The following is a 55804-nucleotide window of genomic DNA, read 5'->3' on the forward strand; positions in this document are numbered from 1 at the left end:
GTGTTTGTTTCTTTTTTTTTCTCTTCTTTTTCCCCCCCCCCCCCGTTGTTGGGGCGCGGCGCCCCCCCCCGCCCCGCGTCAGAGGTTGGTCATGTCGACCGGGATGTGCGGCTCGCAGCCGTCGCGCAGGATGGTGGCCTCGATCAGGCCGTAGGGGCGGTCGGCGGCGTAGTACACGGCGCCGTCCTTGGCTTCGTTCTCCAGGCCGAAGGCGGAGAGGTCCTGCCGGAAGTGGTGCTTGTTGGGGGCGGAGAAGCGGATCTCGTCGATCTCGCTGCGGTTGTTGATGACCCGCGAACCCATCTGGTACAGCGTCTGCTGGAGCGAGAGCGAGTACGTCTCCACGAACGCGTGCAGGATGTGCTTCCTGGACTGCTCGTAGGACTTCTCCCACTGCGGCATGCGCTGCTCGTCGGAGGTCCAGTTGTGCCGCCACCACGTGGACAGGGACGTGGCGAGGATGCGGTCGTAGTCCTCCTGGAGCGTCGTGTACTTGTCCTTGATGTAGCCCCAGAACTCGGAGTTCGTGGAGTTCATCAGGGTCAGGTCCTTGAGCCCGGACAGGACTTCGAACTTCGCCCCCCCGTCGCCTCCGGCGGAGTACGTGATCTGCGCCAGGCGGGTCTCCTGGCCCTTGCGGACGAAGGAGTGCTTGACCTCGTCGGCGCCGATGAACTTGGAGTTGCCGTCGGAGCCGGCGATGCGCTCCCAGGCGTACTCCTCGATACGGATGCGCGCACGGTGGATCGATGGCTGGCTGTCCACGAAGTGCCGGGCGAGGTGGATGCCGTACTGCTCGGCCGACTCGATGCCGTGTTCCTTGGCGAACGCGAAGCAGGTGTTCTTCGTGGTGTCCGTCGGAAGGCAGTTGGCGTTCGAGCCGTTGTAGTGGACGTCGTCCAGGTCGCCGGAGAGGGCGACGGAGACGTTCAGGTCCTTGATGTGGTGGGTGTCGCCGTCCCTCGTGATCTTGACGACGCGGTTCTCTGCTTTGCCGTACTGGTTCTGGCCGAGAATCGTGGGCATGTCTGCTAGCTCCCTCGGTAAACGGAGTAGCCGAACGGGTTGAGCAGCAGCGGTACGTGATAGTGCTCGCCCGGCACGACGGCGAAGGTGATCGCCACTTCCGGGAAGAACGCACCGCTGTCCCTTACGCGGGGGGCGTCCTGCTGCGCCTCGGCTTGCTTCTTGGCTGCGAAGTACGCCTCGGTCTCGAAGCCGAGACGTACATGGGTGGTGCCCTCCGGCGGTGCCGGCAGGTCCTTGCATCGCCCGTCGGCGTCGGTCGCGGATCCGCCGAGCGTCACCCAGGGCGCGCCGCTGCCGCCGCGGGCGGCGAGCGTGATGGCGACGGCCGCGGCGGGGCGGCCGATGCTGGTGTCCAGGATGTGCGTGGACACCGATGCGGTGGTGTCGGTGCTCAAGACCGTCACTCTCCTTCGGTTACGAGACGGGTCAGCCGGATGCGGTTGATCTTGCCCAGCTCGGTGCGCACGATCCCGCGCTCCTGCTCGGGCGAGTTCCCGATCCGGGACTTCACCGCGTCGCGCATCTGCTCACCGGTGGCTCCGGTGGCGCAGATCAGGAAGACATGTCCGAACCGCTCCTGGTAGGCCAGGTTCAGTTCGAGCATCTCGGCCTTGAGTTCCTCGGTGGCGCCGGCCATCCCCCGCTGTTCGCGGGAGGAGGTCGGGTCTCCGGGCTTCGGGCGGCCGATCGGCGGATGGCCGGCCATCGCTTCGGCCAGTTCCTCCGGGGTCAGCGCCGCCGTGGCGGCGTCACTGGCACGAAGGAGGGCTTCCGCGGTGGCGTACGGGCGTCGGGAGAGGATCGCTCTTCCCCATGCCGCGCCGGCACACACCTCGTGCAACGCGGTGGTGGCCTCGTCGTCCGCCAGGGTGTTGAACCGGGCGAGGCCCGGCGTGGAGCTCGAAGTCACGGGAGCCTCCGTGGCTGTTTTCGCTGTGCGTTTTTTCGCTTCGCGTCGGTCGGGCTGCGGATAGCTAACGCCCTCCACAACACCACGTCAACACTTTGTTGAAATTACGCGAATGCAAAAAGCCGTCGCCCGGCACTCCGGACGACGGCCCTCCGCGGCCTTGCACTGCGTTCGCTCGGCTACGGCCTCAACTACTCGCCTTTGGCCGCATTTTCCCTGTTCAGGTAGTTGTAGACGGTGAAGCGGCTGACCCCCAGCGCGCCCGCCACCGTCTCCACGCCGTGGCGTACCGAGAAGGCACCACGTGCCTCCAGGGTCCGCACCACCGACTGTTTGGTCCGGCGGTCCAGCTCGGCGAGCGGCATGCCGTGCCGGCGCTCCATGGCGGCCAGGATGTGATCGAGCGACTCGGAGAGCTGGGGCAGCCGTACGGCTATGACGTCCTCGCCCTCCCAGGCCAGCACGACGTCGTCGGGCTGGGCCTGCTCGGGCCCGAGCAGCTCGGCGCCCATGGCGTCGACGAGCGGCTTGACCGCGGTGACGAGCGGGTGGTCCGCCGGTTCGGTCACTGGGAGTCCTCCCCGATCACATTGACCTGGAGGGACACCCGGGTGGCACCCGATGCCAGGGCCTGGCGCAGCAGCGAGTCCACCGCGGTGAGCACCTCGTCCGCGCCGCCCTCCGCCGTGTTGCCGAAGGGGCCGACGTCCACGGCGTCCAGGTCGGCCGCCTGGATGACCTCGCGGGCCACGACCGCGTGGGCGGGCGCCTCGTCGAGATCGAAGGGCTCGGTGGTGAACTCCACTCTCAAGCGCACTGTGCCTCCCTCATGCGTTCGCCACGCGGCTGTGAAACCCGCGGCTCGCGCCTGACCCTAACGGACGTGCGCCGGGGCCGTCGGGCGTCGGATCAGCCCTCAGTACCCGGCCGGGCGCGCGCCCGGGTGCGGCAGTACGCAGACGGCGACCGGGGCGGCGAGTGCCTGACCGGTGCGGGTCAGTCCGCCGTCGCGGGCGTCGACCCGGAAGGCGGTCACCGTGCTCGACCTCTGGTTGGCCGCGAAGAGCAGTTTCCCGTCGGGCGAGAAGGCGATCTGCCGGGGGAAGTCGCCGCCGACGGGCACGGTGCCGAGCAGCCGCAGCACGGCCCCGTCGTCCTCTACGGCGTAGCGCGTCAGGCTGTTGTGCCCCCGGTTGGCGAGGTAGGCGAACCGGCCGTCCGCGGTGACCAGGAACTGCGCGGGGTAGCTGGTCCCCGCACCGGTCCCCGTGGACTGCGGGGTACCCGGGGAGAGCGTGCCGGTGGCCGGGTCGTAGCCGCAGACGACCGCGGTGTTGTCGACCTCGCAGGCCAGGTAGGCGAAGCGGCCCCCGGGGTGGAAGGTGATGTGCCGCGGTCCGGCGCCGGGGCGCAGCGCCGCGCGGGAGACCCGGCCGAGCGTGCCGCGCCTCTCGTCCAGCCGGTACGTGTACACGGTGTCGTTGCCGAGGTCCACGGCGAGGACGTGGCCGCCGTCGGGGGTGGTGATGATCTGGTGGGCGTGCGGCCCGTCCTGACCGGGGCCGGGCGGTGGCGTGGTGTGGGCGACCAGGTCCGTACGCTCCCCCAGCGATCCGTCGCCCCGGATGGGGTGCACCGCGACGCTGCCCGCGGTGTAGTTCGCGGTGAGCAGCCACCTTCCGGTGGGATGGACCGACAGATGGGTGGGCCCGGCCCCGCCCGTGTCGCGCGTTCCCAGCACCCGGTGGGTGCCGTCCGGCGACAGGGCCACCGCCGTCACACCGCCCGGGTCCTGCTCGTCGACCGCGTAGACGGTGGCGCCGGAAGGATGCGCGGCCAGGTACGAGGGGTTGGCCACACCCGTGATCACGGGACCGGCGGCCATCGCCCCGGTGGCGGGGTCGTAGGCAGCCGTCCCGATTCCCGTGCCGCCGCCCTCGGCCGAGGTGTACGTGCCGAGCAGCAGCCGCGGGGTGGCGCGCGGGCGTGGCCCGACCGCGGGCGCCCGGTCCGGCGCGGACCCCGGGGTCCGCGGGGAGCCGGGCGCAGCGGGGGCCGCCGACAGGGCGGCACCGGCGAGCAGCGCGCCGAGGACGGTGCGCCGGCTGGTGGCGTGGTTCATGCGAGGCACCTCGTACGGGGTCGGCGGCATCGGACGCACCAGCAACCCTGGCCCGCCCCGGACCTCCACGGCAACCGGCGCAATTGGGGGCCCACCTTGCGCAACCCGCACGAAGACCCCGGGACCGAATTCCGGGCACCCCCTTGACAGCTTCCGCAGCTCCGGGCAATCTTCCGTTACGTAGAAACTAACTTCCGCAATACGGAAGGAGCGCCGAAACCCTCATGGGCTACCCGGACCAGCGCTTCGATGTGAACCTTTCGATCCTCTTCACGGAACTCCCGCTCCTGGAGCGTCCCGCGGCAGCCGCCGCGGCCGGCTTCACGGCGGTCGAGCTGTGGTGGCCCTGGATCGAGACCCCCACTCCGCCGCAGGCCGAGCTCGACGCCCTCAAGAAGGCGCTCGACGACGCGGGCACACAGTTGGTGGGACTGAACTTCTACGCCGGACAGCTGCCCGGCCCCGACCGCGGCGCGCTCTCCCTGCCGGGCACGGAGTCGGACCGCTTCCGCGCCAATATCGACGTGGCGGCCGGCTTCGCCGCCTCGGTCGGCTGCAAGGCGCTCAACGCGCTGTACGGCAACCGCGTCGACGGCGTGGACCCGGCCGTGCAGGACGGACTCGCCCTGGAGAATCTGGTGCTCGCCGCCCGTGCGGCCGACCGGATCGGGGCGGTACTCCTGATCGAGACCCTCAACGAGCCGGAGTCGCCGCGCTACCCCCTGGTGAGCGCCCCGGCCGGGATCGGGATCGTCGACAAGGTCAACGCGGCGACCGGACTCGGGAACGCGAAGTTCCTGCTGGACCTGTACCACCTGTCGATGAACGGCGAGGACCTCGGCCAGGTCATCACGGCGTACGCCGACAGGACCGGCCACGTCCAGATCGCCGACAATCCGGGGCGCGGCGCGCCCGGCACCGGCTCGCTCCCGCTGGAGCAACTCCTCGACCAGCTGACGAAGGCCGGTTACGACGGCTGGGTCGGCCTGGAGTACAAGCCGGGCGACCGGCCGAGCGCCGAGGCCTTCGAGTGGCTCCCGGTCACCGCGCGGGCCGCCCGCTGAGGGTGGCGAACTCCCCCTCGTACACACGCTTATCGGAAGGCACCCTCATGAGCAACAACCTCCCCAAGGTTGCGTGGATCGGACTCGGCATCATGGGCTCCCCCATGTCCGAGAACCTGATCAAGGCCGGGTACGACGTCACCGGTCACACCCTGGAGCAGGCGAAGATCGACCGGCTGGTCGCGGCCGGCGGCACCGGCGCGGGCTCGATCGCCGAGGCGGTCCGGGACGCCGATGTCGTCATCACGATGGTGCCCGCCTCCCCGCAGGTCGAGGCCATCGCCTACGGCCCCGACGGCATCCTGGAGAACACCAGGCCCGGCGCACTGCTGATCGACATGTCGTCGATCACTCCGCAGACCTCCGTGGACCTCGCGAAGAACGCGAAGGACAAGGGCATCCGGGTGCTCGACGCCCCGGTGTCCGGCGGCGAGGCCGGTGCGATCGAGGCCGTGCTGTCGATCATGGTCGGCGGCGAGCAGCCCGACTTCGACGCGGCGCAGCCGATCCTCCGGGCGCTCGGCAGGACCATTGTGCTGTGCGGTCCGCACGGCTCCGGCCAGACGGTGAAGGCCGCCAACCAGCTGATCGTCGCGGTCAACATCCAGGCGTGCGCCGAAGCGGTCGTCTTCCTGGAGAAGTCCGGCGTCGACCTGGCCGCCGCACTGGACGTCCTCAACGGCGGACTGGCCGGCTCGACCGTCCTGACCCGCAAGAAGGACAACTTCCTCAAGCGGGACTTCGCGCCGGGCTTCCGGATCGACCTGCACCACAAGGACATGGGCATCGTCACGGACGCCGCCCGCAATGTCGGCGCCGCGCTGCCCGTCGGCGCCGTGGTCGCCCAGCTCGTCGCCTCGCTGCGCGCGCAGGGCGACGGCGGCCTGGACCACTCGGCACTGCTGCGCTCGGTCGAGCGCCTGTCGGGGCAGCCCGTCCAGGCCTGACCGGCCCGGCAACCCAGAGACTTCCGGACGGCGTCGGCGCCGACACCTGTCCTGTCGCGCCCAGGCGTCGGCGCCGTCCGGAACACCGGCCAACAAATTCAACAAACTGTTGACGTCGGGTTCGGGGCGTACTTACGCTCCTGGAGCCCCGAGCCGTCGCAGTTCAGCAGCTCAGCAGCTCCCGTACGGAAGGTCGCCCCGACACCATGACGCAGCGTGTGCTTACGACCGAGTCAGGCGCCCCGGTCGCCGACAACCAGAACTCCGCCACCGCCGGTGTCGGTGGCCCGATCCTCCTCCAGGACCAGCACCTGCTGGAGAAGCTGGCCCGTTTCAACCGGGAGCGCATTCCGGAGCGCGTGGTCCACGCCCGCGGCTCCGGCGCGTACGGCTACTTCGAAGTGACCGACGACATCACCGCCTTCACCCGGGCGGACTTCCTCTCCGAGGTCGGCAAGCGCACCGAGACCTTCATCCGCTTCTCGACCGTCGCCGACTCGCTGGGCGGTGCGGACGCGGTGCGCGACCCGCGCGGCTTCGCCCTCAAGTTCTATACGGACGAAGGCAATTACGACCTGGTCGGCAACAACACCCCGGTGTTCTTCATCAAGGACCCGATCAAGTTCCCCGACTTCATCCACTCGCAGAAGCGCGACCCCTTCACGGGCCGTCAGGAGCCGGACAACGTCTGGGACTTCTGGGCGCACGCCCCCGAGGCGACGCACCAGGTCACCTGGCTGATGGGTGACCGCGGCATCCCCGCCTCGTACCGTCACATGAACGGCTACGGCTCGCACACCTACCAGTGGACGAACGTCGAGGGCGAGGCCTTCTTCGTCAAGTACCACTTCAAGACGAACCAGGGCGTGCGGTCCCTCTCCAGTGAGCAGGCCGCCGAACTCGCGGGCAAGGACGGCAGCTCGCACCAGACGGACCTGCTCCAGGCGATCGAGCGCGGGGTGAACCCGTCCTGGACGCTGTACGTGCAGGTCATGCCGACCGCCGAGGCCGCGGGATACCGCTTCAACCCGTTCGACCTGACCAAGGTGTGGCCGCACAGCGACTACCCGCTCCAGCGGGTGGGCCGGCTGGTCCTTGACCGCAACCCGGACAATGTCTTCGCCGAGGTCGAGCAGGCCGCGTTCTCCCCGAACAACTTCGTGCCGGGCATCGGTCCTTCGCCGGACAAGATGCTCCAGGGCCGGCTGTTCGCCTACGCGGACGCGCACCGCTACCGGCTGGGCGTCAACCACACCCAGCTCCCGGTGAACGCGCCGCGCACCGCGGTCGTCGACAACTACGGCCGCGACGGACTGCACGCCACCCGCAACGGTTCGCGCCACGACAAGAACTACGAGCCCAACTCGTACGCGGGCCCCGCCCAGACCGACGCGGCGCTCTCCGCCCCGCTCGCCATCCACGGCTGGACCGGCACCCACGCGGCGCCCGCCCACACCAAGGACGACGACTTCTTCCAGGCGGGCGAGCTGTACCGGCTCATGTCCGAGGAGGAGAAGGGGCGTCTGGTCGCCAACATCGCCGGTGGCCTTTCCCAGGTGACCCGCGACGACGTGATCGAGAAGAACCTCGCCCATTTCCACGCCGCCGACGCCGACTACGGCAAGCGCGTGGAGGAGGCGGTCCGCGCCCTGCGCGAGGACTGAGTCTCCCACTGAGCCCTGCTCGCGCCGCGAATCCGGATGAGGGATGTCATGCGGCGCGGGCAGGACGAGGCCGCGGCGGTCGTGCGACGCCAGTGCGGTGGTGAGGGCCGGTATGCCTCCTCGTCCTCTGACCTGAATGAGGACGAGCCGTTCCGGCCCGATCGCCGCCGCCGCGGCCCCTGTTGTGTTGCGTTGTGTTGCGTTGTGTTTCCCGCGTCAGGGCGCGGAGTACGGATACGCTCCCGTGCTCCGCGCCCTCTTTCGTGTGCGCGTCCACGGGCTTCGTGTGCGTGTTCCCGGGCTTCGCGTGCGTCCCCGGACCGGGCCCGACCCGGCCACCGGACCCTGTCCGTGGCGGGCCCCCGGACGACCGTGGGCCCCGCCCCCGGAGTCGGGGACGGGGGCCACGGGGCCGTCGGCGGTTCGTCAGGTCGTCGCGAGCGGACGGATCGCGGTCGGCGCGTGGGCCGGCTCCGTCGCGATGTCCTCGAACTCGTTGACGGACGCGATGTCCGTACCGCTCATCGCGATGTTCGTCACCCGCTCCAGGATCGCCTCGACCACCACCGGCACCCGGAACTCCGCGGCCAGCTTCTTGGCCTCCTCGAAGGCGGGCAGCAGCTGGTCCGGCTCGGTGACGCGGATCGCCTTGCAGCCCAGCCCCTCGACGACCTTGACGTGGTCGACGCCGTACACGCCGATCTCCGGCGAGTTGAGGTTCTCGAACTCCAGGTTGACCTGGAAGTCGATGTCGAAGTTGCGCTGCGCCTGGCGGATCAGCCCCAGGTAGGAGTTGTTCACCAGGACGTGGACGTACGGGATGCGGTGCTGCGCCCCGACGGCCAGCTCCTCCAGCATGAACTGGAAGTCGTAGTCGCCGGAGAGCGCGACCACGGAGCCGTCCGGGTCGGCCGTGGCGACGCCCAGCGCGGCCGGGATGGTCCAGCCGAGCGGGCCCGCCTGCCCGCAGTTGATCCAGTGGCGCGGCCGGTACACGTGCAGCATCTGCGCGCCGGCGATCTGCGAGAGGCCGATCGTGGTGACGTACCGGGTCTCGGGGCCGAACGCCCGGTTCATCTCCTCGTACACCCGCTGCGGCTTCAGCGGCACGTTGTCGAAGTGGGTGCGGCGCTGGAGGGCCGCCCTGCGCTCCTGGGTGGACGCGGCCCACTGCGAGCGGTCCTTGAGCTTCCCGGCCGCCTTCAGTTCGCGCGCCACCTCGACGAACAGCTCCAGCGCCGCCCTGGCGTCGGAGGCGATGCCGAGGTCGGGGGCGAAGATCTTGCCGAGCTGGGTGGGCTCGATGTCCACGTGGACGAACGTGCGGCCCTGGGTGTAGACATCCAGCTTGCCGGTGTGGCGGTTGGCCCAGCGGTTGCCGATGCCGAGGACGAAGTCGGACTCCAGGAAGTTCGCGTTGCCGTAGCGGTGCGAGGTCTGCAGGCCGACCATGCCCGCGTTCAGCTCGTGGTCGTCGGCGATGGCGCCCCAGCCCATCAGGGTCGGGACGACCGGGACGCCGGCCAACTCGGCGAACTCGACGAGGAGTTCGGACGCGTCGGCGTTGATGACGCCGCCGCCCGCGACGAGCAGCGGACGCTCGGAGGAGTTCAGCATCTCCAGCGCCCGCTCGATCTGCTTGCGGGTCGCTGCGGGCTTGTGCACCGGCAGCGGCTCGTACAGGTCGGGGTCGAACTCGATCTCGGTGAGCTGGACGTCGATGGGCAGGTCGATGAGGACCGGGCCGGGACGGCCGGTGCGCATCAGATGGAAGGCCCGCTGGAAGACGCCGGGGACCTGGGCGGCTTCGAGGACGGTCGTCGCGGCCTTGGTGACGGGCGCCGCGATCGAGGCGATGTCGACCGCCTGGAAGTCCTCCTTGTGGAGCACGGCGGTCGGGGCCTGGCCGGTGATGCACAGGATCGGGACGGAGTCGGCGATGGCGGAGTACAGGCCGGTGATCATGTCGGTGCCGGCCGGCCCCGACGTACCGATGCAGACGCCGATGTTCCCCGGGCGCGCCCGGGTGTAGCCCTCCGCCATGTGGGAGGCGCCCTCGACGTGACGGGCGAGCGTGTGATGAACCCCGCCGGAGGCCTTGAGGGCCGCGTAGAAGGGGTTGATCGCCGCGCCCGGCACACCGAACGCGTTGCTGACGCCTTCGCGCTTGAGGATCTCAACTGCCGCTCGGGCAGCGGTCATTCGAGGCATTGAGTGCTCCTGCTCGGACCTGGTGGATTCGGGCTCTGTCGCGCCACCTGAGAGCACCAATTCCGCATTACGGAAATTTGATTCTGTTATACGGAAGTAAATCTAAGGCGAGCCCCGGCGACCGTCAAGAGACGGCGCACGGAGCCGCCGAGTGCGCGCTCCGGTCCACGAAGTACGCCAAGTCCCTCCCCAGGGCCTCCCGCTTGGTGGACGATGGGGGTTTGGAGCGGAGCCGGAGGACGATCATGGTGGAGTCGGTGCCGGTACGCTGCCCCGCCTGCGGCCGCGACCACACGTACAGTCCGCCGGCCTACCCCTGCCCGTGCGGGGCACCGACCGCCCCGCCCGTGCTGCGCGGCGCCCCGGTCGTACCGATCACCCACCGCACCTGGAACGACGACTGGGTGACGGTGCGCTGCCCCGACTGCGGGCGCCTGGACCAGTGGCCGCAGCCGGAGCTGTGCTGCCCGTGCGGGACGGTGCTGCGCGTCCCGGTCCGGCCGGCGGCGCCCGGCGGCGACGCCGCGCCCGAGGACGGGTCCCGGCCCGCCGGGCCCTCGCACATCCCGCTGCCGCGTACGGCCCCGGCGCCCCGGCCCGCGTTCCGGGCCCTCGCGATCCACGGCGCGGGCGACGCGCTCGCGACCGCGGCCCGGTATCTGAGCTGGCTGGGCTACCGCGACGTGGTGCAGCCGTCGCAGCCCTCGCCCGCCCGGATCGACCTGCGGGCCGCCGGGCTGATGGCCCAGGTCGACACGGTCACCCGCCCGACCACCCTGCGCGACGTCGAGTGCCTCTGGCTCAACGCGCTCAGCGCATCGGTCACCGGCATCTTCTTCTCGCTCTCGGGGTACGCGCCGGACGCGGCGGCACGCGCGGACGGCCTGGGCATGCCGCTCTTCGTGCTGGACCCGGCGGGAACGCCTCAGCCGGTCAACAGCCCGGCCGACGAGCTGCTCAGCACCGGGGCCTGAGAGCCTGTCGGGTGACCTCGGATCGGCTGGCGGACGCGGTCTGGTGCGTGCGATTCCAAGGCGGAGGAGGGAGTCGACGCGGAGCGTTGGCGACCGACGACAACGCGGGAAGCGTGCGTGCCAGGGCGTGGCCGCCCGGTCGGAGGTCACCCGACAGGCTCTGAGCCGCGTCCGGGGCGACATACTGGCCGTATGCGCATCCGTACCGCCCGCCGCACCGACCTTCCACTGCTCCAGGACATCGAGCGGGCCGCCGGCGAACCGTTCCGCACGCTCGGCATGTCCGTGATCGCGGACGACGAGCCGCCGCCGCTCGCTCTGCTGGACGAGTACCGCCGGGCCGGCCGCGCCTGGGTGGCCGCGGACCCCGACGACCACCCGGTCGGCTATCTGATCGCCGACCCGGTCGACGGGGCGGCCCACATCGAGCAGGTCTCCGTGCACCCGTCCGCCGCACGGCGCGGCGTGGGCAGCACACTCATCGATCACCTCGCCGGATGGGCGGGCGAACGCGGTCTGGGCGCACTCACGCTCACGACCTTCTCCCACGTCCCCTGGAACGCGCCGTACTACGCCCGCCTCGGCTTCCGCACCCTCGACGCTGCCGAACTCACCGACGGGCTGCGGAAGATCAGGGCACAGGAGGCGGAACACGGCCTCGACCACTGGCCGAGGGTCTGCATGCGGCGCGAGATCCCGCACACCGGGCACCTCCGGCAGCTCACCGGAGCCGACCGGCAACAGTGAGTGCAATCGGTCACGTTCAGGCCAGGGGGCCACAAATGTTCGGCCCGCTGTCAGTGGCGGGCCTTAAGGTAGTGCTCATGGCTTTAACTCCACGGCACACACCACCTGACGACCGGCCGCGCACGTCCCGGCCGACGCCCCCGTCCGCCGCCCAGGCGAACGAGGCGATACGCGCGTTCGTGGACGCGCAGGCCGGCCAGGACTGGTCCTCCGTGGAGTCCGCCGCCTACGAGGTGCTGCTGATCGAATGGGCGGCCGCGACCCGGGGCGTCACCGGCGACATCATCGAGGCCGCCTGACGACGCCCGGGGCGCTCCGGTCCTACTGCCCGTAGACCTCTCGCAGTTCGATCTTCCGGACCTTCCCGCTGACCGTCATCGGGAAGGTCTCCAGGATCCGCAGCTGCCGCGGGATCTTGTAGTGCGCCAACTGCTCGCGGCAGTAGGCCGTCACCTCTTCCAGGCTCGGCGGGTCCGCCGGATCCCTCGGTATGACACAGGCCAGGATCTCCTCGCCGTAGGTGTCGTCCGGCACACCCACCACCTGCACATCGGCGATCTTCGGGTGGCCGTAGAGGAATTCCTCGATCTCCCGGGGATACACGTTCTCGCCGCCGCGGATGATCATGTCCTTGATCCGGCCGACGACCTGTACGTAGCCGTCCTCCCGCATCACCGCGAGGTCACCGGTGTGCATCCAGCGGCCGGCGTCGATGACTTCGGCGGTCCGCTCGGGCTGCTCCCAGTAGCCGAGCATCACGCTGTAGCCACGGGTGCGCAGTTCGCCCGGCGCACCCCGCTCCAGCGTCACCCCGGTCACCGGGTCGACGACCTTGACCTCGATGTGCGGCATCACGCGCCCGACGGTGCCGGTGCGGCGCTCCAGGTCGTCGTCGCGGCGGGTCTGGGTGGAGACCGGCGAGGTCTCCGTCATGCCGTAGCAGATGGACACCTCGTCCATGTGCATCTCGGCGACGACCCGCTTCATCACCTCGACCGGGCAGGGCGATCCGGCCATGATCCCGGTGCGCAGCGAGGAGAGGTCGTACGAGGCGAAGTCCGGGAGGTTCAGCTCCGCGATGAACATGGTGGGGACGCCGTAGAGCGAGGTGCAGCGCTCCTGCTGCACGGCGGCGAGCACGGCGGCGGCCTCGAAGGCGGGGGCCGGGATCACGATGCAGGCGCCGTGCGAGGTGGCGCCCAGATTCCCCATGACCATGCCGAAGCAGTGGTAGAAGGGGACGGGCAGACAGATCCGGTCCTGTTCCGTGTAGGCGACCAGCTCTCCCACGAAGTATCCGTTGTTGAGGATGTTGTGGTGGGAGAGGGTGGCCCCCTTGGGGAAGCCGGTGGTGCCGGAGGTGTACTGGATGTTGATCGGGTCGTCGCAGGACAACTCGGCTTCCCGAGCGGCGAGTTGTTCCTCCGTCACGGATTCGGAGGCAGCCAGCAGTTCGTCCCAGGACGGGTGGCCGATGTAGTGCACGGCGCGCAGCGCGGGGCAGTCGGCGCGGACCTGGCCGACCAGGGCGCGGTAGTCGCTGGTGCGGTGCGAGCGCGAGGCGACCAGGAGCGATATCCCGGCCTGCTTCAGCACGTACTCCAGTTCGTGCGCGCGGTACGCCGGGTTGATGTTGACCATGATGGCGCCGATGCGGGCCGTGGCGTACTGCACGAGCACCCACTCCGGGCAGTTGACCGCCCAGATGCCGACCCGGTCCCCCTTGGCCACCCCCGACGCCATCAGCGCGCGGGCCAGTTCGTCGACCGCCGCGCCGAATTCGGCGTAGGTCCAGCGTCGCCCGGACGCGACGTCCACCAGCGCCTCGCGGTCGCCGAACGTCTCGATCGCGCGGTCCAGATTGCGGCCGATGGTGTCGCCGAGGAGCGCCGTGGTGCCGGTGCCGTGCGCGTAGGAGAGCCGGCTCATCGCAGATCACCCTCGTCGTACTCGGTGCCGGCGCCCTGGGCCGTGCGCTCGCGCAGTTCGATGCGGCGGATCTTGCCGGAGACGGTCTTGGGCAGCTCGGCGAACTCCAGCCTGCGGACCCGCTTGTACGGGGCGAGGACCGATCGCGAGTGCTCGAACAGCACCTTCGCGGTGTCCGGGCCGGGCTCCCAGCCCGCCGCGAGCACGATGTACGCCTTGGGGACGGAGAGCCGGACCGGGTCGGGAGCGGGGACGACGGCGGCCTCGGCGACCGCCTCGTGCTCCAGCAGCGCACTCTCCAGCTCGAAGGGGCTGATCTTGTAGTCGCTCGCCTTGAAGACGTCGTCCGCACGCCCGACGTAGGTGATGTAGCCGTCTGCGTCGCGCGAGCCGATGTCACCGGTGCGGTAGTAGCCGCCCGCCATGGCCTCGGCCGTGCGGTCCGGGTCGCCGTGGTAGCCGGTCATCAGGCCCACCGGGCGGCCGGACAGGTCGAGGGAGATCTCGCCCTCGGCCGCGCCGGGCTCACCGGTGACCGGGTCCAGGAGCTCGACCTTGAAACCGGGGCTGGGCCGTCCCATCGAACCGGCCTTCAGCAGCTGGCCCGGGGTGTTGGCGACCTGGACGGCGGTCTCGGTCTGGCCGAAGCCGTCCCGGATGGTGACGCCCCAGGTGCGCCGCACCGTCTCGATGACCTCCGGGTTCAGCGGCTCACCGGCCGCGACGACCTCGCGCGGCGGGGTCTTCAGCTGGGCGAGATCGGCCTGGATCAGCATCCGCCAGACAGTGGGCGGGGCACAGAAGCTGGTGACGCCGGAGCGGTCCATCTCGGCCATCAGCCGGCCCGCGTCGAAGCGGGTGTAGTTGAAGATGAAGACGGTCGCCTCGGCGCTCCAGGGCGCGAAGAGATTCGACCAGGCGTGCTTGGCCCAGCCGGGCGAGGAGATGTTGAGGTGCACGTCCCCGGGCTTGAGGCCGATCCAGTACATCGTCGACAAGTGGCCCACGGGGTACGAGACATGGGTGTGCTCGACGAGCTTGGGGCTGGCGGTGGTGCCGGAGGTGAAGTAGAGCATCAGCGGCTCGTCGGCGTCGGTCTCCCGGTCCGCCTCGAAGGTCTCCGGCTGCTCGTCGGCTCCGGTGTACGACAGCCAGCCGGGCACGTCCGCGCCGACGGCGAACCGGGTGTAACCGCCGGGCACCTCGTCGAACTTCGCGGTGTCGGTGTCCCGCACCAGGACGTGCCGGACCCGGCCGCGCTCCACCCGGTCACGCAGGTCGACCGGGCCGAGGAGCGGAGTGGCGGGGATGACCACGGCGCGCAGCTTCATCGCGGCGAGGGCGGTCTCCCAGAGCTCGACCTGGTTGCCGAGCATGACGAGGATCCGGTCCCCGGCGCGCACGCCCTGGGCGCGCAGCCAGTTCGCGGCCTGGTTGGACCGGGCGGACATCCGGGCGAAGGACACCTCGGTGCGACCGCCGTCCTCCTCCACGATGTGCAGGGCGGTGCGGTCGTTGTTCTCGGCGATGACGTCGAACCAGTCGAGCGCCCAGTTGAAATGGTCGGTCCTGGGCCAGCTGAAGCCCTCGTAGGCCGCGTGGTAGTCCTCACGGTGTTTCAGCAGAAAGTCCCGGGCGGCCCGGAACGTCTCCGTCGCGCTGGTTGCCGACATGTGCCCTCCTCATTGCGGACCGGACCGGTCACTTAACATCATGTAAACAGTGACCCAGGTCTCACCACCCCCGAACGGGGGTGCAGCGAGGGGGTGGCCGAGCCCCCTGGAGCCGGGCAGAGAGGCGTCAGCGTGCCGGAATCCGTCGATGCGGTCGAGATGCAGACAGCGCTGCTGCGGCTGCGCCGGACCAGTGGGCTGCCGGTGGCCTTCGGCGGGCTGCTCGCCGATGCCCGTCATGCCCGGATCGCCGAGCTGAACGGGGCGCAGACCGCCGCCCTGCGCGGTCTCGTCATCTCGGCGGGCAGCGGGCTCGGCGGCAAGGCTATCGCGCTGTCCCGGCCGTGCGCGGTGACCGACTACCACTCCTCGCGCCACATCAGCCACGAGTACGACCTGGCGGTCGCGGCGGAGGGCCTGCGCTCGGTGGTCGCGGTCCCCGTCGTGGTGCGGCGCAAGGTGCGCGGCGTGCTGTACGGGGCGCTGCGCAAGCCGATCACGCTCGGGGACCGTACGTTCGACGCGGCGGTGGCCGCCGCCCGCGATGTGGAGCAGGCCCTGGTGGTACGGGACGAGGTGCAGCAGCTGCTGGCGGTGACCCGGGAGCAGATCACGGACCCGAGAGCGGCCCCGGAGGCGTGGGAGGACGTCCGCGAGGCCCACCGCGAGCTGCGGGCCCTGGTCCCGAAGGTCATCGACCCGGCGCTGCGCGACGAACTGCTCGCGGTGTGCGGGCGGCTCGCCTCGGCGGCCGGGGCCCGTACGCCGAAGCCCTGCGAGGTGCAGCTGGCGCCGCGCGAGCTGGACGTGCTGGCCTGCGTGGCGGCGGGGGCCACGAACGCGGTGGCGGCGGAGCGGCTCGGGCTGCGGCCGGAGACGGTGAAGGGCTATCTGCGTTCGGCGATGCGCAAGCTGGGGGCGCACACCCGTCTGGAGGCGGTGGTGGCCGCCCGGCGCGCGGGGCTGCTGCCGTAGGTGACCCCGCTCCGTGCCCCGGGCATGTCCGCTCACGGTCCGAAGCCACCCGCTGTCCGGGGCCGGCTCACTCCCCGAAGTCGACGAAGTCCGCGAACCGGATGTCGTGGCCGTCGGTACCGCCCGGCGCCGTCGTCATGACGGAGAGCATCCGTACCGCCTCTTCCGTGACCGCGTCGCGCTCCGCCCGGCCGAGCCTGCCGAGTGGCTGAACGGTGAGCGGCGCCGCCCCGGATCCCGGACGTCCGGCACCGTCGCCCAGCCGCCAGATCGCCGCGAGGAACCCGTCGACGAGCACCGTGCCGTACGCCTGATTGCCGTTCCCGTTGCGCCCGTGGAACTGCGGCGGGATCACCCGGGTGCGGTCCGCGTGGCCGAGCAGCACATTGTCGAACTCGGGCAGGAAGCGCGGCGGGGCCGGGGTGTCCTCGTCCGGGCGCGGCGCGTCCGGCAGGTCGAAGAGTTCGGCACCGTTCTCGTCCCGGAAGGTGACGAGCTGCGGCCGCAGCCGCTCGAACACCTCCCGCAGCCGGGTCAGTCCGGCCCACATCTGCATGTCCTTCACCGAGGCCGGCCCGAAGGCGGCGAGATAGCGCAGCACCGTGGCATCCGGCGCGGGGGCCGGCCCGGACGGGGCACCGAGCCAGTGCTCGGCGGTGGTCAGCGCGACCTGGCCGCTCCTCCCCCACACCCCGCGCGGGGTCACCTGGACCAGCGGCAGCAGGCAGCGGGCGGCCACGCCCAGGGCCTGCGGGTCGGCGTCCGGCCACGCGACGAGCAGCTCCTCGCGGATCTCCTTGGGCGTACGGGGCCGCTCCTCGACGAATTCCCTGCTCACCGACCTGAGCCGGTCGAGGTCCACCCCGACGAGCCCCTTGCGGAAGGTGGTGAGCTCCCGGTCGCGCGCCGCCTGGACAAGCGGGCGCAGGGTGAGCGCGTCGGCGGCGGTGTGCATATGGATGGTGGAGCGCATGGTGACGATACGGACCACCTCGCGGGACTCCATCAGCACGGCGAGCTCGGCGGGGCCGAAGCCGTCGAGGCGGGCGCAGAGCTGGTAGTAGGGCGGTTTGGTGTTCTGTGCCTGAAGACCGACCAGATGCTCCACGGCGTCCTTCGCGGACATCGCGGTCCGGCGCAGCAGCAGCTGGCGCTCCAGCGTGGCGCGGCTCAGCGCGCGGGGGGAGAGCACAGTGGGTGCGGCGGGGTTCCTGGTGGCCATGGAGGCACGCTACGCGCCCTTGCGGACAGCTTCGGTCCTCGTCGTCGAGCGTGCTCCGATCCGTGCGCCCCGCCATGCCGCCGCGGCGCAGGACCCGGGATCCCGGGGCGCCCGCCCGCATCATGGGTCGGTGATCAGTGTCCTGTTCGCCATCCTCACCGCGCTCAGCAACGGCACCGCCTCCGTGCTTCAGCGCCGTGCCGCCCGCACCGTCCCCGACAGCGAGGCGATGCACCTCTCACTGATCGGGCATCTGCTGCGCCAGCGGCTGTGGCTCGCCGGGATCGGTCTGGTGATCGTCGCGGCCGTCTGCCAGGCCGTGGCACTGGCCACCGGACCGATCGCCGTGGTCCAGCCGATCTTTGTGATCGAGCTGCCCGCCACACTGCTGATGGCCGCGTTCGTCATGCGCGTCCGGCTGCCCCGGCGGGTCTGGTACGGGGTGGCGGCCGTGACGCTCGGGCTGGCCCTGGGCATGGCCTCCGCGGCCCCCGGCGGCGGCAGTACGTCCGTGCACGGCGCGGCCTGGATCCCCGCGCTGATCCTGACCGGCCTCTTCGAGGCCGCACTGATCGGCGCGGCCCTGAGCAGCCGCGGCAACACCCGGGGCGCGCTGCTCGGCCTCGCCGCCGCGTGCGGGTACGCCCTGACGGCCGCGCTCATGAAGGACGCCATGGCACGGCTCGAAGGGGGCGGCGGAGCGGTGGCGCTCCTGATGTCCTGGCAGCTGTACGCCACCGCGGCGGCCGGGGTGGGCGCCCTGTTCCTCCTCCAGAACGCCCTCCAGGCCGGCACGCTGGTCGCCGTCCAGCCGATGCTGACCCTCGGAGACGCCCTGATCAGCGTGGTGTACGGGGTGACGCTGTTCGGCGAGGAGCTGCGCACCGGATGGTGGGTGCTGCCCGAGCTGGTCGCGCTCGCCCTGATCACGGCGGGCTGCGTGGAGCTGGCCCGCTCCCCGCTGGCGGCCGGAAATCCGGCCCCGCCCGCCCGCAGGGTCAGGTGAGCCGTCCGCCGCCCGGCCCGGGATGGGGTTGATTGCTCTCGATCGGGTCGCGCCGCCCGACCGCTCGGGGCTATTCTCCGGTCGAGCCATGTGTGGTGTACGGGCAAGGGGCCCGGTTTCATTTCTGGGGGTCGGTGTGGTTTCTGGTCGCGTTGTGCGGTTCGACGGAGCTCGGGGATACGGCTTCATCGCACCCGATCACGGGGGTGAGGACGTCTTCCTCCATGTGAACGACATGCTGATCCCCGAGTCCTACGTACACACGGGTACGGCGGTCGAGTTCGAGATCGAGGACGGCGACCGCGGGCTGAAGGCATCGTCCGTCCGGCTCGCCGAGGGGCCCGACGGGAAGCCCCTGACTCCGCCGAGGCCCGTGGCCGTCACCGCCTCCGGAGCGGCCGACGACGACACCCTGTGCGACGTGCTCAGCGCGGCCGAGTACACCAGGGACGTGACCGATGTCCTGCTGGAGTCCGCTCCTTCACTGACGGGCGCTCAGATCCTCCAGATCCGGCGCGGGTTGCTGCAGTTCGCCAAGAACCACGGCTGGACCGAGGGCTGACGGCCGTCCCCCGGCACCGGGCCGTCCGCCCGCTCAGCCGCTCGGCTCCCGCACCACCAGCGGGGTGCCGAGCACCTGGTGTCCGCCGCTGGCGAGCATGCGCACCTCGCCCCGGTCGCTGATCTCCGCGCGCACGATTCCGGTCTCGTCCTCGTAGATCGGGTACCCGCCCGCCCCGGACTGCGCCGTGCGCCGGACGGTCACTGTGTCGTCCTCCACTGCGGACGCCTGAAATACCAACTGGTAGCTCTCCGGGTAATCCATGTCCGTTCTCCGATGCGGATGGGGCAGGCATGTTCCGCCCACCTCTTCCATCGTCCCTCCGACCGGCCCGCACCGCCCGAGCAGCGGCCCACGGCTGCGGGCTCATGCCCGAGCCACTTATCCTGAACGCATACGGGCGGTTCGACCGCACTCGGGTACCTATCGCATGAATAGCCCCCTTTCTCCCGAGTCGTGCGCACGGCATGCACGCCCGGGATCCCCGAAGCCGGGAAGGGACACACCATGATGGATGCCGACAGGGGAGACGATGTCTACCAGCCCCAGCAGCCGGAGGCCTCGGACCTCGCCGAGCAGCTCGACGTCGAGGACACCCTGGACAACCGGGGGCTGACCGACGCACTCGACGAGGGCTACTCCCCGCCCGAGCGGCCGTGGGCGGTGGAGGACCGGGGCACCACCGCCGCCGAACAGCACGACGGCGAGTCACTGGACGGCCGCCTGGCCCGCGAACTCCCCGAGTTCCCCGGTGCCGACGGCGACGGCATGGGGGATCTGCCCGACGGCGACGGCGAGCTCTGGGACGCGGAGGTCGGTACGGTACGCGCCGGGCGGCTCACCCGGCAGCTGGACATCGACGAGCCGGACACCATGGCGGGCGAGGACGTCGGGATCGACGGGGCCGCGGCATCGGCCGAGGAAGCCGCCATGCACGTGGTGTCGGACAGCCAGGGATGAGACGGCGGCCCGCCGCCCCCGCCGCCCGTCCGACCATGACTTCGGAGGTAATCGACGCCTTTCCCGCCATCGGAGATCGTGTTCCTCACGAGCCCACCAGGGCCCGGCCCGAGGGCCGGTACGCGAGGAGAGGAACAGCACGATGACCGCATACGAGGACGCCGTTCAGCGCTACTTCGCCGCCTGGAACGCGACCGCCGCCGAGGATCTGGCGAAGGCCGTCGAGGCCGCCTTCACCGAGAGCGCCACCTACACCGACCCGCTGGCCGATGTGAGCGGCCACGAGGGGCTCACGGCTGTGATCGACGGCGCCCATCAGCAGTTCCCCGGTTTCGAGTTCCGGATCACCGGCACGCCGGACGGACATCACGACATCGTGCGCTTCAGCTGGGAGCTGGTCTCCACCACCGACGGTTCGGCGCCCGTCGCCGGGTCGGACGTGATCACCCTCGCCGACGACGGACGCATCGCCTCGGTCAGCGGCTTCCTCGACCGGGTGCCCGGCGCCTGAGCGTCCGACGGGAGGCGGGCCCGGCACCGCACGGCCCGCCTCAGGCCGGCTCGTCGAGGAACTTCCCGCCCTCCAGAAGGGTCTTGAGCGTCGACAGGATCGCGACCCAGCCGCCGCTGACGCCTTCCAGCATCCTGCTGTCGGGGCTGTCGAACCCGTCGTGGGTGATCGTCAGCTTGATCCCCATCTCGGGCTCCTCGGCCGGCTCGATGTCGAAGGCGACCTTGGACCGCTCCCGGACGGCCTTCTCCCACTCCGCGTCCGAGGCGAAGTCGAACATCTGGCGGTGCATGGGCTGCAGGGTGTGCCAGGTGTACGAGAGCCGCCTGCCGGGATCCGCCTCCAGGACGCGCTGACCGACCTCCTCGAACTCACCGTCCGGGTCCATCTTCCAGCGGACCGGTGCGCCGGCCTCCCAGGTCGAATCGGGGCCGTATCCGCCCATGTAGATCTTGATGAGTTCGGGGTCGGTCAGCGCCTGATAGAGCTTCTCGGCGGTGGTCTGGATGTAGATGACGTAGACGAACTCGGGCTTGTCCATGACCGTTCCTTCCAGGGTCTGATCGGGGTGGGACAGCGCGGTCGGCAGTGGTGTTCGTGCGTGGTCCGGGCAGGTCCTACGGGGTGTCGGCGAAGTCCGGTCCGGCCGGTGACCGTGACGCCCGCGACTGCGCCGGGAGTGCCGCGAGTCCGGGTGCCGCTTCCAGCGGGCGGTCGGTGAAGAAGCGGGCGGCGAGGTCCGCGACGTCGTCCGGGCGCTCCAGGACGACCCAGTGGTCGGACTCCCCGATCGTGACGAACCGGCTGCCCTCGATCGTGGTGGCGAAGGCCCGCTGCCGCTCGGGCGAGGTCACCGTGTCGTGCTCACCCGCGAAGACCAGGGCCGGTACACCGGCCAGTCCGCCGGAGAAGTCCGGCCGCCGGCCCAGTGCCCGGTGCAGCGACTGCGCGGCGTGCGGGGAGTGGGTGAGGGCGTACAGGAACGAGCGCCGCACATAGCGTCGCGCCAACTCGCCCCGGTGGACGTACCGTTCGGGGTCCTGACACATCAGCACCCCGGCGGCCAGACCGGCGAGCCCCTCCAGGTCGCCGGTGTCCAGCCGGGAGACGGCGCGGCCCCACTGGGCCCGCTGGCCGTCGGTGATGTGGACGGGTACCCCGCCGAGGATCAGCCGGGCGATCCGGCCGGGGTTCCGGCGGGCGCAGCCGAAGGCGATCGAGGTGCCGTAGGAGAACCCGAAGAGGTTGACCCTGGGCACGTCCAGATCGTCGATGATTCCGGTGACGGCGTCGTACAGGACGTCGTCGCCCGCACCGGGCGGGAGCGGGTCCGCGTCGCCCATGCCGGGCAGGTCGGCCGTGACCACGGAGGCGATCGGCCCCAGGTGGTCGTCCATCTGCGGCCAGCCGTACATCCCCTGGAGCGCGCCGCCGAGAATGACGACCGGTTCGGTGTGCGGCGAGGACTGCCTCAGGACCCGGTAGCCGTAGCGCAGCCCGTCCACCGACAGGGTCCGGATGATCTCGTCGGCCATGGTTCCGTGCCTCTTGGTTTCCGGGTCAGGCCCTGGTGAGAACGAGTGCGGCGTTGTGTCCGCCGAAACCGAGCGAGGTCTTGACGGCCGCGTCGAACGTTCCCGGCCGGGCCTCCTTGCTCACCACTTCGATGGGGATCGCGGGGTCGGGGGCGTCGAGGTTCACGGTGGGCGGTACGAGCCGGTGCTGGAGCGCCAGCACGGTCAGCGCGGTCTCGATGCCGCCGGCGGCGCCCAGGGTGTGTCCGGTCATCGCCTTCGTCGAGGTGACCAGGGGGTGCTCACCGAGGACCCGGCGCAGCATCGTCGCCTCGATGAGGTCGTTGGAGACGGTCGAGGTGCCGTGGGCGTTGACATGGCCGATGTCCCCGGCCCCGATTCCGGCGTCCGCGAGCGCGAAACGCAGGGCCCGTTCGATGCCCAGGCCCTCGGGGTCGGGGGCGACGGCGGAGTAGGCATCGCTGGAGGCGCCGTATCCCGCGATATGTGCGCGGACGGTGGCGCCGCGGGCTCGGGCGTGCTCCGGCCGTTCCAGGACGAGGAGTCCGGCGCCCTCGCCGACGACGAAGCCGTCCCGGTGGGTGTCGAACGGGCGGCAGGCCGCCTCGGGGTCCTCACGCCGGGTGGAGACGGCCTTGAGCTGGCAGGCACTGGCGATCAGCAGTCGGGAGCAGACCGATTCGGCACCGCCCGCGATGACGATGTCGCAGGCCCCGGTGCGCAGCATCTGGTGGGCGGTGCCGACGGCGACGGTGCCGGAGGAGCAGGCGGTGGAGACGGCCTGACTCGGGCCGAGGGCGCCCAGGTCGGTGGCGACGCTGCTGGCCGCGCCGTTGACGACGGTGAGCGGGGCGAGCTTCGGGGAGACACGGCGTGCGCCGCGTTCGGTGAGGGTGGTGTGCTGCTCGTCGTAGAACGGCAGTCCGCCGTGCGCGGAGCCGATGACGACGGCGACCCGTCCGCCGTCCCAGACCGAGGGGTCGAGACCGGCGTCGGCGACGGCCTCGCGGGCCGCGATGACGGCCAGTTGCGAGAAGCGGTCCATCAGCCGCGCGGTCGCCACCCCGAGCAGCGCCCTCGGGTCGAGGCCGGTGATGGTGTACATGAAGTCGCAGGGCAGGCCGTGGAGTTCGGGCCGGTGCGCGACCGACGGCGCGGTCGACGCCTCGGAGACCGTGCGCCAGGTCGCCTCGGCCCCGGTGCCCGCGGCGGTCACCATGCCGATCCCGGTGACGGCGGCGGCGAACGGCTCGGGGCGGTACGGACGGCCCGTCACGCGGCGGCCTTGCGGTGCACCGCGTCGACGAGATGGCCGACGGTGTCCCGCGAGGTCAGCTGGACGTCGTCCAGATCGACGCCCATCCGGTCCTCGATGAGCAGCCGCAGCTCCTCCAGCGCCAGTGAGTCGAGACTGAGATGACGGAGCGACACCTCGGGCCGGATGGCGAGCGGATCGGTGCCGAAGTTCGCCACCAGCAAGGTGTTGATCTCTTCTGCCGTGCTCATGCGGCGCTCCTGCGCTCTCGTACGCGGTGACGCCCTGCCGCGTGAGGTATGAGTGCCATCGGGGGACGCCGGCTGGTCCGGAGGAACCATTTATACGCCTTCGCGAAGGTAGATCCGATCCGCGTTCCCCCGTGCGGTGGGGGGTCGTCCAGGTGTACGAATCCATACGGTTTACGGCGAGCGACAGGCCTCCCGCCGCCCATGACCGGCCCGTACACTCCGCGATCATGACGATCGACACGACTCATGCCGACGGACCCGCGCTCTTCCCGACGATGTCCACCATGCGCGCGATGCGCCGCCTGAAGCCGGAACCGGTGCCGGACGAGACGCTGGAGCAGCTCATACAGGCCGCCGTCTGGGGTCCCAGCGGCGGCAACATGCAGTGCTACGAATACGTCGTGGTGACCGACCGCGAGGTGATGGCGCGTCTGGCGCCGCTGTGGAAGCGGTGCGTGGACGCCTATCTGGCGACGACGGGGAAGTACGCGCCGAAAGGCATGGACGAGGCGGCGTACGGCCGGATGGTCGCCGCGATCGAGTACCAGCGCGACCACTTCGCCGATACGCCGGCGCTGATCGTGCCCTGTTACCGGTTCCCGGAGCCGCGCCTGGACGAGGAGGGGCTGCTGGCCTCAGCACAGGCACTCGGACCGGCCGCGACCGAGCACATGATGAACATCGGGACGCGCTTCCAGGCGCTCGCCGAGGGCTCCTGCGTCTACCCGGGTGTGCAGAACGTCCTCCTCGCCGCGCGGGCCCTGGGGCTCGCGGCGAACATCACCATCTGGCACCTGATGCTGGAGCAGGAGTGGAAGGAGGCCCTCGGCATCCCCGAGGACATGCACACCTACGCCGCCATTCCGGTCGGGTGGCCGCAGGGCAACTTCGGGCCGGTACGGCGCCGCCCGGTGGCGGACGTCATCCACCGCGACCGCTGGTAGCCCGGGGCCGCCCGCCCGGCCCGGTGACGCCCCATCCGCTCACCGGGCAGGCCTCGTAATCCCGCAAACCCCATTGGAGTGAAAGGGAGTTCGACACACCGGCAGATGATTGTCATGCCCTGGACAGATAGATACGCTGAGCGGGCTTCGCGGCCCCTCGGCCCACCCCACTCGGGCCCGGGGGCCGTTCTCTTCTCCCCCACCGAGCAGGAGCAGGTATGCCCAGCCGCGCCGCAGCCCACGCAAAGGGCCGCGCATCCGTCCTGGCGGCCCTCACCGCCACCGTCCTCACCGTGACCGGCTCGCCGGCCCTCGCCGCACCGGACGGCGGCCACCCGATGAACCGGGCGTTCGCGCGGGCCGCCGCGCAGTTCGACGTACCGCGCGATCTGCTCGCCGCCGTCGGTTACGGCGAGACCCGGCTCGACAGCCACTCCGGGCACCCCAGCCAGGCCAACGGCTATGGCGTGATGCATCTGGTGAGCAACCCCACGAACCGCACGCTGGAACGGGCGGCGGCCCTCACCGGCAAGCCCCTCGCCGAGCTCCGCACCGACACCGGGGCCAACATCCTGGGCGGCGCGGCGGTGCTGCGCAGCTACGCGGACAAGCTCGGCCTCGACGCCCGGGACCGCGACGACATCGACGCCTGGTACCCGGCCGTCGCCCGGTACGGCGGCGCGCGGGGACCCGCCGCCGCCCTCTACGCCGACACCGTCTACAGCTTCCTGGCCGACGGGCTCAGGGCGGTCGTCCCCGGCGGTGAGCGGATCTCGGTGACGAGCCGTCCGGTCGCCCCGCAGAAGGGTTCGCTCTCCGCCGCCGGCGTGCGCACCCAGAGCCCCGACTACCCGTCGGCGCTGTGGGTCCCGGCCGACCCGCACAACTTCGCGGCGGGCCGCTCGGCGAAGATCGACAAGGTGATCGTCCATGTCACGCAGGGCTCGTACGCGGGCTCGATCAGCTGGTTCCAGAACCCGACCGCGGAGGTGAGCGCCCACTACGTGGTGCGCTCCTCCGACGGCGAGATCACCCAGACGGTGCGCGACAGCGACACCGCGTACCACGCCAGGAGCGCCAACTCCTCGGCGCTCGGCATCGAGCACGAGGGGTTCATCGACGACCCGTCCTGGTTCACGGACACGATGTACCGGTCGTCGGCGGCCCTGACCACGTACCTGTGCGACCGGTACGGGATCCCGAAGGACCGGGCGCACATCATCGGGCACAGCGAGGCACCGGGCAACGACCACACCGATCCGGGGCCCTACTGGGACTGGACGCGCTACATGCAGCTGGTCGGCGGGGACACCCGCGGCGGCGACAGCGCCGACGGGCTGAGCTTCGCCTCGTACGCGACCCAGCAGAGCGGCTCGACGGGTGCCCAGGTCAAGGCGGTCCAGCAGCTGCTGAACGACCAGGGCTACACCGCGGGCGCGGTGGACGGCAGCTTCGGCCCGGCCACGAAGACCGCGGTGACGGCGTATCAGGCGGCCCGCGGGCTGGACGCCGACGGTGTGGTGGGGGCCAGGACCTGGACCGCGCTGCTGTCGGCCGGCGCGACACCGAGCCTCCAGCAGGGTGCCTCGGGCGACGGGGTGAAGCGGCTCCAGCGCTCGCTGACCGCGGCGCTCGGCTCGACGGTCGGCGTCGACGGCAGCTTCGGCCCGGCGACGGTGACCGCGGTGCGCGGCTATCAGACGAGCCGGGGACTGACGGCCGACGGCGTCGTGGGACCGGACACCTGGGCGGCGCTGCAGACGGGGCGCTGACGTCCGTCACCACGGGCGGGGCGGGGTGCGTGCGGATCGCCCCGCCCCGCGCGCACCTCTCGCACGACCCCGCTCCCGCCCTCCGGACCCATGTCACGTTCAAGTAACCTGCCGGAAACCCTTGACGTTTCTCCTGGCTCGTTCTTAACCTCACTGCGTAGTTCGCATTCCTTGCAGTTCACGTGCTGCGGCGCTTTCCGCAGTGTTTTGACAGGCACAGACATAGACCACCTGTCGGTGGTTTCGTCATGCCTGTTTTTTTGTGCTCCCCGTGCCGCCGATGGGTCTTCCTCGAAGGCGGATTCATGGCACAACGTCCGAGCGTCAAAGGCGTCGCCGACGTCGTTGCGCTCATCGATGGGCTGGGAAAGATCACCGGCCGGGCGCAGGTCATCTGGTTCCTCGTGTTCGGCGGGCTGTTTCTCGACGCCTATTCGAACGCCGCGCTGAGCGCCGGTCTGGGGCCCATGACGTCCCAGATGGAGCTCACCAGCACCCAGGTCTCGATCCTCACGGCCACCGCTCCGGCCCTGGCGATCATCTTCAACCCGGTCGGCGGCTGGCTCGCCACCCGGATCGGCCGTGTTCCCCCGCTTCTCATCGCCAAGGTGTTCGCCATCGCGGGCGCCCTGCTGGCCGCCTTCGCCGGTGACTTCACCGTGGTCTGGTTCGGCCGGGTCCTGGTGGGCGTCGCGTACGGCATCGACTTCGCCGTCGCCATGGCGCTGCTCGCCGAGTACACGCCCGCGAAGCTGGGCGGGCGGCTGAACCTGTGGCAGGCCGTCTGGTACGTCGCCACCACCAGCAACCTCGCGCTCGCCCTGCTCTTCTTCAACCTGGACGTCGGCGCGGACATCTGGCGCTGGTCGGTCGGCTCGGCCGCGGTCGTCGCCGCCGCCCTGCTCCTGGGCCAGTGGCTGATGCTGCGGGAGAGCCCCACCTGGCTGGCGAGCAAGGGCCGGCTGGACGAGGCCGTCGTCAACCTGGACAAGATCTACAAGATCAAGGCCGTCGCCGGGAAGCCCGACGAGGCGACCCGCGCCGCCACCGAGGCGCCCGCCATCGGTTTCCGCCAGGCCGGACTGCTCTTCAAGGGCGAGTACCTGCCGCGCACGGTCCTCTCCTCGGTCATCTCGCTCGGCCAGTCGATGCAGTACTTCGCGGTCGGCTGGTACCTCCCGCTGATCAGCCTGACGATCTTCGGCGAGAGCTTCGAGAAGGCCACCATCGGCTCGATGGTCTTCAACGCCTTCGGAATCGCGGGCGGGCTCCTCTCCGCCTACTTCGGCCGCCGGCTCGGGCTGCGTCTCAGCTCCGCCGCCGGGTTCGCCGGTGTCTTCGTGGCGCTGCTCGCGATGGGGCTGACCTTCGAGAAGGTGCCCACCGCCGTGGCGTTCCTGCTGCCGGTGCTGTTCATCCTCTGCCACTCCGCGGGCCCCGGCGCCAACGGCAAGTCCATCGCCGCCCTCTCGTACAGCAGCGACGTCCGCGCGCTCGGCACCGGTGTCACCGGGATGGTCGGCAGCTTCGGCAGTGTCGTCGGGCTGTACGTCTTCCCGCAGATCAAGGACTCGCTGGGGCTCGCCGACACCTTCCTGGTGCTCTCCGTCGTGCCGCTGCTCGGCCTGATCACCTGCCTGGCGATCAAGTGGGACCCCACGAAGGCCGCCTCCCCCGACGAGGTCGCCGGGCAGGACCGGGCCGCCGTCGGCACCCAGGCGGGTCCGTCGGAATCCGCGGGGTCCGTGACCGCGCGCTGACCGGCCACCGGGCCTGTCGCACCACACGATGGTCCCCTCCCCTCTCTTCCCCTCCGCACAGCTCGCTCGCGATGCTCGCAATGAAAGGGCCGCAATGACGCAGACGTTCCCCGGCGCCGCCCCACGGCGCGGTGTGCTGTCCATCGACGAGGGCACCACGGGCACCCGGGCCGGAGTCGTCCTCGACTCGGGCGCCGCCCACGAGGTGTTCTACCGGTCGATCAAGGTCAGCCATCCGGACGACCTCTCGGTCGAGCAGGACCCGATGGAGATCTGGACCGCCACCGTCGAGGTGGCACGCCGGGCCGTCGGCCGGGCCCGCGAGGAGGGCATCGGGATCACCGCGGTGGCGCTCTCCACCCAGCGGGCCACCGCGATGCTGTGGGACCGGGTGACCGGGCGGCCGCTGCTGCCCGCGGTGGTGTGGCAGGACCGGCGGCACGCGGCCGAGCTCACCGCGTACGAGGCGGAGTGGGACGCCGCCCTGCTGGCCCGGCAGGGCCGGCCGGTCGGCGCCCGCGCACCGTTCCTCTGGGCCGCCCGGCAGATCGCCGCGCACCCGGAGGTGGCCGCCGCGCACCGCGAGGGCCGGCTGCTCTTCGGCACCGTCGACACCTGGCTGATCTGGCGGCTCACCGGCGGCGCCGTGCACGCCACGACGCCGACGAACGCCGCCTCCACCGGTGGTTACCTCCTGGAGCGGCACGCCTGGGACGAGGAGTGGATCAGCCACCTCGGTTTCCCCCTCGACCTGCTCCCGGAGCTCCGCTCCGACGACGCCGGATTCGGTACCACCGACCCGGCCGCCCTCGGGATCGCCGTCCCGCTGGCCGCCTCCATGGGCGACCAGCACGCCGCACTCGTCGCGCTCGGCGGCCTCGCCGCCGGGCAGGGCATGTGCGTGTACGGGACCGGCGCCTTCGTCGACGCGGCGACCGGCACCACGCCCGCCCTGCCCCGGCCGGACATCTCCGGGGTGCTCGCCCAGCCCGGCCGGCGGCAGGGCGACATCAGCCACTACAGCCTGGAGGCCTACACCTCCACGGCGGGATCGGCGCTGCGCTGGCTCTGCGACGACCTGGGCCTGTTCGCATCGCCGAAGGAGCTCGGTGAGGAGGCGGGCCGGGTCCCCACCCGGCCGGGCCGCACCCCGCGTTTCGTCCCGGCGCTCGCCGGGGTCCGTACGCCGGTCTGGCACCCGGAGGCCACCGCATCCCTCACCGGGCTCACCCTCGCCACCACCCGCGCCGACCTCGCCCGCGCCGTGCTCGACGGGATCGCGCACTCGGTGTGCGACCTGATCGACGGGGTCGCCGACACCATGGGCACACCGTTCACCCGGCTCCGGGTCGGTGGCGGTGTCTCCGGCAGCGACCCGCTCATGCGGATCCAGGCCGATCTGACCGACCTGCCGCTGGAGCGGGTCTCCGACTCCGCCACCGCCAGCCTGCGGGGCACCGCGTATCTCGCCGGTGTCGCCCAGGGCCTGTGGTCCTCGCTCGAAGAGGTCGTCGAGGCACAGCCGCTCGGCCGGATCTTCGAGCCCTCGATCACGGCGGCCGAGCGCACCGCACAGCGGTCCGCCTGGCGCGACGTGCTGATCGCCCACCTCGGCGACCCGGCGCTGCTCCCCCTGAAGGACCCCGAACCTCACACCCCCCACTGACGGCCCCCGACCGTCGCACCGGCGGTCCGTACCGACCACGCGGCCGCCGCACCGAAACACCAGGAGTTGATGTTGTGATCACCATGCCCGCCCGGAAGCCGCGGCGCAGCGCCGCGGCGACCCGCCGAACGCCCCTGCTGCTCGACCGGGCAGCCCTCAAGCGCCGGCTGGCCGACGACACGTACGACGTACTCGTCATAGGCGGCGGCATCACCGGGGCGTACGCCGTGCTCGACGCGGCCTCGCGCGGGCTTCGCGCGGCGCTGGTCGAGAAGGACGACTTCGCCTCCGGTACGTCGTCGAAGTCCTCGAAGATGGTGCACGGCGGCCTGCGCTACATCGAGCAGGGCAACGTCAACCTGGTCCGCCACTCGCTCCTGGAGCGTCACCGCTTCCGCAAGAACGCCCCGCACCTGGTGCACCGGCTGCCGTTCCTCTTCCCGATCCTGGAGAAGGAGGGCATCTTCGACGCCCGCCTCGCCAAGGGTTTCGAGGGTCTGCTGTGGACGTACGACCTGGTCGGCGGCTGGCGGATCGGCAAGCTGCACCAGCGGCTCACCGTCCCCGAGGTCCTCGCGCAGGCGCCGACGCTGCGCGCGGAGAACCTCAAGGGCGGGCTGATGTACTTCGACGCCCGCACCGATGACGCCCGCCTCGTCCTCACCATCGTCCGGACCGCGGCGGCGCTCGGTGCGACGATCCTCAACGGTGCCAGGGCCGAGGGTCTGCTGATGCAGATGGGCAAGGTGGCCGGTGCCCGGGTCTCGGCGGACGGCGACACCTTCGACATCCGTGCGCGGGCCGTCGTCAACGCCACCGGCGTATGGACCGACGAGCTCGACGCGAAGGCGGACGACGGCCACAAGCCGCAGGTCAGGCCCGCCAAGGGCGTCCACATCGTGGTCCCGTGGGACAAGGTGCGGATCAACTGCACGGTCACCGTGCCGATCCCCGGCCGGGCCCGCCGCGCGACCTGCACCCGCTGGGGCAACAGCGTCGTGCTCGGCACCACCGACGAGGACTACCAGGGCTCCCCCGACGATGTGCACTGCACCCGCGAGGAGATGGACTTCCTGCTGGAGGGCGCCAACACCGCCTTCGAGGGGAAGCTCACCCCGGACGACGTGGTCGGCTCCATCGGCGGTCTGCGCCCGCTGGTCGGCGGCAAGGAGGGCGCGACCCTCGACATGCGCCGCGACCACCACATCACCATCGGCCGCACCGGCATGGTGACGGTGACCGGCGGCAAGCTCACCACCAGCCGGCACATGGGCGAACTCGTCATCGACAAGGTGATGACCGTCCTCGGCCGCAAGGGCAGGAGCCGCACCACCGACCTCCCGCTGCTCGGCGGCGCCGGTTACGACGCCGAGGCCGTCGCTGCCTCCGGCGGCATCGCCGCGCACCTCGGCGAGCGCTTCGGCACCGAGGCCCGCTTCGTCGGCGACCTGATCCAGGACGACCCGACGCTGGCCGAGCCGATCGTCGCGGGCCTCCCGTACACCAAGGCGGAGGTCGTGTACGCGGCCCGCGCCGAACTGGCCCGCTCGGTCGACGACGTGCTCTCCCGCCGGATGCGCGCCCGGCTGTTCGCCCGGGACGCGTCCGCCGACGCCGCCGGGGCCGTGGGCGCGATCCTCGGCCGGGAACTGAACCTCACTCAGGCCGAGGTGGAGCGTTCGGTCTCCGAGTACCTCGCGGCCGTCCGTCACGAAAAGTCCGTACTCCTCGAAGGGGCAGCAGCATGATCAGCCGTCAGACCATCACCCACCCGTTCAACCGGGGCAACTACACGATCGGCGCCCCCAGCTTCGCCAAGTGGGCGCAGAACACCCCGATCGGGGACGGCGAGGCCGCCCTCCAGATCGACCCGGTCGAGGTCCCCGAGACCGTGATCGAGGCGCTGCGCGAGGCCGCGCACGCGGTGCACACCGCCCGCGAGGAGGTCGTCACCCGGACCCGTGACTGGTGGGCCGGCTCGATGATCGGCGAGACCGAGGGCCGTCCCGCGACGCCGGACGCCGTGATCGTCGAGGCGGCCGACGCCGACCAGGTCGCGGCCGTGCTGCGGATCTGCCACGAGGCCGGCATCCCGGTCACCCCGTCCGCCGGCCGCTCCAACGTCACCGGTGCGGCGCTCCCCGTCTTCGGCGGCGTCGTCCTGGACGTCTGCGGGCTGAACGAGATCACCGGCTTCGACGCCGAGTCGAACGTCGTGGACGTCCAGGCCGGCATGTTCGGCGACCTCTTCGAGAAGCAGCTCCAGGAGGAGTACGGCGTCACCACCGGCCACTGGCCGTCCGCGTTCGCCGTCTCCACGGTCGGCGGCTGGATCGCCTGCCGCGGCGCCGGTCAGCTCTCCACCCGGTACGGCAAGATCGAGGACATGGTCGTCGGCGTGGACGTCGTGCACGCGGACGGTACGCGTGCCACGTACGGCGACTACGCCCGCGCCGCGGTCGGCCCGGACCTGCGCCAGCTGTTCGTCGGTTCGGAGGGCACCCTCGGCGTCATCGTCTCGGCGCGGCTGCGGGTCCACCCGCTGCCGGAGTACGCCAACGCCGTGGCGTACGGCTTCAAGACCTTCGCGGAGGGCCTGGACGCCTGCCGCCGGATCATGCAGCGCGGTGCGACCCCGGCCGTTCTGCGTCTGTACGACACCCTGGAGTCGGGCACCCACTTCGGCCACCCGGAGACCAACCTCCTGCTCGTCGCCGACGAGGGCGACCCGGCCATCGTCGACGCCTCGATCAAGGTGGCGGCCGAGGTCTGCGAGGCGTACGGCCCCGAGCTGGACAGCGAGGCGGTCTTCGCACGCTGGCTGGACGAGCGGATGCTGGTCGGCAAGTCCGCCGACGGCTTCAAGCCCGGCCCCGGCTTCGTCGCCGACACCCTGGAGATGGCCGCGTCCTGGACCGACCTCCCGGTGATCTACGACGAGGTGGTCGCCGCGATCCAGTCGGTGCCCGGCACCCTGGCGGCGTCGGCGCACCAGTCCCACGCCTACACCGACGGTGCCTGCGTCTACTTCTCGCTGCGCGGCGACGTGGCTCCCGAGTCGCGCCGCGACTGGTACCGCTCGGTGTGGGACGCGGCCAACGCCGTGCTGATCAAGCACGCGGCGGCGCTCAGCCACCACCACGGCTGCGGTCTGCTGCGCGGCCCCTACCTGGAGGAATCCCTCGGGGCGGGCTTCGCGACCTTCGTCGCGGTGAAGAAGGCCCTGGACCCGGCCGGCATTCTCAACCCTGGCAAACTGGGCCTTCCCAGCCGATTCGGTACGTCTCCGCTGAACTGACACCAGGACTCAGCAACCACGAACCCTTCCCTCCCCAGGCAGGCCCTTGCCATGACCCCTTCCCCGTCCCGGTCCGGTGCCGCACTCGACCCCCGGCTCACCACGGCGTTCGCCGAGGTGCCGGTCGTCGCGTCGGTCGTCGGCACCCAGCCGCTGCGGCAGTTCCTGACCGCACCGGCCAAGGTGTGCATCCTCGCCTCGTTCGCCGTGGGGCAGCTGCCCCAAGTCGTGCCGGCGCTGGGCCGGGCGGGGAAGACCGTGTTCGTGAACGTGGACAGCAGCCCCGGTCTGGCGCAGGACCGGGGCGCGCTGGAGTTCATCAAGAACATGGGCGCGCACGGCGTGGTCAGCACCCGGCTCTCCCTCATAGAGAAGGGCCGCCCGCTCGGCCTGCTGACGATGATGAAGGTGTTCGTCACCGACCGGTCCAATCTGCGCCGCTCCACGGACGCGATCTCGCGCGGGGCGCCGGACCTGGTCGAGATCATGCCCGCCCCGATCATCGCCCGGATGAGCGCGCAGGCACAGCGCGCGATGTCCCCGTCGGTGGCCGCGGGCTTCGTGGAGACCCCCGCGGACGTCGCGCTGGCACTGGCCCTCGGGTCGGCCGCCGCCGCCACGTCCGACCCCCGCCTCTGGACTCTGCGCCGGGACCAGCTGCCGCCGGTCCCGCCCGCCGCCCTGAAGAGGACCGCCGCACCCCAGGAGTAACCCCCATGACTTACGTGGTCGTAGCCCGCTACCGCACCAAGGCCGGTGAGGAGAACACCGTCCTGCCCCTGCTCGACTCGATGGCCGCCGCCTCCCGCCAGGAGCCCGGCAACCTCGCCTACCGGGTCCACCAGGGCACCGAGGACCCGCGGGCGGTCGTGCTGTACGAGGAGTACGCCTCCGAGGCCGACTTCACCGCCCACTGCGCCACCCCGCACTTCCAGGAGATCGTGCTCGGCAAGGTGGTCCCGCTGCTGGAGAGCCGCGACGTGCTGCGCTGCGCCCCGCGCCCGGAGGTGGGCGCGTGAAGACCCGTGCGGTGGTACTGCGCGGGATATCGACGGCCCGCCCGTACTCCGGGACCCGTCCGGTCGAGGTGGAGGAGCTGGAGCTGGGCGCCCCGCGCGAGGGCGAGGTGCTGGTCCGTATCGCGGCCGCCTCGCTCTGCCACTCGGACCTCTCGGTGGTCAACGGCGACCGGGTCCGTCCGCTGCCGATGGCGCTGGGTCACGAGGCGGTGGGTGTCGTCCAGGACACCGGACCGGGCGTCGGCCGGGTCTCCCCCGGCGACCATGTGGCGCTGGTCTTCGTGCCGAGCTGCGGCTTCTGCGGCGACTGCGCGGCGGGCCGGCCGGCCCTGTGCGCCCAGGCCGCGGCGGCGAACGGTTCGGGGGCGCTGCTGCACGGCCCGTCGCTGTTGACCGACGCCTCCGGCAACCCGGTCCACCACCAGCTGGGCGTCTCCGCGTTCTCCGAACACGCGGTGCTGGCCCAGGAGTCGGTGGTCCCGATCCCCAAGGACATCCCGTTCACCGTGGCGTCGATGTTCGGCTGCGCGGTGCTGACGGGTGCGGGCGCGGTGATCAACACTGCGGCCCTGCGTCCGGGGCAGTCGACGGTGGTCTACGGCCTGGGCGGCGTGGGCCTCTCCGCGGTGCTGGGCGCCCGCGCGGCGGGGGCGTACCCGATCATCGCGGTCGACCCGGTCCAGGAGAAGCGCGAGCTGGCTCTCCGGCTGGGCGCGACGCATGCGTTCTCCCCCGATGACGCCTTGCGGCAGATCGGCGAACTCACCTGCGGTGGAGCCGAGTTGGCGGTGGAGGCGGTGGGCAGTCCGAAGGTGATGGCGCAGTGCCTGTCGGCCGTGGCACGGGGCGGCAAGGTCGTCTCGGTGGGCCTGCCCGCGCCCGACCGGGTGCTGGAGGTGCCGGCCCTGGCATTCGCGGGCGAGGGCAAGTCCCTGCTGGGCTCGTACATGGGTGACGCGGTGCCGCGCCGTGACATCCCGAGGTTCCTGGACCTGTGGCGGGCGGGCCTGATGCCGGTGGAGCAGATGCACACGGGCACACTGCCGCTGACCGACATCAACGCGGCGATGGAGGAGCTGGCTTCGGGCCGGGCGATCCGTCAGGTCATCGACACCTCGGGCATGCTGAGCGCCTGACGCGCGGTCTCGGTCCGGTCGGCGGCGCCCCTGGTTGTCCGAGGGGGCGCCGCCGACCGCCGGCCATCAGCCGTCGGCCTCCTCGGTCTCCGGTGCGGCCGCGGGCGAGAAGTGCAGGATGATCCTGCGCCGGCTGATGCGCCATCCCCGCTCGCCGCGCACGATCACATCCTCGTAGGTCACGCTTCCGCACTCGCCGTCCGGGCCGGCACCGATCCCCTTGGACCACGCGTGGACCCGGCCGTCCCCGGCCTCGGTGAGGACGATGTTGGTGACATGGTGGCCGACGGGCGCACCCGGCTTGCCCGCCCGCGCCCGTGCCATGTCCCGGAAGGCGGCCAGCCCGTGCAGCTCCCCGTGCCCGAGGTTCGACGTTTCGTAGACGATGTCGTCGGTGAACAGCTCGTCCAGCCGGTCCATTTCGTCGTTGTCGACCAAGTGCCCGTGCAGGGCGAGCAGTTCGGAGATGTCCAGACGGTCCTCGACACTGAGCGTCATCGCCGGTCCTTTCGTGAGATCTCGCGATGGTGCGGCAGTTATACGGGCAGGGCTCCCCGTACGACCCGGCACAGCACCGGTCACACGCCGTCGTGGCCCGGGGAGTTCATTCCGCTGGAGCAACCGCGCGGCGGTCATAACGGAGCAGCACGACTCCATTGCCGAATTCCCTGGTCCCGGCCAGACGAAGGCCGGTCCGGACCGCCGAGGCCGGAAACAGGGGTTTGCCCCGGCCGAGGACGACCGGATGGACGTAGACGCGGTACTCGTCGATCAGGTCGAGTCGCATGAAGGTCGCGGCGAGACCCGCGCCCCCGAGACACAGGTCCCCGCCGGGCTGCGCCTTCAGAGCCATGATCTCCTCGGCGTCGACCTCCCGCATGATCGTGGTGTTCCAGTCGGCCCGCTCCAGTGTCCGGGAGAACACGATCTTGGGCATGTCCCGCCAGATGCCGGCGAATTCCGCCTCGGGCCCGCTGCTCGACGGATCGGCGTCGGCGGTCGGCCAGAAGTCCGCCATGAGCTGATACGTCACACGGCCGTCCAGGAAGCCGCCCATGGTCCTCAGCTGCTCGTTGAAGTGACGGTGCAGTTCGTCGTCGACCAGGTGCCAGTCGATCTCTCGGTCCGGCCCCTCCATGAAGCCGTCGAGAGACACCGACATCATCAGGACGATCTTCCTCATCGCAGTCCTCTCCCCGCCGCAGGCGTCACGCCACACGGGTGTCCGGCGCGAGAACAGTTGACGCCCCGGCCACGCGCCTGGCAACGAGTGACACGCCGCGCGGGCACGGAGCGGCACGACCGGCATACCGTGATCCCTCCGAAGCGGCATCGCTCCGGGCCGGTCCCGGCGGCCACGGAGGCTTCGGTCGGCGTGTTCCCGCAGCGGGGAAAGAGGTTCGGCGTGAGAGTCGGTACGGCCCGATCGGCCGCGGTCCAGTGGGTCACCGAGCATGCCCGGCCCGATCCCTGGTTCCGTGGCGCCTATTTCAGCGGTTCCACGGTGGGTCTGCCGGACGGGGCCGAGCTGTCCCCGTTCTCGGACGTGGACGTCGTGGTCGTCACCGCCGAACCCGACCCGCCCGCCAGGCCCGGCAAGTTCCGCTTCCGGGATGCGCTGCTGGAGGTCAGCCATCTGTCGTGGGACGAGCTCGCCTCGGCGGACGAGGTGCTCTCCTCGTACCACCTGGCGGGGAGCTTCCGCCGCGACACGGTCATCGACGACCCGACGGGCCGGCTGCGCGAGCTGCGGGCGGATGTGTCGCGCCGGTTCGCCGAGCGGTTCTGGGTGCGCCGCAGATGCCTGGACGCCGAGCGCCGCGTCGAGACCCGCCTCGCCGCCTTCGACGCCTCAGCACCGTTCCACGAACAGGTGATGTCGTGGCTGTTCCCCACCGGGGTGACCACCCACGTCCTGCTGGTCGCCGCCCTGCGCAACCCCACGGTCCGGCTGCGGTATCCGGCGGCGCGCGAGGTCCTCGACGCGTACGGACAGGCGCATCTGTACCCGGAGCTGCTGGAGCTGCTGGGGTGCGCGCGGCTGCCGGCACGCAGGGCGGGCCGGCATCTGGACGAGCTGGCCCGCACCTTCGACGCCGCCGCGGAGGTCGCCCGTACGCCGTTCTTCTTCAGCGGCGACATCACCGCGGAGGCACGGCCGGTCGCCATCGACGGCAGTCGGCACCTCATCGAGCGGGGCGACCATCGCGAAGCCGTGTTCTGGATCATCGCGACCTTCGCGCGATGTCACACCGTACTGGCCGCGGACGCCCCCGAGCTGCACCGCGCACGCCTCCCGGCCTTCCGGGAGGCCGTCGCCGATCTCGGCGTCACGTCCACCGAGGACCTTCTCCGCCGGGGCGAGGAGGTCCTCGCCTTCCTCCCCGAACTCCGGCGGACCGCCGGGCAGATCCTGACGGCCAACACCGAGATCACGGGATGACGCGGGCGCCGATCGGCAGGCGGCGGACGGCAGGTAGCGGGTACCGGACAAGTCGGTGGCGGACGTCAGGCGACAGGTGGCGGACGGCAGGCGGCGGACGGCAGGCGGGTCAGTAGTGGCCCGTCCTGCCGTCCAGGATCTCCCTGATGGCGTCCAGGTGGCCCGCGTGCCGGGCGGTCTCCTCGATCATGTGGAACATGATCCAGCGCAGGCTCGCGCCCGAGGCCTCGAAGTCCGGGTGCCGGCCCACGTCGTCGAGCGACTGTGCCGCGACGATCTCGTTCGACACCGCGACCTGCCGGTCGTAGTCGTCCAGCAGCTCCGCGAGGGGGACGCCCTCGACCATCATGTCGGCGTCCTCGGGCCCGTCGAACACCGGCCCCACGGCCGGGCGGCCCAGCAGGACGACCTCGAACCAGAGGTGCTCGGCCCACCGGAGGTGTGACATGACACCCGCCATCGTCATGAGCGGCGAGGACGGCAGGACGGGGCGATGCGCGTCCGCCTCCGACAGTTCCTCGCACTTCCAACGGGCGGTCGCCCGCTGTGTGTCGAGCCAGCCGACGAGCTGAGTCCGCTCGTCCGCGTCATAGTCGGGGCGCTCGCGGGAGGGGTACGGGGAGGGCGACATGGGCGTCGACGCTACCCGAGGCGATGTCACACCTCACACCACTTTTCGGCCACCGGGACGCCGAACTCCCCCTCTGCTCCGACGTGTCGCCCTGATACCTTGGCCGACATGTTCCTCTCCCGTGTGTAGGGCCCCGCACTGACCGCACCCCGTTTCCCACCGGGTGCGGCACTTCGGTGTCCCCGCATGCCCGCAGCGCCGTCCGTCGCGCTGTCCTCCCGAGGAACGTATCGATGCTTTCGCCATCACCCGTGCCTTCGCGCACGCCTTCGTACGCCACCGTCCTGCGTACCCGTCACGCCGCCCGCACCTTCGGTGCCGCCCTGTTGGGGCGGCTCTCGTACGGGATGGTCTCCCTCTCCCTGATGCTGGCGGTGAACGCCGCCACCGGCTCGTACTCCGTCGCAGGCGCCGTCATGGCCCTGTTCGGGGCGACCAGCGTCTTCCTCTCCCCCGCGCGTGCCGCACTGATCGACCGGTACGGGCCGCGCCGGGCCCTGCCGCCGATGGCCGGCCTCTACGCGGCACTGCTCGCCGCCCTGGCGTATGCCACCTGGCGGCCGGGCGCCTCCCCGTTCCTGCTGGGGGCGCTGGCCGTCACGGCCGGGGCCTGCACACCACCGCTGGGGCCGGTGATGCGGACCCTGTGGAGCGGCCTCGTAGCCGACCGGAAGCTGTTGCAACGCGCCTACAGCCTGGACGGTGTCGCCGAGGAACTCCTCTTCGTCACCGGGCCGTTGCTGGTCGGGGTGGCGGTGAGATTCGCTTCGCCCGCGGCCGGTGTCGCGATCAGCGCCGCGCTGGTGTTCGTGGGCACGCTGGCACTGGTCTCCTCACCGGCGGTACGCGGTACGGGCGCGGCACCGTCGGACGACAAGGCCGCCGGACCGGATGCCCCACCGGTCGAGCAGCGGCTGCTCGGCATCGTCGGGCTGCGGCACGCGGTGCTCGTGGCGGCCGTCGTGGGGCTGTGCCTGGGGGCCCTGGATCTGCTGGTGGTGGCGTTCACCGAGCAGCGTCACCAGGGCGCGGCGGTGTCGTGGGTGCTTGCCGCCCTTTCGGCCGGAAGCGCGATCGGGGGACTGGCCTACGGTGCCGTCTCCTGGCGGGCGTCGAACCGGGTGCGGCTGCCGCTGCTAGCCGCCGGCCTGGGCGCCGCCATGGTCGGGGCGGGGCTGTCGCCCAATGTGTACGTCCTGGTCGCCGTCGCCGCGGTGGCCGGGCTGTTCGTCGCGCCCGCCCTGACCACCGCGTACCTCATCGCGGACGAGTCCGTGGGCGCGGGCAGCCGTACCCAGGCGGGTGCGTGGGTGAACACCGCGATCAACGCGGGGTCGTCGGCGGGCACCGCGGTGGTGGGTCTGCTGGTGGACCGCCTGCCGCCGGCCGTCTGCTTCGCGGTCGCGGCGGTGCCCGCGCTGTTGTGCGCGGCCGCGGTGGCTCGCGGTGGCTCAAAGCAGCGGGCCGGCGTCAGCCGTCCGTGACCAAGGAGTCCGGCGCGCCCGGTCCGCCCGGTGCGCGCCAGTCCTCCCAGACTGCGGCCAGGTCCGCCTCGATGGCCGGCGCCACCGTGTCCAGCAGCCGTACCTGCGCCCCCGGCCCCGCCAACGCCATACGGTATGGGTGGGGCCGGCCGCCCGGATCGGCACCGAGGGCGGTGACCAAGCCGATGATGCGGTTGGGGCCCAGGATGCCGGGCAGTTCACGCACTTCCGGGTCCATGAGGTCCAGGTCCTCGACCAGCAGTTCACAGCCGTCGTACATGGCACGCGTCAGCGCCCTCACCCCGCCGCCCCGCTCGCCGGAACGCCCCAGCACCAGGGTGTCGCGCCACAGCATCCGCGCCCCGGCCGCCAGTGCGACCTCCATCGAGCGCTCGACCCGGGCGCCCGTCGAGATCACGAACGGCCGGGCGTCCCAGTGCAGTTCGGCGCCTTCCGCGATGTCGACGCGGGCCCGCCACCTCGACGTGCCGCCGCGGTGGTCGTACGCGACCAGGCCGGACGGCTCGACCAGCTCCAGCCGGGCGCCGGGGCCGACCGAGATGTCCAGCTGCAGATCGTCGCCCGCGAGCAGACCCGCCCGGGTGCCGACCAGAGCGATCCGCAGACGGTCGGGGGACGGCAGCAGGGGCCGGGGGGCGAGGAAGGCGCCGGGGCGCAGTTCCCGGGCGATGTGGCGGCCCGAACCGTCGAGCTCCACGGTGACGACCGTGGGCTCGGCGGACTCCCCGGTCACGAGCCGTTGTGGCTGTGGCTGTGGGGTGCCATCGGGCCCGGGTCGGTGGGGACAAGGGTGCCGGAGCGGTGACGTACGAGCATCCCCCTCACCCAGTCGGCGAGTTCGGCGACCGACACCGGGTCGTTCTTGGAGAGCGCGAGGACCGGCAGGCCGTCACGCGCACTCGACGCGTCGGCGACCATAGCGGCCACATCGACCTCCACATGGGGCGCGAGGTCGGTCTTGTTGATGATCAGGAGGTCGGCGCCGGTGATGCCGGGGCCGCCCTTGCGGGCGACATCTCCACCGCCCGCGACGTCGATGCAGAACAGCTGGGCGTCGGCGAGGGCCGGGCTGAAGGTGGCGGTGAGGTTGTCGCCGCCGCTCTCGACGAGCACCAGGTCGAGCGGCCCGTACGCCTCCTCCAGGTCCTCGACGGCGTCGAGGTTGGCGCTGACGTCGTCCCGGATCGCGGTGTGCGGGCAGGCTCCGGTCTCGACGGCCCGGATGCGCTCGGTGGGCAGCACACCGGCCGAGCGGAGGAAGCGGGCGTCCTCGTCGGTGTAGATGTCGTTGGTGACGACGGCCATGGCGAGTTCACCGGCCAGCTCACGGCACAGGGTGGCCAGGATCGAGCTCTTGCCGGTGCCGACGGGGCCGGCGACACCGAGGCGCAGAGCGCGCGGCCGGTGGTCGTGCGGGAGGTGGGTGCGGCGGTCGGTCTGCTGGTCAGGCAAGGAAGAGTCTCCGTTCTCGTTGTGCGTGTTCGAGCGCCCACTGTTCGGTGAGCGGGGGCGTACGGGCGGGCAGTTCGGCCGGGGTCCGCACCGCGAGGGCCTCGGCCACCGCGGCCGCCGCGTGCGGCTCGGCGTCGAGGATCCAGGCGACCGTGTCCAACGGGTCGCCGGGCAGCAGCTTGAGCGCCGCGGAGGTGATGGTCTGCAGTTCGTCGTAGACGACGCCCCGCGCCAGCTCCTCCTCCGACACCTTCATGACGGCCCCGAGCGCGCCGAGAGCCACCGGCCGCAGCGGGCGGGGACGGATCCCGGTCAGGGCCGTGACCGCCGGGTGGCCGGGGGCCAGCCGGCGCGCCAGGCGCTGCACCCCGCGGCCGAGCGTCGCCGATGCCTCGCGCAGGGGTGCGGCCGGGGTCCGCGCGGCGAGCGCCTGTTGTACGGGTCCGTAGTCCACCGGGTCCCGCCCCGCGGCCCGCAGGGCGAGTACGGCGGCGGCGGCCTCGGTGACGGCCGCGGTGTGCAGCCGGGCCCTCAGCAGAGCGGGGATCCGGTCACGGGTGAGGCCTGCCGCGACGGCCGGTTCGAGTCCCGCGCTGTAGGTGTACGCGCCGACCGGGAGCCGTCCGTCGCCGAGCAGCAGGGGTGCCAGGCCCGCCATCAGAACATGGAGTACCGCTGGGCCAGCGGCAGTTCGGTGGCGGGGGCGGGCTCCACGAGTTCGCCGTCGATCCGGATGGCGAAGGTCTCCGGGTCGACGTCGATGTCGGGCAGTGCCGTGTTGTTCGGCAGGTCCGCCTTGGTGAGGTGGCGGGTGGGACGCACGGCTACCAGCTCCCGTACCAGACCGAGGCGTTCGGCGAGCCCGTCGGCCAGGGCGGCCGGGGCGACGAAGCTGACCGAGAGGTGCGGTGCGGCGTCGGCGGCGGCGGTGGGGCGCAGGAGGACGGGCTGAGTGGTGGGGATCGCGGCGTTGGCGTCGCCGAGCGGCGCGCACACCACCATGCCGCCCTTGATGACGGCGGCGGGCCGGATCCCGAAGAAGGCGGGGTCCCACAGCACCAGGTCGGCGAGCTTGCCCGGCTCGACGGAGCCGACGACGTGGTCGATGCCATGGGCGACGGCCGGGCAGATCGTGTACTTGGCGATGTAGCGGCGGGCACGTTCGTTGTCGGCGGGCAGCTCGCTGCCCCGGTCCCCGGAGCGCTGCTTCATCGTGTGCGCGACCTGCCAGGTGCGGCAGATGACCTCACCGATGCGGCCCATGGCCTGGGCGTCCGAGGAGGTGATGGAGAGCGCGCCGATGTCGTGCAGGACGTCCTCGGCGGCGATGGTGGTGGCGCGGATGCGGGACTCGGCGAAGGCGAGGTCCTCGGGGACGCGGGGGTTGAGGTGGTGGCAGACCATCAGCATGTCGAGGTGTTCGGCGACGGTGTTGACGGTGTGCGGCAGCGTCGGGTTGGTGGACGCCGGAAGGATGTTGGGGTGGGAGGCGACGGTGATGATGTCGGGTGCGTGGCCCCCGCCCGCGCCTTCGGCGTGGAAGACGTGGATGCCGCGTCCGGCGATGGCGTCGAGGGTTCCTTCGACGTAGCCGGCCTCGTTGAGGCTGTCGGCGTGCAGGGCGACCTGGAGGCCGTGGTCGTCGGCGGCCTTCAGCGCCGCGTCGATGGCCGCGGGGGTGGCGCCCCAGTCCTCGTGGACCTTGTAGCCGCCCGCTCCGCCGAGTGCCGCCTCGCGCAGGGCCTCCTCGCCGACGGTGGAGCCCTTGGCGAACAGCATGACGTTGAGCGGGACACGGTCCAGGGACCGGTGCATCATCGCGAGGTTCCAGGCGCCCGGGGTGACCGTGGTGGCCTTGGATCCCTCGGTGGCGCCGGTGCCGCCGCCGATGACGGTGGTGGTGCCGGTGGCGAGGGCCTCGTGCAGGGTCTCCGGCATGAGGAAGTGGACGTGGGTGTCGATGGCTCCGGCGGTGAGGATGCGGCCTTCGCCGGAGACCACGTCGGTGCCGGGTCCGATCACCAGGTCGGGGTGGACACCGTCGCTGATGTCGGGGTTGCCGGAGCGGCCGAGCGCGACGATCCTTCCGGCCCGTACGCCGACGTCGGTCTTGACGACGCCCCAGTGGTCGAGGACGACGACATTGGTGATGACGAGGTCGAGGGCGCCGTCGGCGCGTGAGGCGGTGGACTGGGCCATGGATTCGCGGATGGACTTGCCGCCGCCGAACACGGCCTCGTCGCCACCGAAGCAGCGATCCTCCTCGACCTCGATCCAGAGGTCGGTGTCGGCGAGGCGGACGCGGTCGCCGGTGGTGGGTCCGTAGAGCGACGCGTAGGCGTCACGGGTCATTCGTGCCATGTCACATGCCATCCCTTCGCGCGGCCCGCGGGTCATCCGCGCGTGCGGCCCGCGAGCCATCAGTACGCGCGGCCCGGGTGCCCGGCACGACGATGCCGGGCACCTTCCGGCGGCCTCCCAGTTCGACGAGGGTGACCTCGGCACCGACTCCGGGCTCGAAGCGCAGGGACGTACCGGAGGGAATGTCGAGTCGGAATCCCTCGGTCAAGGACCGGTCGAAGGAAAGCGCGGGATTCGCGTCGGAGAAATGCAGATGCGAGCCTATTTGAATGGGGCGGTCGCCGTCATTCACCACGGTCACATGCAATTGAGTACGAGTGTCATTGATTTTCAGTTCACCGGACCCGGTCCGGATCTCACCCGGGATCACGGGATCGGCGAGGTGATCGTGACGAGCTTGCGCCCGTCCGGGAAGGTAGCCTCGACCTGGACGTCATGCAGCATCTCGGGCACTCCTTCCAGCACGTCAGCGCGGGTGAGGACGCTCCGCCCCGCGGCCATGAGGTCACTGACACGGGCACCCTCGCGGGCGCGTTCCATGGCCCAGCAGGCGAGCAGCGCGACGGCCTCGGGGTAGTTGAGCCGCACACCGCGATCCCGCCTGTCACGAGCGACCATTCCGGCAACACTCAGCAGCAATTTCTCCGTGTCGGACGGAGTGAGAAACATTGGGAAACCTCCATGGCAGCAGTCCCCGGAATTCCCGGAATCGCTTCGGCCACGTTCCTCTTATAAGCCTCCCGGCCTCGCCCTGGCAACTTGCACCGTGCCGCGATAAGTCCCTTTCTGCCCTTATCGCCCACCATATACGGGCAAAGTAGACAAATTTTGTCCACCAAGAAACAGTAAAGAGAGGCGGGACCCCGCCCCCGCCCCCCCCCCCCCCCGCCTCGCTGTTCGGGCTTCCTCAGGCCCCGTTCACCAACTGCTTCAGGGCGATGTTGAGCTGGAGGACGTTGACCCTGGGATCGCCGACGAAGCCGAGGATGCGGCCGTCGGTGTGCTGTTCGACGAGCTTCTCGACCCGGTCGACGGCGAGGTGGTTGCGCTCGGCGACGCGGCGTACCTGGAGCTGTGCGTATGCCGGGGAGATGGCGGGGTCGAGGCCGGAGCCGGAGGAGGTGACGGCGTCGGCGGGCACGTCTGCGGGGTTGACGGGGTGGCCGGGGACGGAGTTGTCCTTGACGACGGCGGCCTTGGCGGCGGTGACCCAGTCGATGAGTTCCTTGTTGTCGCCGGAGCGGTTGGTCGCGCCGGAGAGGATCAGTTTGTACTGGGTGTTGACGCTGTTGGTGCCCAGGCCGTTGGAGGGGCGCGGCTGGAACCACTTGAGGTCCGGGGCCGCGGTTTCCTGTCCCTTCTTCAGCGGCAGGTCGTAGCGCTGGCCGATGAGTTCGGAGCCGACGACCTTGCCGTTGGAAGTGATCTCGGAGCCGTTGGCCTTGTCGGGGAAGATGCCCTGGGCGATGCCCGTGACGGCGAGTGGGTAGATGACGCCGCAGACGACGGTGAGGACGAGCAGGGCGCGCAGCCCGGCCCAGAGCAGCCGGGCGGTGTTTCCTACGGAGTTGTTCATGGCAGGTCAGCCGATTCCGGGGATGAGGGAGATGATCAGGTCGATGATCTTGATGCCGATGAACGGGGCGACCAGGCCGCCGAGTCCGTAGATCCCGAGGTTGCGCCGGAGCATCGAGTCGGCGCTGCTGGGCCGGTAGCGCACGCCCTTCAGGGCGAGCGGTACCAGCGCGATGATGATCAGCGCGTTGAAGACGACCGCGGACAGGATTGCGGACTGGGGCGAGGACAGTTGCATGATGTTCAGCTTGTCCAGGCCGGGATAGACCACGGCGAACATCGCGGGGATGATCGCGAAGTACTTCGCGACGTCGTTGGCGATCGAGAAGGTGGTCAGGGCTCCGCGGGTGATGAGGAGCTGTTTGCCGATCTCGACGATCTCGATCAGCTTGGTGGGGTTGGAGTCCAGGTCCACCATGTTCCCGGCCTCCTTGGCGGCCGAGGTGCCGGTGTTCATGGCCACGCCGACATCCGCCTGGGCGAGCGCCGGCGCGTCGTTGGTGCCGTCGCCGGTCATCGCGACGAGCTTGCCGCCCGCCTGCTCCCGCTTGATGAGGGCCATCTTGTCCTCGGGCGTCGCCTCGGCCAGGAAGTCGTCGACGCCGGCCTCCTGGGCGATGGCCTTCGCGGTCAGCGGGTTGTCGCCGGTGATCATGACCGTCTTGATGCCCATGCGGCGCAGCTCGTCGAACCGCTCGCGCATGCCCTCCTTGACGACGTCCTTCAGGTGGATGACACCGAGGACCCGGGCGCCGTGCTCATCCTCCAGGGCCACCAGCAGCGGTGTGCCGCCTGCCCCGGAGATCGTGTCGGTGAGCGTCTGCGCGTCCTGCGAGACGGTGCCGCCGCGCTCCTTGACCCAGGCGACGACCGAACCAGTGGCGCCCTTGCGGACCTTGCGTCCGTCCACGTCGACGCCGGACATGCGGGTCTGGGCGGTGAAGGCCACCCACTCGGCACCGGACAGTTCGCCCTGGTGTCGTTCGCGCAGTCCGTACTTCTCCTTGGCGAGCACGACGATCGAGCGGCCTTCGGGGGTCTCGTCGGCGAGTGAGGAGAGCTGGGCGGCGTCCGCCAGTTCGGCCTCGGTCGTGCCCTTGACGGGGACGAACTCGGCGGCCTGGCGGTTGCCGAGCGTGATGGTGCCGGTCTTGTCGAGCAGCAGGGTCGACACGTCTCCGGCGGCTTCGACGGCGCGCCCCGACATGGCGAGGACGTTGCGCTGGACGAGGCGGTCCATCCCGGCGATGCCGATCGCGGAGAGCAGTGCGCCGATGGTCGTCGGGATCAGGCAGACCAGCAGGGCGGTCAGCACGATCATCGACTGCTTCTGCCCGGCGTAGATCGCGAAGGGCTGGAGGGTGACGACGGCGAGCAGGAAGACGATCGTGAGGGACGCGAGGAGGATGTTCAGCGCGATCTCGTTGGGGGTCTTCTGCCGGGCGGCGCCCTCGACCAGGGCGATCATCCGGTCGATGAAGGTCTCACCGGGCTTGGTGGTGATCTTGACGACGATGCGGTCGGAGAGGACCTTCGTGCCCCCGGTGACGGCACTGCGGTCGCCGCCGGACTCCCGGATGACCGGGGCGGACTCGCCCGTGATCGCGGACTCGTCGACGCTCGCGACGCCCTCGACGACATCGCCGTCGCCGGGGATGATGTCACCGGCCTCGCAGACCACCAGGTCACCGATGCGCAGCTCGGTGCCGGGTACCCGCTCCTCGCTCCCGCCGGTCAGCCGCCGGGCGACGGTGTCGGTCTTGGCCCTGCGAAGGGTGTCGGCCTGCGCCTTGCCGCGCCCCTCGGCGACCGCTTCCGCCAGGTTGGCGAAGATCGTGGTCAGCCACAGCCAGGCCGTGATCGCCCAGCCGAACCACTCGCCCGGGTCCAGGCACGCCAGCACGGTCGTGAACACCGAACCGATCAGCACGACGAACATCACCGGGGACTTGGCCATCACCCGGGGGTCGAGCTTGCGTATCGCGTCGGGGAAGGACCGGATCAGCTGCGCGGGGTCGAACAGGCCCCCGCCGACGCGTCCTTCGCTCTGGTGACCCGTGGGCGTGTCCTGGTGCGGTGCCCGAGTGGGGGTGACAGTGGACATCGAGTCCTCTTGCTCCGTACGAGTGGTCATGACGCCAGCCCCTCGGCCAGCGGTCCCAGCGCCAGGGCCGGGAAGTAGGTCAGCCCGGTGATGATCAGGATGGTGCCGACCAGCAGTCCGCTGAAGAGCGGCTTGTGCGTGCCCAGGGTGCCCACGGTCGCCGGTACGGGCTTCTGCTCGGCGAGCGAGCCGGCCAGCGCGAGGACGAACACCATCGGCAGGAACCGGCCCAGCAGCATCGCCAGCCCGATCGTGGTGTTGAACCACTGCGTGTCCGCGTTGAGCCCGGCGAACGCCGAACCGTTGTTGTTCGCACCCGAGGTGTAGGCGTAGAGGATCTCGGAGAACCCGTGAGCCCCTGTATTGGTCATCGAGTGGGGCGGGGTGGGCAGCGCCATCGCCGCGGCGGTGAAGCACAGCACCAGCGCCGGGGTGATCAGGATGTAGCAGGCCGCCAGCTTGATCTCACGGGTGCCGATCTTCTTTCCCAGGTACTCCGGGGTGCGGCCGACCATCAGCCCGGCGATGAACACCGCGATGACCGCCATGATCAGCATTCCGTAGAGGCCGGATCCCACACCTCCGGGCGCGATCTCCCCGAGCTGCATGCCCAGCATCGTGATACCCCCGCCGAAGCCCGTGTACGAGGAGTGGAACGAGTTCACCGCACCGGTGGAGGTCAGCGTCGTGGCCACCGCGAAGATCGACGAGCCGGCGATCCCGAACCGGGTCTCCTTGCCCTCCATCGCCCCGCCCGCAATGTCGAACGCGGGCCCGTGGTGGGCGAATTCGGTCCACATCATCAGGGTCGTGAAGCCCAGCCAGATGACGCCCATCGTCGCCAGGATCGCGTACCCCTGCTTGAGCGAGCCGACCATCCGGCCGAACGTCCGCGTCATTGCGAACGGAATCACCAGGATCAGGAAGATCTCAAGAAGGTTGGACAGCCCGTTGGGATTCTCGAACGGGTGGGACGAGTTGGCGTTGAAGTAACCGCCACCGTTCGTGCCCAGCTCCTTGATGGCCTCCTGGGAGGCCACGGCCCCACCGTTCCACTGCTGCGAACCGCCCATGAACTGCCCGACCTCATGGATGCCGGCGAAGTTCTGGATCGCGCCGCAGGCCACGAGCAACAACGCGCCGACCACGGCGATCGGCAGCAGGATCCGTACGGTGCCGCGCACCAGGTCGGACCAGAAGTTGCCGAGCTCACCGGTGCGGGAGCGGGCGAAGCCCCGTACCAGGGCCACCGCCACGGCCATACCGACAGCCGCCGAGACGAAGTTCTGCACCGCGAGGCCACCGGTCTGTACGACATGGCCCATGGCCTGCTCGCCGTAGTACGACTGCCAGTTGGTGTTGGCGACGAACGACGCCGCCGTGTTGAACGCCTGGTCCGGATCGATCGAGGCGAAGCCGAGCGAACCGGGCAGCGCGCCCTGCAGCCGCTGCAGCAGATAGAGGAAGAGAACGCTCACCGCGGAGAAGGCGAGCACCCCACGCAGATACGCCGGCCAGCGCATCTCCGTGTTCGGGTCGGCACCGAAGGCCTTGTACATCCACTTCTCGACGCGCAGGTGCTTCGTCGAGGAGTAGACACCGGCCATGTAGTCACCGAGCGGTCGGTACGCCAGCCCCAGCGCCACGACGAGCGCGAGAACCTGGAGCACACCAGCGAGGACGGGGCTCATATCGGGCTCAGAACCTCTCCGGGTACAGAAGGGCGAGGACGAGATAGCCCAGCAGGGCAACGGCCACGATCAGGCCGACAATGTTCTCGGCAGTCACAGCTTCGCCACCCCCTTGGCAACGAGAGCCACCAACGCGAACACCGCGATCGTGGTGACGACGAAGGCCACATCGGCCATCGTGTGCTCCTAGATGAGGTACGGATTCTCGGACCTCTTGAGCAAACCCCTCGCCATGGGCGTCCTGGCCTGCGTTGATGGCTTCCTTACGGGGAACGGCGGGCCCTTGACGGCGCACATACGTGCCCTATACGCGCCCCATACGCGCCCCTTTTACGCGCTGTCCGAAACCCGCCTTGCGCACGGTCCGGAGCCCTCCTGGAACCCTCTCCGGACGCACAACGGCCGGTGGGCCGTACCCCCTCGAAACGGGGATACGGCCCACCGGCCGAAGCTGTGCCGGGCGGCTGCCCGTGCCCGCTCAGCGCACCTCGGTGATCTCGGGTCCACGCTGGAGCTGGCCCATGCCGCCGGAGAACTTCGAGCTCTCCTGGCTCTCCTGCTGGACGCCCTCGGGCACCATCTGGGCATCGTTGGGCAGCTTGAGGACGATCGGGTCGCGCGGAGCCATCGGGCCCTCGCCACGGACGACCACGGTATCCCGGAAGATCGTCTCCAGCAGCCCGGCGGCCTCCGGCTGCACGGCACCCTGGCCGGAGATCACTCCGCGCAGGAACCAGCGCGGCCCGTCGACGCCGACGAAGCGCACCAGCTGCACGCCGTTCGTCCCGTCCGGGAGCTGTACGGGGACCTGGGCACGCAGCTCCCAGCCCAGCGGGCCCTCGACCTCGTCGATGATTCCGCCCTGCTGGGTGATGCCGGAGGCGATCTCCTCGCGGACCTCGCCCCAGATGCCTTCCTTCTTGGGCGCTGCGAAGGCCTGCAGCTGGATGGCGCTGTCGCGCAGCACCACGGTCGCGGCGACGATCGCGTCACCGGCCACCTCGACACGCAGCTCCATGCCCTCGACGCCGGGCACGAAGACACCGCCCAGGTCGACCCGGCCCTCGCCGGGCTGAGAGACCTCGGAGACGTCCCACGGCCCGTCCGGGCGCGGCGCCGGCGGGAGGTTCACCCGACGCGAGCCGCCGTCGGCACCGTCGGTGTCATCGAGCTCGTCGACGACCTGCTCGGCCTCGCGCGCTTCGTCCGCCACGTCCTCGGCGGAACCACTCTTCTTGCGACGTCCGAACACGTCACTGTCCTTCCCGGTCGGGTACGACCGAAGCGTAGCTGTTCCCGCCCTGGGTAATCCCGCCCCTGACGCCATCAACATCACCGGAAGCATGCCCTCCGGTGGATCCGAAGCCTCCCTCGCCGCGGGCCGAGCCGGGCAGCTCGGCCACCTCGTGGAAGCGCACCTTCTCGACCTGTTGGACGACCAGTTGGGCAATCCGGTCGAACCGCTCGAACCGCACGGGCTCACGCGGGTCGAGATTGATGACGATCACCTTGATCTCTCCACGGTACCCGGCATCAACCGTCCCCGGGGCATTCACGAGGGCGACTCCGCAGCGCGCGGCGAGACCGGAGCGCGGGTGCACGAATGCGGCGTATCCGTCGGGCAGCGCAATCGACACCCCGGTGGGCAGCACCGCCCGCTCGCCCGGGGCGAGCTCGACGGCCTCGGTGGTCACCAGATCGGCACCGGCGTCGCCCGGGTGCCCATAGGCCGGAATCGGCACGTCCGGGTCGACCCGGCGGATCAGTACGTCCACGGGCCGGCGCATCAGGGGTTCACCTCGAAGGCACGGGCCCGCCTGGCCTGGTCCGGGTCGGCCATCGCCGCCCGGATCTCGGCCGGGCGGCCGTTCTCGATGAAGTGCTCGACCTTGACCTCGATGAAGAGGGCCTCGGCCCGGACCGCCACGGGCCCGTCCGGGCCGCCGATCCGGCCGGTGGCCCGGGAGTAGATCTTCCGGCCGTGCACCGCGGTGATCTCGGCGTCGAGGTGCAGCACGGTGTCCACCGGCACCGGACGCACGAAGTCGGTCTCCAGCCGTCCGGTCACGGCGATCACCCGCAGGAGCCAGTTCAGCGAGCCGAGCGTCTCGTCCAGCGCGGTGGTCAGAATGCCGCCGTGCGCCAGACCCGGGGCGCCCTGGTGGGCGGCCTTCACCGTGAACTCGGCGGTGACACCGACGCCGTCACCGGCCCGCGCCTGGAGGTGCAGCCCGTGCTGCTGCCCTCCGCCGCAGCCGAAACAGTGTTCGTAGTGCGCGCCGAGGAGTTCGCCGGGGGCCGGGGCTTCGGGGTGCCGGACCGGTTTCACCGCGTCGGCCGGGGGCTTCAGAGCCGCAGATGTTCCACTCACAGGCGCAGACCTTACCCGCGCGGCTACCCGCGGGTCGCGCCGTGCCAAGCTTGGGTTCATGCAGTCTTCCACCCCGCCTTTCGACGAACGACTGACCGCACCCCGTTCGTGGTGGCTCATCGCCCTCCTGGTCGGCATCGCCTGCGCACTGATGCTGCTGCCGCTCGGCACGCTGCCCCTGCTGGCCGGTCTGGCGGGCGGCACGGCCCTGTCCGCGGTCGCGGTGAGCTCCTACGGCTCGGCCAGGATCCGGGTCGTGGCGGGCGCCCTGGTCGCCGGCGACGCGCGGATTCCGGTGACGGCGCTCGGCGAGGCCGAGGTGCTGGACGAGGAGGAGGCGCGCGCGTGGCGCTCGTACAAGGCGGACACCCGCGCGTTCATGCTGCTGCGCAGCTACATCCCGACGGCCGTCCGGGTGGAGGTCACCGACCCGCAGGACCCGACTCCGTACGTCTATCTGTCGACGCGCGAGCCGCAGGCCCTGGTGGCGGCGCTCGCCGCCGTGCGCGCCTAGGTTCCCTCCGCGCCGGGCCTGATCCGAACGACAGGGCCTAGGCCTCCAGCTCGCCCGGCAGGCCCTTGCGGGGGCCCACCTGCCGCTCCAGCGGGGGCAGCTCGGGGAGCCGGTCCCAGGAGATCTGGCGCTTGCGCAGGTCCTTCCTGACCCGTTCGGCGAGCTTTCTGGTGTCGCGCCGGTTCATCATCGCGCCGACAGCGGCGCCGACCATGAACGGGATCAGATTCGGCAGATCGCGCGCCATGCGCTTCATGATCTGCTGGCGCAGCTCGCGCTTCATCTGGCCGCCCAGCGCGGCGTTGACCGTCGTGGGGTGGGCGACGTCGATTCCGCGCTCCTCCGTCCAGGACGTGAGGTAGGCGGTGGAACGCTGACCGAGGCCGCCCGGCGGGCGCAGCCCGTAGACCTCGTGCAGCTCGGCGACGAGTTTCATCTCGATCGCGGCCACACCGGTGATCTCCGCCGCCAGCTCGGCGAGCATGGCGGGCGGTACGGGCATCATCGCCGCCGCGCCGATACCGGCGCCGACGGTGGCGGTGCCCTTGCTCGCACCTGCGATGAGCTTGTCGGCGAGCTCCTCCGGGCCGAGGCCGGGGAACTGCTTGCGCAGGGTGGCGAGATCGCGCACAGGGACGCGGGGAGCGTTCTCGATGATCAGGTCGGCGATATGACCGATCGCTGCCTTGGCGCTCACCCCGCCCTTGCGTACGCCCCGTTTCACTGAACTCAGACGGCCTGCCCCGGTCACGGGCTCCGTCCTGTCGACCTGTCCGGCCCCATCGGCCGTGTCGACTCCTTCAACTGCCGCGACCACTGCTTCGAGCGAGGCCGGCCGGCCCCGCTCGTCGTCCCGCTCACCCGGGGAGGGTGGCAGGGCGGACCGCTCGGCAGGCGCTGCTACGCCTTCTGCCGGGCCTGTGCCGCCCTGATTCGCCTCCGACGACCTCTTGCGCCGCAAGCGTCGCTTCCGGAACGGTGTGTCGCCTGCCACGGTCGGCGCGACCTAGTCGCAGTCGCGGCAGATCGGCTGGCCGTTCTTCTCGCGTGCCAGCTGGCTCCTGTGGTGCACGAGGAAGCAGCTCATGCACGTGAACTCGTCGGCCTGCTTGGGCAGGACCCTGACGGCCAGCTCCTCGTTGGACAGGTCTGCGCCGGGCAGCTCCAGTCCTTCGGCCGCGTCGAATTCGTCGACGTCGACGGCGGACGCCGTCTTGTCGCTCCGGCGAGCCTTGAGTTCTTCGAGGCTGTCCTGGTCGACGTCGTCATCGGTCTTGCGTGGGGTGTCGTAATCCGTTGCCATGTCGCTCTCCCCCTCTGGGTGTCTGCGGTGTCTCAGCGCACGTAACGCGTGAGAGGCCGGACTTGTGCCCGACCCGAGGCGGAGATTTTGCCTCACATCAAGGTCTGTTACTCAATCGACACCCAATAGGACCGCTCGGGAGCGGTCGGCTTGGGTGGCGATGGGGACCGTACACGGTCCCGGTGTCGCGCTTCACGGGCGCCACCCCGTGTACTTCCCGTGATATCGGGCCCCGAAAACCCCGACTTTTGCGGGTTTTCCGATGGCGCCGCTGATCACGGAGCGTTGACAGTCGGACATTCGCTTCTGTGATCGATCACACACGGGCGATCCGGGCGCACGTCCCGAAAATTCCGCTCAAAGCGAACAAACTAATTCGTGCGCGGATCGCTCCGTCCGGCCGCTCAGACCGGAAGTGAGACGCGCATCACGAGACCACCGCCTTCACGGGGCTCCGCGATGATACGGCCGCCGTGGGCGCGCGCCACGGACCGCGCGATCGACAGGCCGAGCCCGACCCCCTTGTCGCTGCCCGTTCGCTCCGTACGCAGCCGTCTGAAGGGCTCGAAGAGGTTGTCGATCTCGTACGCGGGCACCACGGGCCCGGTGTTCGAGACCACCAGCAGGGCCTGGCCGCCCTGCAGCTCGGTGGTGACCTCCACCCAGCCCTCCTCGGGAACGTTGTAGCGCACGGCGTTCTGTACGAGGTTCAGCGCGATCCGCTCCAGCAGGACGCCGTTGCCCTGGACGACCGCCGGGGCCCGCTCGCCGCGGATCGCCACACCGCGCTCCTCGGCCTCGCCGCGCGTCTGGTCGATCGCGCGCGAGGCGACCTCCGCGAGGTCGACCGGTTTGCGCTCGACGATCTGGTTGTCGCTGCGGGCCAGCAGCAGCAGGCCCTCGACCAGCTGCTCACTGCGCTCGTTGGTGGCCAGCAGGGTCTTGCCGAGCTGCTTCAGCTCCGGCGGGGCCTGGGGATCGGAGAGATGGACCTCCAGCAGCGTGCGGTTGATGGCGAGCGGCGTGCGCAGCTCGTGCGACGCGTTGCCGACGAACCGCTGCTGGGCGGTGAAGGCCCGCTCCAGGCGGTCGAGCATCTCGTCGAAGGTGTCGGCGAGCTCCTTGAGCTCGTCGTCCGGGCCGTCCAGCTCGATCCGGCGGGACAGGTCCGTTCCGGCCACCCGGCGGGCGGTGCGGGTGATCCGGCCCAGCGGCGAGAGCACCCGACCGGCCATCGCGTAGCCGAAGGCGAAGGCGATGACGCTCAGCCCCACCAGGGCCAGCAGCGAGCGGTTCAGGAGCGTGTCGAGCGCCTGCTGCCGCTGGTGGTTGACGCAGGAGTTCATCGCCGCGTTGAAGGCTTCCGGCGATGCCTTCTCCGGCAGGTTGCAGACATTGCTGCGGACCTGCCCGTTGACGATCTGGAACGGCAGCTCGCTGCCCACGTGCAGGGCCTGCGCGGCCAGCATGTAGATGATCGACAGCAGCAGGATCCCGGCAATGAGGAACATGCCGCCGTAGAGCAGCGTGAGCCGTATCCGGATGGTCGGACGCAGCCAGTAGGGGGGCTCCTGCTGTTTGGGCTCCCAGGTGGGCTTCGGGGGCGCCGTCGGCGGCGCGGGGACGGTCGGCATCGGCCGTCAGATCCGGTAGCCGGAACCGGGCACGGTGACGATCACCGGCGGCTCGCCGAGTTTCCGGCGCAGCGTCATCACGGTCACCCGGACGACATTGGTGAACGGGTCGGTGTTCTCGTCCCAGGCCTTCTCCAGCAGCTGCTCGGCCGAGACGACCGCGCCCTCGCTGCGCATCAGGACCTCCAGCACGGCGAACTCCTTCGGCGCGAGCTGGACCTCCGTCTCGCCCCGGAAGACCTCGCGCCGGTTGGGGTCGAGCTTGATGCCGGCCCGCTCCAGGACGGGCGGCAGGGCCACCGTCGTACGCCGGCCGAGCGCCCGCACCCGCGCGGTGAGCTCGCTGAACGCGAACGGCTTGGGCAGATAGTCGTCGGCACCCAGCTCCAGGCCCTCGACCCGGTCGCTGACGTCCCCGGACGCGGTGAGCATGAGCACCCGGGTGGGCATGCCCAGCTCGACGATCCGGCGGCAGACGTCGTCGCCGTGCACCAGGGGGAGGTCCCGGTCCAGCACCACGACGTCGTAGTCGTTGACCTCGATGCGCTCCAGGGCCGCCGCACCGTCGTACACGACATCGACGGCCATGGCCTCCCGGCGCAATCCGGTGGCCACCGCATCGGCGAGCAGTTGCTCGTCCTCCACGACGAGTACGCGCACGGCGCTGTCCTTCCTTAGAAACTTCAGAACGTATCGAAGTGCCCACGGTCCGTGATCCGGACACCCGTCGGCACTGGTCTGTGCGGCTCCATCCTGCCCGCAACGCGCATAAACCGGCGGTAAGACGACGCTGCCCTACCTGGGGCTCAGCGGAATTCACCGGATTTACCGGCCAGTTGAGGTTTCTCCGGTCCCCGGCCCGGGGAGGACGAATGCACACCCGAGATCGCGCCTTGAATGTGGCGTGCCACAGGCCACTCCGTCCCCGGAGAGCGCGTGATCACCCGCCCTACCGCCTCCGTGCGGAGGGAAACCCCGGGCACACCCCCGTGCCACCGACCCACGATGAGGGGGCGCATTATGGACGCTTTCACCGCAGGTCTGCTGCAGCGGATCAAGACCACCGAGTACGACCTCA

Annotated in this window: 59 protein-coding genes (1 of these 59 cut by a window edge); 24 read left to right on the top strand and 35 right to left on the bottom strand. The window is 70.7% G+C overall.

The window, feature by feature from the left end:
- Window positions 1-78: 78 nt before the first annotated feature.
- From pucL to ACFV8T_RS18215, 6 genes are all read right to left on the bottom strand, one after another.
- Window positions 79-1026 (bottom strand): factor-independent urate hydroxylase, encoded by a 948-nt coding sequence (pucL, locus tag ACFV8T_RS18190; protein WP_385328554.1) that lies wholly within the window; start codon window positions 1024-1026, stop codon window positions 79-81.
- 5 nt (window positions 1027-1031) lie between these two features.
- Window positions 1032-1424, bottom strand: coding sequence for a hydroxyisourate hydrolase (uraH, locus tag ACFV8T_RS18195; protein ID WP_385328556.1), 393 nt, complete (start codon window positions 1422-1424; stop codon window positions 1032-1034).
- 5 nt (window positions 1425-1429) lie between these two features.
- Window positions 1430-1939, bottom strand: coding sequence for a 2-oxo-4-hydroxy-4-carboxy-5-ureidoimidazoline decarboxylase (gene uraD, locus ACFV8T_RS18200; RefSeq protein WP_266428754.1), 510 nt, complete (start codon window positions 1937-1939; stop codon window positions 1430-1432).
- Between the two features lie 191 nt (window positions 1940-2130).
- Entirely contained in the window at window positions 2131-2508 is a 378-nt protein-coding gene (locus tag ACFV8T_RS18205) for a helix-turn-helix domain-containing protein (protein ID WP_124721336.1), read from the bottom strand.
- Window positions 2505-2756, bottom strand: a complete 252-nt coding sequence (locus ACFV8T_RS18210; protein ID WP_266428750.1) for a thiamine-binding protein — start codon at window positions 2754-2756, stop codon at window positions 2505-2507. Before ACFV8T_RS18210 ends, ACFV8T_RS18205 begins: the two co-directional genes overlap by 4 nt.
- A 99-nt stretch (window positions 2757-2855) precedes the next feature.
- Complete coding sequence (locus ACFV8T_RS18215; RefSeq protein ID WP_385328558.1) at window positions 2856-4061, bottom strand: lactonase family protein; 1206 nt, start codon at window positions 4059-4061, stop codon at window positions 2856-2858.
- Between the two features lie 224 nt (window positions 4062-4285).
- Here ACFV8T_RS18215 and ACFV8T_RS18220 point away from each other — a divergent pair, with 224 nt between their 5' ends.
- From ACFV8T_RS18220 to ACFV8T_RS18230, 3 genes are all read left to right on the top strand, one after another.
- On the top strand, window positions 4286-5125 hold the full coding sequence (locus ACFV8T_RS18220; RefSeq protein WP_385328559.1) for a TIM barrel protein: 840 nt from the start codon (window positions 4286-4288) through the stop codon (window positions 5123-5125).
- Window positions 5126-5172: 47 nt separating this feature from the next.
- Window positions 5173-6072, top strand: coding sequence for a 2-hydroxy-3-oxopropionate reductase (locus ACFV8T_RS18225; protein ID WP_385328561.1), 900 nt, complete (start codon window positions 5173-5175; stop codon window positions 6070-6072).
- A 206-nt stretch (window positions 6073-6278) separates the two neighbouring features.
- On the top strand, window positions 6279-7736 hold the full coding sequence (locus ACFV8T_RS18230; RefSeq protein ID WP_385328562.1) for a catalase: 1458 nt from the start codon (window positions 6279-6281) through the stop codon (window positions 7734-7736).
- 426 nt (window positions 7737-8162) lie between these two features.
- On the opposite strand, the gene gcl is transcribed toward ACFV8T_RS18230, so the two are convergent.
- Window positions 8163-9938 (bottom strand): glyoxylate carboligase, encoded by a 1776-nt coding sequence (gene gcl / locus ACFV8T_RS18235; RefSeq protein WP_385328564.1) that lies wholly within the window; start codon window positions 9936-9938, stop codon window positions 8163-8165.
- Between the two features lie 257 nt (window positions 9939-10195).
- Between gcl and ACFV8T_RS18240 the strand changes: the two genes are divergently transcribed.
- The 3 genes from ACFV8T_RS18240 to ACFV8T_RS18250 all read left to right on the top strand — a co-directional run bounded on the left by ACFV8T_RS18240 (window position 10196) and on the right by ACFV8T_RS18250 (window position 11967).
- Window positions 10196-10921 carry a hypothetical protein gene (locus ACFV8T_RS18240; RefSeq protein ID WP_385328796.1) on the top strand — a complete coding sequence of 242 codons (726 nt, stop codon included), beginning with the start codon at window positions 10196-10198 and terminating at the stop codon, window positions 10919-10921.
- Between the two features lie 192 nt (window positions 10922-11113).
- Window positions 11114-11668 carry a GNAT family N-acetyltransferase gene (locus ACFV8T_RS18245; protein WP_385328565.1) on the top strand — a complete coding sequence of 185 codons (555 nt, stop codon included), beginning with the start codon at window positions 11114-11116 and terminating at the stop codon, window positions 11666-11668.
- 77 nt (window positions 11669-11745) lie between these two features.
- Window positions 11746-11967 (top strand): hypothetical protein, encoded by a 222-nt coding sequence (locus ACFV8T_RS18250; RefSeq protein WP_385328566.1) that lies wholly within the window; start codon window positions 11746-11748, stop codon window positions 11965-11967.
- 22 nt (window positions 11968-11989) lie between these two features.
- Here the strand turns inward: ACFV8T_RS18250 and ACFV8T_RS18255 are convergent, their stop codons facing one another.
- On the bottom strand, window positions 11990-13597 hold the full coding sequence (locus ACFV8T_RS18255) for an AMP-binding protein (RefSeq protein ID WP_385328568.1): 1608 nt from the start codon (window positions 13595-13597) through the stop codon (window positions 11990-11992).
- Window positions 13594-15270, bottom strand: coding sequence for an AMP-binding protein (locus tag ACFV8T_RS18260; RefSeq protein ID WP_385328570.1), 1677 nt, complete (start codon window positions 15268-15270; stop codon window positions 13594-13596). The genes ACFV8T_RS18255 and ACFV8T_RS18260 overlap by 4 nt, the downstream gene beginning before the upstream one ends.
- Before the next feature lie 132 nt (window positions 15271-15402).
- On the opposite strand from ACFV8T_RS18260, the gene ACFV8T_RS18265 reads away from it, so the two are divergent.
- Window positions 15403-16245: a response regulator transcription factor gene (locus tag ACFV8T_RS18265; protein WP_385328572.1), complete on the top strand. Its 843-nt coding sequence runs from the start codon at window positions 15403-15405 to the stop codon at window positions 16243-16245.
- A 67-nt stretch (window positions 16246-16312) separates the two neighbouring features.
- Here ACFV8T_RS18265 and ACFV8T_RS18270 read toward each other — a convergent pair whose 3' ends face one another.
- Entirely contained in the window at window positions 16313-17467 is a 1155-nt protein-coding gene (locus ACFV8T_RS18270) for a winged helix DNA-binding domain-containing protein (protein WP_385328573.1), read from the bottom strand.
- Between the two features lie 130 nt (window positions 17468-17597).
- Between ACFV8T_RS18270 and ACFV8T_RS18275 the strand changes: the two genes are divergently transcribed.
- Window positions 17598-18473 carry a DMT family transporter gene (locus ACFV8T_RS18275; RefSeq protein WP_385328575.1) on the top strand — a complete coding sequence of 292 codons (876 nt, stop codon included), beginning with the start codon at window positions 17598-17600 and terminating at the stop codon, window positions 18471-18473.
- A gap of 136 nt (window positions 18474-18609) precedes the next feature.
- Window positions 18610-19035, top strand: coding sequence for a cold-shock protein (locus tag ACFV8T_RS18280; protein WP_385328577.1), 426 nt, complete (start codon window positions 18610-18612; stop codon window positions 19033-19035).
- Between the two features lie 33 nt (window positions 19036-19068).
- On the opposite strand, the gene ACFV8T_RS18285 is transcribed toward ACFV8T_RS18280, so the two are convergent.
- Window positions 19069-19299: a DUF6296 family protein gene (locus tag ACFV8T_RS18285; RefSeq protein WP_266428713.1), complete on the bottom strand. Its 231-nt coding sequence runs from the start codon at window positions 19297-19299 to the stop codon at window positions 19069-19071.
- 243 nt (window positions 19300-19542) lie between these two features.
- On the opposite strand from ACFV8T_RS18285, the gene ACFV8T_RS18290 reads away from it, so the two are divergent.
- Window positions 19543-19995 (top strand): DUF5709 domain-containing protein, encoded by a 453-nt coding sequence (locus ACFV8T_RS18290; protein ID WP_385328579.1) that lies wholly within the window; start codon window positions 19543-19545, stop codon window positions 19993-19995.
- Window positions 19996-20137: 142 nt separating this feature from the next.
- Window positions 20138-20506 carry a nuclear transport factor 2 family protein gene (locus tag ACFV8T_RS18295; RefSeq protein ID WP_385328581.1) on the top strand — a complete coding sequence of 123 codons (369 nt, stop codon included), beginning with the start codon at window positions 20138-20140 and terminating at the stop codon, window positions 20504-20506.
- Window positions 20507-20546: 40 nt separating this feature from the next.
- Here the strand turns inward: ACFV8T_RS18295 and ACFV8T_RS18300 are convergent, their stop codons facing one another.
- From ACFV8T_RS18300 to ACFV8T_RS18315, 4 genes are all read right to left on the bottom strand, one after another.
- Window positions 20547-21047: an SRPBCC family protein gene (locus ACFV8T_RS18300; RefSeq protein WP_385328583.1), complete on the bottom strand. Its 501-nt coding sequence runs from the start codon at window positions 21045-21047 to the stop codon at window positions 20547-20549.
- A gap of 76 nt (window positions 21048-21123) precedes the next feature.
- On the bottom strand, window positions 21124-22041 hold the full coding sequence (locus ACFV8T_RS18305; RefSeq protein ID WP_385328585.1) for an alpha/beta fold hydrolase: 918 nt from the start codon (window positions 22039-22041) through the stop codon (window positions 21124-21126).
- Window positions 22042-22066: 25 nt separating this feature from the next.
- A complete protein-coding gene (locus ACFV8T_RS18310) occupies window positions 22067-23317 on the bottom strand; it encodes a beta-ketoacyl-[acyl-carrier-protein] synthase family protein (protein ID WP_385328587.1) in 1251 nt (416 codons plus the stop codon).
- A complete protein-coding gene (locus ACFV8T_RS18315) occupies window positions 23314-23547 on the bottom strand; it encodes an acyl carrier protein (protein WP_385328589.1) in 234 nt (77 codons plus the stop codon). Before ACFV8T_RS18315 ends, ACFV8T_RS18310 begins: the two co-directional genes overlap by 4 nt.
- Before the next feature lie 227 nt (window positions 23548-23774).
- On the opposite strand from ACFV8T_RS18315, the gene ACFV8T_RS18320 reads away from it, so the two are divergent.
- The 9 genes from ACFV8T_RS18320 to ACFV8T_RS18360 all read left to right on the top strand — a co-directional run bounded on the left by ACFV8T_RS18320 (window position 23775) and on the right by ACFV8T_RS18360 (window position 35142).
- On the top strand, window positions 23775-24491 hold the full coding sequence (locus ACFV8T_RS18320) for a nitroreductase family protein (protein ID WP_385328591.1): 717 nt from the start codon (window positions 23775-23777) through the stop codon (window positions 24489-24491).
- A gap of 218 nt (window positions 24492-24709) precedes the next feature.
- Complete coding sequence (locus tag ACFV8T_RS18325; RefSeq protein WP_385328593.1) at window positions 24710-26263, top strand: peptidoglycan-binding protein; 1554 nt, start codon at window positions 24710-24712, stop codon at window positions 26261-26263.
- Window positions 26264-26568: 305 nt separating this feature from the next.
- Entirely contained in the window at window positions 26569-28023 is a 1455-nt protein-coding gene (locus ACFV8T_RS18330) for an MFS transporter (protein ID WP_385328595.1), read from the top strand.
- 94 nt (window positions 28024-28117) lie between these two features.
- Window positions 28118-29689: an FGGY family carbohydrate kinase gene (locus ACFV8T_RS18335; RefSeq protein WP_385328597.1), complete on the top strand. Its 1572-nt coding sequence runs from the start codon at window positions 28118-28120 to the stop codon at window positions 29687-29689.
- Window positions 29690-29763: 74 nt separating this feature from the next.
- A complete protein-coding gene (locus ACFV8T_RS18340; protein WP_385328599.1) occupies window positions 29764-31437 on the top strand; it encodes an FAD-dependent oxidoreductase in 1674 nt (557 codons plus the stop codon).
- A complete protein-coding gene (locus tag ACFV8T_RS18345; RefSeq protein WP_385328600.1) occupies window positions 31434-32987 on the top strand; it encodes an FAD-binding oxidoreductase in 1554 nt (517 codons plus the stop codon). Before ACFV8T_RS18340 ends, ACFV8T_RS18345 begins: the two co-directional genes overlap by 4 nt.
- Window positions 32988-33038: 51 nt before the next feature.
- The gene (locus ACFV8T_RS18350; protein WP_385328602.1) at window positions 33039-33698 is read left to right on the top strand and encodes a glycerol-3-phosphate responsive antiterminator; all 660 of its coding nucleotides are present in this window, start codon (window positions 33039-33041) and stop codon (window positions 33696-33698) included.
- Window positions 33699-33703: 5 nt separating this feature from the next.
- The gene (locus tag ACFV8T_RS18355; protein WP_385328604.1) at window positions 33704-34006 is read left to right on the top strand and encodes a putative quinol monooxygenase; all 303 of its coding nucleotides are present in this window, start codon (window positions 33704-33706) and stop codon (window positions 34004-34006) included.
- Window positions 34003-35142, top strand: a complete 1140-nt coding sequence (locus tag ACFV8T_RS18360) for a zinc-binding dehydrogenase (protein WP_385328606.1) — start codon at window positions 34003-34005, stop codon at window positions 35140-35142. The genes ACFV8T_RS18355 and ACFV8T_RS18360 overlap by 4 nt, the downstream gene beginning before the upstream one ends.
- Before the next feature lie 66 nt (window positions 35143-35208).
- Here the strand turns inward: ACFV8T_RS18360 and ACFV8T_RS18365 are convergent, their stop codons facing one another.
- A complete protein-coding gene (locus tag ACFV8T_RS18365) occupies window positions 35209-35640 on the bottom strand; it encodes a nuclear transport factor 2 family protein (RefSeq protein WP_385328608.1) in 432 nt (143 codons plus the stop codon).
- Window positions 35641-35746: 106 nt separating this feature from the next.
- On the bottom strand, window positions 35747-36325 hold the full coding sequence (locus tag ACFV8T_RS18370) for a dihydrofolate reductase family protein (RefSeq protein WP_385328609.1): 579 nt from the start codon (window positions 36323-36325) through the stop codon (window positions 35747-35749).
- Window positions 36326-36547: 222 nt separating this feature from the next.
- On the opposite strand from ACFV8T_RS18370, the gene ACFV8T_RS18375 reads away from it, so the two are divergent.
- Window positions 36548-37585 (top strand): hypothetical protein, encoded by a 1038-nt coding sequence (locus tag ACFV8T_RS18375; RefSeq protein ID WP_385328611.1) that lies wholly within the window; start codon window positions 36548-36550, stop codon window positions 37583-37585.
- A 109-nt stretch (window positions 37586-37694) separates the two neighbouring features.
- On the opposite strand, the gene ACFV8T_RS18380 is transcribed toward ACFV8T_RS18375, so the two are convergent.
- Window positions 37695-38216 (bottom strand): DinB family protein, encoded by a 522-nt coding sequence (locus ACFV8T_RS18380; protein WP_385328612.1) that lies wholly within the window; start codon window positions 38214-38216, stop codon window positions 37695-37697.
- Window positions 38217-38449: 233 nt separating this feature from the next.
- Between ACFV8T_RS18380 and ACFV8T_RS18385 the strand changes: the two genes are divergently transcribed.
- The gene (locus ACFV8T_RS18385; RefSeq protein ID WP_385328613.1) at window positions 38450-39700 is read left to right on the top strand and encodes an MFS transporter; all 1251 of its coding nucleotides are present in this window, start codon (window positions 38450-38452) and stop codon (window positions 39698-39700) included.
- On the opposite strand, the gene ACFV8T_RS18390 is transcribed toward ACFV8T_RS18385, so the two are convergent.
- The 13 genes from ACFV8T_RS18390 to ACFV8T_RS18450 form a co-directional block, all read right to left on the bottom strand.
- Complete coding sequence (locus ACFV8T_RS18390; RefSeq protein WP_385328614.1) at window positions 39687-40454, bottom strand: urease accessory protein UreD; 768 nt, start codon at window positions 40452-40454, stop codon at window positions 39687-39689. The genes ACFV8T_RS18385 and ACFV8T_RS18390 overlap by 14 nt on opposite strands.
- Window positions 40451-41173 (bottom strand): urease accessory protein UreG, encoded by a 723-nt coding sequence (gene ureG, locus ACFV8T_RS18395; RefSeq protein WP_385328615.1) that lies wholly within the window; start codon window positions 41171-41173, stop codon window positions 40451-40453. The genes ACFV8T_RS18390 and ureG overlap by 4 nt, the downstream gene beginning before the upstream one ends.
- A complete protein-coding gene (locus ACFV8T_RS18400; protein WP_385328617.1) occupies window positions 41166-41831 on the bottom strand; it encodes an urease accessory protein UreF in 666 nt (221 codons plus the stop codon). Before ACFV8T_RS18400 ends, ureG begins: the two co-directional genes overlap by 8 nt.
- Window positions 41831-43534, bottom strand: coding sequence for an urease subunit alpha (locus ACFV8T_RS18405; RefSeq protein WP_385328619.1), 1704 nt, complete (start codon window positions 43532-43534; stop codon window positions 41831-41833). The genes ACFV8T_RS18400 and ACFV8T_RS18405 overlap by 1 nt, the downstream gene beginning before the upstream one ends.
- Before the next feature lies 1 nt (window position 43535).
- On the bottom strand, window positions 43536-43904 hold the full coding sequence (locus ACFV8T_RS18410) for an urease subunit beta (protein WP_385328620.1): 369 nt from the start codon (window positions 43902-43904) through the stop codon (window positions 43536-43538).
- The gene (locus ACFV8T_RS18415; RefSeq protein ID WP_385328622.1) at window positions 43901-44203 is read right to left on the bottom strand and encodes an urease subunit gamma; all 303 of its coding nucleotides are present in this window, start codon (window positions 44201-44203) and stop codon (window positions 43901-43903) included. The genes ACFV8T_RS18410 and ACFV8T_RS18415 overlap by 4 nt, the downstream gene beginning before the upstream one ends.
- A 238-nt stretch (window positions 44204-44441) precedes the next feature.
- A complete protein-coding gene (locus ACFV8T_RS18420) occupies window positions 44442-45110 on the bottom strand; it encodes a potassium-transporting ATPase subunit C (protein ID WP_385328624.1) in 669 nt (222 codons plus the stop codon).
- A 6-nt stretch (window positions 45111-45116) separates the two neighbouring features.
- A complete protein-coding gene (kdpB, locus tag ACFV8T_RS18425; RefSeq protein ID WP_385328626.1) occupies window positions 45117-47243 on the bottom strand; it encodes a potassium-transporting ATPase subunit KdpB in 2127 nt (708 codons plus the stop codon).
- Window positions 47240-48904: a potassium-transporting ATPase subunit KdpA gene (gene kdpA, locus ACFV8T_RS18430; protein WP_385328627.1), complete on the bottom strand. Its 1665-nt coding sequence runs from the start codon at window positions 48902-48904 to the stop codon at window positions 47240-47242. Before kdpA ends, kdpB begins: the two co-directional genes overlap by 4 nt.
- A 7-nt stretch (window positions 48905-48911) precedes the next feature.
- A complete protein-coding gene (gene kdpF, locus ACFV8T_RS18435) occupies window positions 48912-49001 on the bottom strand; it encodes a K(+)-transporting ATPase subunit F (protein ID WP_037701211.1) in 90 nt (29 codons plus the stop codon).
- Between the two features lie 381 nt (window positions 49002-49382).
- Window positions 49383-50156 carry a DUF3710 domain-containing protein gene (locus ACFV8T_RS18440; protein WP_385328629.1) on the bottom strand — a complete coding sequence of 258 codons (774 nt, stop codon included), beginning with the start codon at window positions 50154-50156 and terminating at the stop codon, window positions 49383-49385.
- Between the two features lies 1 nt (window position 50157).
- A complete protein-coding gene (dut, locus tag ACFV8T_RS18445; RefSeq protein ID WP_385328631.1) occupies window positions 50158-50691 on the bottom strand; it encodes a dUTP diphosphatase in 534 nt (177 codons plus the stop codon).
- A complete protein-coding gene (locus ACFV8T_RS18450; protein ID WP_385328633.1) occupies window positions 50691-51275 on the bottom strand; it encodes a PaaI family thioesterase in 585 nt (194 codons plus the stop codon). The genes dut and ACFV8T_RS18450 overlap by 1 nt, the downstream gene beginning before the upstream one ends.
- A gap of 58 nt (window positions 51276-51333) precedes the next feature.
- Here ACFV8T_RS18450 and ACFV8T_RS18455 point away from each other — a divergent pair, with 58 nt between their 5' ends.
- Entirely contained in the window at window positions 51334-51789 is a 456-nt protein-coding gene (locus tag ACFV8T_RS18455; protein ID WP_385328634.1) for a DUF3093 domain-containing protein, read from the top strand.
- A 37-nt stretch (window positions 51790-51826) separates the two neighbouring features.
- Here the strand turns inward: ACFV8T_RS18455 and ACFV8T_RS18460 are convergent, their stop codons facing one another.
- The 4 genes from ACFV8T_RS18460 to ACFV8T_RS18475 all read right to left on the bottom strand — a co-directional run bounded on the left by ACFV8T_RS18460 (window position 51827) and on the right by ACFV8T_RS18475 (window position 55386).
- Entirely contained in the window at window positions 51827-52783 is a 957-nt protein-coding gene (locus tag ACFV8T_RS18460; protein ID WP_385328636.1) for a hypothetical protein, read from the bottom strand.
- A 12-nt stretch (window positions 52784-52795) separates the two neighbouring features.
- Window positions 52796-53092, bottom strand: a complete 297-nt coding sequence (locus ACFV8T_RS18465; protein WP_003965732.1) for a DUF4193 domain-containing protein — start codon at window positions 53090-53092, stop codon at window positions 52796-52798.
- Between the two features lie 404 nt (window positions 53093-53496).
- Entirely contained in the window at window positions 53497-54726 is a 1230-nt protein-coding gene (locus ACFV8T_RS18470) for a sensor histidine kinase (protein ID WP_385328638.1), read from the bottom strand.
- A 6-nt stretch (window positions 54727-54732) separates the two neighbouring features.
- Complete coding sequence (locus tag ACFV8T_RS18475) at window positions 54733-55386, bottom strand: response regulator transcription factor (RefSeq protein ID WP_072485872.1); 654 nt, start codon at window positions 55384-55386, stop codon at window positions 54733-54735.
- Between the two features lie 360 nt (window positions 55387-55746).
- Between ACFV8T_RS18475 and ACFV8T_RS18480 the strand changes: the two genes are divergently transcribed.
- A protein-coding gene (locus ACFV8T_RS18480) for a hypothetical protein (RefSeq protein WP_266427810.1) crosses the window boundary here: on the top strand, window positions 55747-55804 show its 5' portion. The gene runs 116 nt beyond the window's last position; 58 of the gene's 174 nt are visible here — the first part of the coding sequence; the start codon lies at window positions 55747-55749; the stop codon falls past the right edge of the window.

This window comes from Streptomyces sp. NPDC059832 (assembly GCF_042731715.1).
Taxonomy (GTDB): Bacteria; Actinomycetota; Actinomycetes; order Streptomycetales; family Streptomycetaceae; genus Streptomyces.

Excerpts from the sequence above, each read along its gene's own strand:
- ACFV8T_RS18345 (WP_385328600.1), top strand. The coding sequence starts at position 31,434 with ATGATCAGCCGTCAGACCATCACCCACCCGTTCAACCGGGGCAACTAC.
- ACFV8T_RS18335 (WP_385328597.1), top strand. The coding sequence starts at position 28,118 with ATGACGCAGACGTTCCCCGGCGCCGCCCCACGGCGCGGTGTGCTGTCC.
- ACFV8T_RS18295 (WP_385328581.1), top strand. The coding sequence starts at position 20,138 with ATGACCGCATACGAGGACGCCGTTCAGCGCTACTTCGCCGCCTGGAAC.
- ACFV8T_RS18285 (WP_266428713.1), bottom strand. The coding sequence starts at position 19,299 with ATGGATTACCCGGAGAGCTACCAGTTGGTATTTCAGGCGTCCGCAGTG.
- ACFV8T_RS18400 (WP_385328617.1), bottom strand. The coding sequence starts at position 41,831 with ATGGCGGGCCTGGCACCCCTGCTGCTCGGCGACGGACGGCTCCCGGTC.
- kdpA (WP_385328627.1), bottom strand. The coding sequence starts at position 48,904 with ATGAGCCCCGTCCTCGCTGGTGTGCTCCAGGTTCTCGCGCTCGTCGTG.
- ACFV8T_RS18320 (WP_385328591.1), top strand. The coding sequence starts at position 23,775 with ATGACGATCGACACGACTCATGCCGACGGACCCGCGCTCTTCCCGACG.
- kdpB (WP_385328626.1), bottom strand. The coding sequence starts at position 47,243 with ATGACCACTCGTACGGAGCAAGAGGACTCGATGTCCACTGTCACCCCC.
- ACFV8T_RS18385 (WP_385328613.1), top strand. The coding sequence starts at position 38,450 with ATGCTTTCGCCATCACCCGTGCCTTCGCGCACGCCTTCGTACGCCACC.
- ACFV8T_RS18380 (WP_385328612.1), bottom strand. The coding sequence starts at position 38,216 with ATGTCGCCCTCCCCGTACCCCTCCCGCGAGCGCCCCGACTATGACGCG.
- ACFV8T_RS18255 (WP_385328568.1), bottom strand. The coding sequence starts at position 13,597 with ATGAGCCGGCTCTCCTACGCGCACGGCACCGGCACCACGGCGCTCCTC.
- ACFV8T_RS18325 (WP_385328593.1), top strand. The coding sequence starts at position 24,710 with ATGCCCAGCCGCGCCGCAGCCCACGCAAAGGGCCGCGCATCCGTCCTG.
- ACFV8T_RS18315 (WP_385328589.1), bottom strand. The coding sequence starts at position 23,547 with ATGAGCACGGCAGAAGAGATCAACACCTTGCTGGTGGCGAACTTCGGC.
- pucL (WP_385328554.1), bottom strand. The coding sequence starts at position 1,026 with ATGCCCACGATTCTCGGCCAGAACCAGTACGGCAAAGCAGAGAACCGC.
- ACFV8T_RS18355 (WP_385328604.1), top strand. The coding sequence starts at position 33,704 with ATGACTTACGTGGTCGTAGCCCGCTACCGCACCAAGGCCGGTGAGGAG.
- ACFV8T_RS18250 (WP_385328566.1), top strand. The coding sequence starts at position 11,746 with ATGGCTTTAACTCCACGGCACACACCACCTGACGACCGGCCGCGCACG.
- ACFV8T_RS18470 (WP_385328638.1), bottom strand. The coding sequence starts at position 54,726 with ATGCCGACCGTCCCCGCGCCGCCGACGGCGCCCCCGAAGCCCACCTGG.
- ACFV8T_RS18260 (WP_385328570.1), bottom strand. The coding sequence starts at position 15,270 with ATGTCGGCAACCAGCGCGACGGAGACGTTCCGGGCCGCCCGGGACTTT.
- dut (WP_385328631.1), bottom strand. The coding sequence starts at position 50,691 with ATGCGCCGGCCCGTGGACGTACTGATCCGCCGGGTCGACCCGGACGTG.
- ACFV8T_RS18415 (WP_385328622.1), bottom strand. The coding sequence starts at position 44,203 with ATGTTTCTCACTCCGTCCGACACGGAGAAATTGCTGCTGAGTGTTGCC.
- ACFV8T_RS18300 (WP_385328583.1), bottom strand. The coding sequence starts at position 21,047 with ATGGACAAGCCCGAGTTCGTCTACGTCATCTACATCCAGACCACCGCC.
- ACFV8T_RS18230 (WP_385328562.1), top strand. The coding sequence starts at position 6,279 with ATGACGCAGCGTGTGCTTACGACCGAGTCAGGCGCCCCGGTCGCCGAC.
- ACFV8T_RS18305 (WP_385328585.1), bottom strand. The coding sequence starts at position 22,041 with ATGGCCGACGAGATCATCCGGACCCTGTCGGTGGACGGGCTGCGCTAC.
- ACFV8T_RS18405 (WP_385328619.1), bottom strand. The coding sequence starts at position 43,534 with ATGGCACGAATGACCCGTGACGCCTACGCGTCGCTCTACGGACCCACC.
- ACFV8T_RS18370 (WP_385328609.1), bottom strand. The coding sequence starts at position 36,325 with ATGAGGAAGATCGTCCTGATGATGTCGGTGTCTCTCGACGGCTTCATG.
- ACFV8T_RS18350 (WP_385328602.1), top strand. The coding sequence starts at position 33,039 with ATGACCCCTTCCCCGTCCCGGTCCGGTGCCGCACTCGACCCCCGGCTC.
- ACFV8T_RS18220 (WP_385328559.1), top strand. The coding sequence starts at position 4,286 with ATGGGCTACCCGGACCAGCGCTTCGATGTGAACCTTTCGATCCTCTTC.
- ACFV8T_RS18290 (WP_385328579.1), top strand. The coding sequence starts at position 19,543 with ATGATGGATGCCGACAGGGGAGACGATGTCTACCAGCCCCAGCAGCCG.
- gcl (WP_385328564.1), bottom strand. The coding sequence starts at position 9,938 with ATGACCGCTGCCCGAGCGGCAGTTGAGATCCTCAAGCGCGAAGGCGTC.
- ACFV8T_RS18455 (WP_385328634.1), top strand. The coding sequence starts at position 51,334 with ATGCAGTCTTCCACCCCGCCTTTCGACGAACGACTGACCGCACCCCGT.
- ACFV8T_RS18225 (WP_385328561.1), top strand. The coding sequence starts at position 5,173 with ATGAGCAACAACCTCCCCAAGGTTGCGTGGATCGGACTCGGCATCATG.
- ACFV8T_RS18270 (WP_385328573.1), bottom strand. The coding sequence starts at position 17,467 with ATGGCCACCAGGAACCCCGCCGCACCCACTGTGCTCTCCCCCCGCGCG.
- ACFV8T_RS18465 (WP_003965732.1), bottom strand. The coding sequence starts at position 53,092 with ATGGCAACGGATTACGACACCCCACGCAAGACCGATGACGACGTCGAC.
- ACFV8T_RS18420 (WP_385328624.1), bottom strand. The coding sequence starts at position 45,110 with ATGAACAACTCCGTAGGAAACACCGCCCGGCTGCTCTGGGCCGGGCTG.
- ACFV8T_RS18330 (WP_385328595.1), top strand. The coding sequence starts at position 26,569 with ATGGCACAACGTCCGAGCGTCAAAGGCGTCGCCGACGTCGTTGCGCTC.
- ACFV8T_RS18215 (WP_385328558.1), bottom strand. The coding sequence starts at position 4,061 with ATGAACCACGCCACCAGCCGGCGCACCGTCCTCGGCGCGCTGCTCGCC.
- ACFV8T_RS18365 (WP_385328608.1), bottom strand. The coding sequence starts at position 35,640 with ATGACGCTCAGTGTCGAGGACCGTCTGGACATCTCCGAACTGCTCGCC.
- ACFV8T_RS18245 (WP_385328565.1), top strand. The coding sequence starts at position 11,114 with ATGCGCATCCGTACCGCCCGCCGCACCGACCTTCCACTGCTCCAGGAC.